Genomic DNA, 47,646 nt, shown 5'->3' with positions numbered 1-47,646 from the left:
ACCGGCGGCACAGTAGCGAGAGTGGCGTGGACCTGCGCCCGGCGCAGGCGGTAGAGCTCGCTCTGGACGCTCAGCGCGTCGTCGGCGTCTTGCAGGTTGAGGATTGCCTGGTTGGCGTGGTCGAAGCCGGTCATGCGACGACCTCCGCATCAGCCGCGGGAACGGCCAGCTCGCGGGCGACGTCCAGCACCCGGCGCTCGGCCCGGCGGATCCGGCGGCGGTCCAGGACCGAGACGTTCTCGCCCGCGTTGATGAACGCGATCTCGGCTTCGAGCAAGTCCCGCTCCGCCGCGATCAACGGCCATTCCAGCTCGATCGCCGCCAGATCGGCGGCGGACGGCTCCTCGTCCCGAAGGACCGAAAGGTGGATGATGCTCATGGGTTGTGCTCCTTCTCAACGGACTAGTGCGACCCAGACGCCTCGGTGGTTCCAGCCACCGGGGCGTCGCTGTGTTCGACTCTCGCCAACCTGTACCAACAGATCTGTACTAACAGGTGGTACTGCAAACCGTCACATGGACAGTTCCCGCAAGTCAAGGCTTTTCGGTAGAGTTGTTGGTACAGATCTGTTGGTACTGATCAGAGGGAGCGTCAGTTGACGACCGATGGACCAGCGCGAAGCACAGCCGGGGTGCATCTGCACGAGGCGATGGCCAGCGACCTGAGACGAGCTATCGAGACCGGCGAGCTCAGCCCTGGCGCAGCTCTGCCCAGCGAGTCCGAGCTGATGGAGCGCTACAAGGTCTCTCGGAACACGGTGCGTGGTGCGTTCCGGACGCTGGAGAACGCCGGGCTCGTCACAAGCGTCAAGGGGCGCGGTCGGCACGTCAGCCGCCGCGAGCCCGTGGAGATCTGGGCGTCACGCTCGGAGAGCCGAGCACGGCGGCGGCCAACAGGCGTGGACTCCTGGGTAGACGACGTGGAGGCCCAGGGCCGATCGGCCCGAACCGACATCAAGGTCGCCGTAGTGCAACCACCGGCCAACGTTGCCAAGCGTCTACAGCTTGCACCTGGCGGACTGGCGGCCGTCCGGCAGCGCGTGCGACTCGTCGACGGCCAGCCCTGGAACCTCAACGACTCGTATTACCCGATGGAGCTCGCCCAGGAGGTTCCGGCGATTCTCGATCCGGCCGACGTCGTCACTGGCCTAACCGTGCACCTCGCCGACCGTGGGCACATTCAGGTGTCCTACCTAGACGAGATTGCCAGCCGCATGCCCACGCCCGACGAGGCAAAAGCACTCGAAATCGGACCCGGCGTTCCGGTCACAGTCCAAACTCGTACTGGCAGCGCGAAAGACGGCACTCCGATCCGATGCACCGTTAGCGTGCTTCCCGGAGATCGACACATCCTGCTCTACGAGGTGTCGGCATGACCAGCATTAGACGAGCCGAACCATCCGACATTGAAGCCTTCCTCGATGTGCTGGCCACTGCTACCGCTCGCCTTCACGCACGCGGAATCCAGCAGTGGCCGCCACGATTCGCCCCGAGCAAAGTACTACCCGACATTGAGGCCGGTGATGCCTACATCATCTGGGATGGATCGGACGCCATCGCTACGACGATTCTCAACACGAACGGCGATAGGGACTTCTGGACACCCGACGAGTTGGCCGGCCCCGCCTTTTACGTCAGCAAGATTTCGACCGTCAGCGGATACGGCGGACTCGGGACAGCAGTGCTCGACTGGTGCGGTCGCGAGACTGCACGTCGAGGCGGGGAACTGCTACGCCTCGACGCTTGGCGTACAAACCTCGATTTGCAGAAGTACTACCTGTCACAGGGATTCCGCCATGTGCGAACCGTCGAGTTGGCGCATCGGAATTCGGGTGCACTATTCGAGCGCCCCGCACGTGATATCAACACAGAAGCCATGCTCAAATACGGACTCGCCACCTAGTCCGTGTCCTTCTCCTGGAGGAGCATGATCATCGACTCACCAATGGCGTAATAGCCACACTGACGACAACTGCACCAGGGAGATAAATGGACGCCGGGAAACTTAGGAATCGGAGTGCCGATCGGCGATTGATACAAGAGCTGCGAGCACAAGTTGAAAGGCTGCAGGGTTCGCCAGCGAACGGTGGGAAGGAAGATTCGCGAGCTTGGATCAAACCGGCAGCTCTCTCCAGCATGATTACCTTGCTTGTCGCCTTCACGGCTCTATGGGGGACCTGGTCAGCGAACCATTTCGGCGCTGATGAAGACCGCGAAAAGGAATCTCGCGAGCGGCGCGCGACGATCTATGCCGACTATCTGGGAGCCACGCGGAACTATCTTTTCGACCAGATGGGCGTGGCGGCCGCTGAGGGGATACTGGATCTGGATAAAAAGGTGGCAAAGAGTCCGTCGGCCTCTGAAAACCTCGCGGCCCAGAACCGAATTGATGTCGCACAGCACTACCTTGCCGACGCTAATGCCAAGGCATCGAAGTCACGTTCGGAGTACGAGCGCCAAGCTGACCTGGTCTACGTATATGGCTCAGATGCCGCATGGGCCGTCCAACTCAGAATCCAAGAGAGTCTCGTACGCAAAGATGGCAAGGCTCCCCAACTCATGGTGAGCGATGACCTTCGAGACTTTCAAGCGGTTTTTTGCCGCGAGGCGTCCGCCACACCGCGAGACGGCTGCGGCAACTAGAGGCCCGGCTAGAGCCCGCATAAACAACGGCATAGAGCATCGTCGTTCAGCTACCTCGGCATGAGATCCACACGAAGCCAAAATTGGAACCTAGGACGCATTCTTCGAAGTTCGCAAGAGCCCAAGGACTTGCTCCAGGGCAGTAGGTGATAGCCCTGTTGCGCTCGGACTCTCTACCCCCTCGCCAGGGATCGTTCCGAAGACACGGTTTGCCAGCAGTTTGCGGATAGAGATTGCAGATTCGATATCCATCGAAGCGCAAAAGAGTCCAATGGTACGTAACTGCACCTTCACGACTTCTGCCCATTGTGCGGACCGACGGTGCTTCGAAGCTTCCGCACCCAGATAGGTACTCAGTCCTACAGCAGGAACAACGAATGCTACATGTCGGATTACATCGGCGGCCGATATCTTGGAATCGAACGAGGCAACGTATACAAGGATAGCCGAGACAACCAGGATCGCGATTGCTGAGATGCGATATTTATTCGCGGACCTGCGTTCACTGGCCGCCAAGAGCTCGAAGTATGAAGCCAACTCCAATTCGCCGACCGTTGTCGCGCTATCACGGGAGTCCGCCGCAACTTGAGCTACTTCAGCGGCGACCTCCTTAATTCCGGCAATTTCTGCCCTTAGGGCAACCCGCGACCGTAGAACCAATTGACGCTGCCTGAGTTCCTCAATACTATCTGTCCAGTGCCGAAGCTCGCTCGCCTTGTCGGGAATATCGAAATTCTCGGCCGTTCGCAGTGTCTCACGTGCAGCGCTAAGCCCTCGATCAACCAATGTCAGACAGAGTCTTTCAAGGTCCTCACTCGGAGCCTCTCTCATCAATATCCGTTGGATATCGAACATGAGTTCTCGGGCCGCAGTCTCCGTCGCATCGGCAATCCAAGGCGGTTGTCCGGTTGCATCCTCCCCATCCCCGAACGGCGGCCTTGTGAATTGGTCCGCCATGGCCACGATCGCCAACAACATGTCAGGCATTCCGGATGGTCGCACGAAATCCGGGCTGCGTAGAAGTATCTCGATTTGAGCGGCGGCGGCCGAGATTTCAGCAAGAGCTTGATCTCGCTCCAGGTCTCCCCACTTCGGCCCATCTGTCATCTCGCGATGCTAGATCACGATCGCGCAACGCGCATCCGTCCAGAGCAAGTCCGCTTCATCCGGGTGAGCCTGAGGTCAACGAGGGCAGATCACTGACCCCCGGAAGCTCTCCTCTAGGTGTCGCTCACAACCTTGAGGAGCATCGTCATCGGCTCACCAATGCTGTCGTAGCCAACGCTCACAACCTCGGCTCCAGACTCATTCACGGCCTCCGTTAGGAGATCGATCCAGAGCATTTTCTCCTTGCCGGGGTTGTTATTCGTGTACTGCTCGATGAATTCCCTGCTTCGAACAAAGTAGTAGGGCATCTGGTTCCTCCCAATGCGACTGTGACGGCGACTGCCGTTGCCCTGTCCCAGCTGTCCCACTGTCCCAGAATCGGCTCTGACCTGCGCGGACGTCTGGGACACTCGCTTTCGAACACTGTCCCAAGGTGTCCCAGCGGGGGGTCTTTCAGCCTCGGACTCCGCTCCGGCGGCCGAGACAGACTGCTGTAACACCCCTGGGGGCGGAGCGTGCACCGGCGTTCCAAGGCAGGCTTGAGACGCGGGCACTATACGGGCACAGATGGCCGTAGATGGCTGGGGCTGGCCGGACGCTGCTGGTGTTGGCTGGACTGCCGAGCGGGAGGGCTACCCCTGTGTTTCAGCAGGTCAGAGGCACTTTTGCGAGGCTTAAAGCGGAGGGCGTGGGATTCGAACCCACGATGACGGTCACCCGCCATACCGGTTTTCAAGACCAGCGCACTCGGCCACTATGCGAGCCCTCCTGGCGGCTTGCCGCCGAGGGTTGAGGATAGCGCAGGGGCAGCGGTACGGTGCGGGGGAGCTGGGCGGAGGAGCTGCCCGGGGTGTGTGGACGGAGGTGCGCTGATGTCTCGGATGGTCGAGGTCATGGTCGTCACCGTCCGGTCGGCGGGCTGATTCGGCGCTGACCGGGCGCACGGCCGGCGAGTGAGCCGGCTGGTCCGGTTGTTTCGTCATGCCCTCTGGAGCTCGAATGCCATCTCTTCGTGAAACTGTGCTGCCTGCTGCGCTCGGCGCGGACTTTCGGCGGATCTGGCCGGCGGCGGTCATCTCCAATCTTGGTGACGGGGCGCTGCTGGCGGCGGGGCCGTTGCTGGTTGCTTCGATCACCAGTGCGCCGGCGGCGGTGGGGGCCGCAGCGTTTGTACAGCAGCTGCCGTGGTTGTTGTTTGCGTTGTTCAGTGGCGCGCTGGCCGATCGGCTCGACCGGCGGACGATGATCGTTGCCGCTGACCTCTTTCGGGGCGCAGTCCTTACTGCGCTGGGGGTTGCGGTCCTGGTCGGCTCCTCGCCGCTCTGGGCGATCTACGTTGCCCTGTTCCTGCTCGGTACGGCGGAGACGCTCGCCGACAGTGCATCCGGTGCACTACTGGTGAGCGCCGTACCGAAAGACCAGCTGGGTAAGGCGAACGCTCGGCTCTACGCTGCCGGCACCGTGCTGCAAGGCCTCGGCGGTCCGCCGTTGGGGGCGTTGCTGTTCGCGGTGGGCGCGGGAGTGCCACTGGTGTTCGACGCGGTCACCTTCGTCGCCGCCGCGGCGCTCATCGCGCGGGTCGCCGTTCGGCCAGTGCCTACGGAGTCCGCTGGTACGGCGCTTTGGACCGAGGTCCGTGATGGGGTGCGCTGGCTGTGGGGACATGTGGGCGTGCGGACGCTCGCCTGCTCGATCCTGGTCATGAACATCACGTTCTGCGCCGCCTTCGCGACCTGGGTGCTCTACGCGCGGGAGCGGCTCGGGCTCAGCGACACCCAGTTCGGATTGCTCGTGGCGGTCGGTGCGGTCGGCGGCGTGTTTGGGATGCCAGTTTACCACCTGCTTGAGCCGCGGTTGGGCTCGCTGACGTTGTTGCGGGCCGGGCTGATCACCGAGACGGCGGTCCACCTAGCTCTGGCGCTGACTCGGAGTCCGTGGGTCGCTGGCGCGACTATGGCGGTGTTCGGCGTGCATGCGGTGGTGTGGGGCATCGTGTCGACCACAGCGCGCCAGCTGGCGACACCTGATGCTCTGATGGGCCGGGTGAACAGCGTCTACCTGCTGGCCTCGGTTGGCGGTGCGGCGATCGGGTCCGCGCTGGGCGGCGTCCTCGCGCAGCGGTTCGGCCTGACTGCTCCGTTCACTGCGGCTTTCGCGGCCATGGTGCTGATGACGGCGATCGCGTGGCGCCCGCTGCGACATGTCTCGGTACGGCGGACGTCCGTCGTACCGGACTGAAATCGGGTCGCGGCCGAGCCTGGTGCTGGTAAGGATGGGGCCATGCCCTCTGCCACCTCGCTCGGCCTGCCGAATGTCCGTGGGCGGCTACCGCTCCTGATCGGGCTGGCGATCGACTCGTTCGGTGGTGGCGTCGCAGGGCCGCTGATGCTGCTGTACTTCATCCGCGTCGCCGGCATCCCGCTCGGTACGGCTGGCGTGCTGCTGACCGTGGCCACACTGTTCTCCATCGCGGCTCCGGGCGCGGTGGGGGTCGTCATTGACCGGCTCGGGCCGCGCAACCTGGTCGTCGGTGCGCAGTTCGCCCAGGGGCTCGCTTTCACGGGCTTCTTCTTCGGCCGGTCGACGTGGCTGCTGTTCCTCTGCGCCCTGGTCTCAACGACCGGTCAGCGGGTGTTCTGGTCCTCGATCTTCAGTCTGCTGGCCGACGTCGCTGACGAGGGTGAACGAGACCGCTGGTTCGGTCTCGGCGGGATGATGCAGGCGGGCGGCTTCGCACTCGGCGGTCTGGTCGCGGGCGCGCTGCTTGCCGCCGGCGGGACCACCCCGTTCCTGATTGCGATGGCCGTGAACGCAGCGAGCTTCTATCTGGCCGGAGTGCTCCTGCTGGGGCTGCACGCCTCCCACCACCAGCGGGCCACGCAGGACTCGGGTCCAGCGCCACTGCTGCGCAAGGACAAACCGTTCCTGGTGCTGATCGCAGTGAACACCCTCTTCGCCCTCTGCATCATGATGCTCGGCGTCGGACTCCCGGTGTACGTGTCGGAAGCGCTGCCAGTACCGAAGTGGTTGGTCGGGGTGCTGCTGGCCGCGGCGTCCGTCGTGCTGGCGGCTGGACAGACGCTGGTGGTGCGGCACACCGAGAAGCTTCGCCGTACGTCGGTGATCGTCGTGGCCGGCCTGGCATGGGCGGTGTGGGGGCTGTTGATGGCCTCGCTGACGCAGGTCCCGAACGCGCTGGTTGCGGCGATGCTGGTGCTTGCGACTGCCGTCTTCGCGTTTGCTGATCTGCTTCACGCGGCGACGAACAATGCGCTCGCCGCGTCGGTCGCGCCGGAGGCCGGGCGCGGGAAGTATCTGTCCTACTGGCAGTACAGCTTCGCGTTCGCGAGCGTGCTGGCGCCGGCGTTCTTCGCCCAACTCTTCGAGGTGCGGCATGAGCTGCCGTGGCTGGCGATAGCCACGCTCGCACTGGTCGCCGCGGGCCTGCTCGCCGCCGTCGGCCGAGTCCTCCCGAACCAGACCGATGCGAGGCCGGTAGCCGGGGAGTAACAACCGGCAATTGACTTGTCAGGATTCATTGCATCTGATCGAACATCTGTTCTAATGTTTTCCTCAGTTCGAGGTTCTCCACCCGGACGTCCGGCCGGCCGAGTCTCCCACCTTCGATGTGGACGGCCAGACGGACCCGCCGCCCGGGGTGTGAGGTCCCGGGCGACGGAGAACCGCCCAGAACATCATGCGTGGAGGACCAACTCGATCTACCCGCCCATCGACTCGATTCCGTGGAGCTCGAACCGGCGTACCTGGACCGGCGCTTTGCCAGCACAGGTCAGCCGAGCGTCCACGCTGTCGAAATGCACCGACACCTCGATCACTACAGCTGTGGCTGGAGTCGTGGTGAGAGTGACTTTGTAGTGCTGGTTGGCGAGTTGCTGAACCTGCGTGGGACGGAGGGTATTGAGAGAGTCAGAGTGGCCGGCCAGGCGCGCGTAGTGCTGAGCGGCTTGGACGGCAGGTGGATAGATGCCGGAGCCTCGGAGGAGGTCAGGGACTACGCGACCTTCGGCGTGGTGTTTGGCGACCTCCACTGCACGTGACGGCGGGACTTGGCCGTAGAAGAGAGCGTGCGGGAGGACGACGACGTTGCCGGCGAAGCGATCGCCGCCGATGTGACTGCACTCCCAGGTGCGGTCCGGGTAGGCGCCGGCGAGAGCGGCTGCCACCGGGCGACCGCGGACGGCGCAGCAGGCGTCGTGACGACCATGGGTGCAGACGAGGTAGATCGGTTCTTGGGTGGGAGGTTGGAGATCGGGGAGAGCGTTCAGGGAGTTGTTGGCGACTGCCTCGAGGACGTTCAGCAAGTAGGCGTCCGTCGGTAGTTCGCCCCAGCGAACCGACTCGTGCCCGGGGCGGCAGTCGACCAGGGCATAGCGGCGTACGGCGGCGCGGGTCACTCGTCCGTGGCGTCGGATGAGGACCGGGCGATAGCCGAGCTCACCGCAGCGGCGGGCTACCTCACTGCTGACGGCAGGTTCCTCGGGGGCGGATTCGAGCGCGCCCAGAGCCTGGCGCGGCCAGGCGTTGGCGGACTCGATGAGCAGCCAGCGAGCCGCCGGTGGGGCCGTGGCGATCAGCGCGTCGCCGCGCTGGAGTGCCATCGCCGCGCAACCAGTCTCCGGCGTGTAGCGAGCTGGGGGTGAGTTGGTCACTGCATGCCTTTGGTACCGCGTTGGGGTGACGAGCGGTGATGGAGACCTGAGGCGAGTTTACGAGGTGGGGACCAGAACCGCCTCGGTGAGCAGTCGGCGGACGAGGACCACCTGGTCGGGAGTGTCCAAGCCCGGCAGGGTGCCCACCTTGTGCTCCTGACCGTCGCAGAGCTGCGCCAAAGCCTCAAGGACGGTCGCGGGGAACGTGATGGTCCGATCAGGCAGTCGGAGTGTGACCGGGTCTCCCGGGACCACTCGGCAGCGGAGACCAGCGCGCAGGCGGACCGTCGTACCGGACGCGAGGTTGGTGATGGCGGCTGCGTGCGCCAGCGGCGGGATCGGTTCGGGACGGTTGGCCGACCAGGTACGGCGGCGCAGGCGCGGCGCCAGGTCGTCGACCGAGGTCGAGCGAAGGTGGGCAATGAGGAGGTCGGTCACCTGCGGGAGCACGTCGGCCAGCTGAGCCGGGTCGCCAGGGTCGAAGCCGAGCGGGAGCGCGGTCCGGAGCGCCGGCTCGTTGGCTGCCAGAGCGGCTAGCTCCTGGACCAGCAGGTACCGCGTCAGCGTGTGCAGTCCGACCGTCAGGTGCGCACTGACTCCACCCAGTGCCTTGGCCGAGTGCAGGAACCCGCGCGGCACATAGAGCGCATCACCCGGCCGAAGGACGTCGTCCACGACCGGAGCCTGGTCGTGGGCAGCCGCAGCGACCGCACGCGAGTGATCGGTCCACGGCTGGTTGCGCAGTGGATCCACGTGGACTGGTTCATGCACAGTCCAGTGCTTCTCACCGGCGACCTGGAGAACGAAGACATCGTGAACGTCGTAGTGCGCCGAGAACCCCTGTGACTCCGGCGGAGTGATGTAGGCGTTGATCTGCACCGGATGCCCGGCGTCCGTCGACAGCTGAGTAGCGAAGTCGACCAGCGCGGGCCAGGTGCGGTGAAGAGCCTGCAGTACGACGGTGTGGCCGCTCGCGAACAGCGCAGCGACCTTGTCGTCGCGGACCTGGTCACCGATGTCAGCACCCGCTCCACCCGAGCCGGTGAACTGCGAGTCGCCGACGACTGCACCGTTCTTGGCGATCCGCAGGAACGGCGTACGCAGACCACGACGGGACAGCAGCTCGTCTGCCGCGGTCAGGCTGAAGAGGTCGTCGTACGGCGCGGGCAAGTCAGGGGCGTGAGACAACAGAGCCCGTGAACCCCAGTAGGCGCTGGCGAACTCATCCAGGTCGCCTGTCACGCAGCGCCGAAGAGCCGGACGGTCAACCGTCTCGGCAGGATCTGATTGCGGTCCGGCTCCCGGCACTGCGGTCACCAGCTTCCGGAGTTACCGCTGGCGCCTCCGTCGGTGCCGCCACCTACTGCGCCACCATCGGCCGGACCCTCGTTGGAGTCCCCGCCACCGTCACTGGAACCACCAGAGTCGCCGTAGCTGCTGTCACCACCGCCACTGGAACCGCCGTAGCTGTCCCCACCGGCACCACCATCAGCGCCGCCGTCCGTACCGCCACCTTCCGCGCCACCGTCAGCAGGACCCTCATTGGAGTCCCCGCCGCCGTAGCTGCTGTCGTCAGAACCGCCCGAGCCGCCGTCAGCGCCACCATCGGCGCCGCCATCCGTGCCACCGCCTACCGCACCACCGTCGGCCGGACCCTCGGACTCGTTGCCGTAGCCGGACGAGTTGTTGCCACCTGCCTGGCTGTCGTTGCCGTCGGCTGAGCCTCCGTACTCGCCGTCGGACGAAGTGTTCATGTCGTCATCGTTCAGACCCATGATGGTGCTCCCTTCACTGCTGGCTTCAGAGCGCCGGACAGTGGAGCAGCGCGCTCTGCGACCATCCTGTGCGCAAACCGGCGAAGAGCTAAACGTCACGCTGGTTACAGCTCGACTGCAGTGTCTCGCCACACCTTCACGAAGCCGTCAACAACGTCCTCCGGTCGCACCGCGATCCGCAGCCAGTCCGGTCCGAGCCCGGGGAACGTGTCGCCACGCCGTACCGCATATCCCTTGGCACGCAAGGCTTCTCGCAGTACGGCACCGCCCGCCACCTGCACGAGGACGAACGGCCCCCGCGGTACGCCGTAGGTCCGCACGCCAGTCAGGCTGTCGAGGAGATACGACCGCTGCCGCTCGATGTCGCACGCTGCTGCGGCCGCCTCGGCCACCGCGTGCTCGTTGCTGCAAGCAATCGCCGCAGCCAACGCAGGCGTGGACACCGGCCAGTGCGGCTGTACGGCGGCTAGCTGCTCGATCAGTCCCGCAGCAGCCAGCACGTACCCCACTCGCAACCCAGCCAGCCCCCAGGTCTTGGTGAGGCTGCGAATCACCACCAGCCCCGGAATCGACGCACCGGCAAGCGATTCCGGCTCACCCGGTATGGCGTCCATGAACGCCTCGTCGACCACCAGGATGCGATCCGGCCGCGCGAGCTCCCGCAGGTCGTCGGCCCGGTGCAGGACCGACGTGGGGTTCGTCGGATTGCCGATCACGACCAGATCCGCGTCGGCCGGGATCGCCGCCGGGTCGAGCACGAACCCGTCCTCCGGGCGGAGCACGACCCGATCAACCATGTGCCCTGCAGATCGCAGCGCAGCCTCGGGCTCGGTGAATTGTGGATGAACAACGACCGCATGGCGTGGCCGGAAGGCCCGCGCGATCAGCACGAACGCCTCCGCCGCACCGGCCGTCAGCAGCACCCGCTCCGGCGTCACCCGGTGCCGGGCAGCGACCGCGAGGACCGCCGCGTCCTGTCGTGGGTACGCCGCCAAGTCAGTCAGGCTGGCCGTAATCGCGTCGACGAGCCACGGCGGCGGCGTACCGGTCCGCACGTTGACGGCGAGGTCTACGAGGCCGTCACCGACCTCGAGATCGCCGTGGTGCCACAAGTCAAAGCCATCCGCCACCCCTGGAGGCTAACCCGAGACTAGGAACGGGGAGTGACACTGAAGCGGCGATTGATCAGCGAAGGGTTCCGCCGGCGCACCTCGGCCAGACGTTCGTCGGCGAGCTCAGCGACCGCGTAGCCGTCTGCTTCGCCCACTGCGGCGATGGCGATGCCCTGCGGGTCGATGACCTGGCTGAGCCCGGAGTACTTCTTTCCGTTCTGTGCCGCGGCCGCCACGTAGCAGGTGTTCTCAATCGCGCGTGCGGTGAGCAGAGTGGTCCAGTGGTGCTCCTTGAGCGGCCCCCGGACCCACGCGGCCGGTACGACGAGGACGTCGGCACCCTTGTCGACCAGCGCCCGCGACAACTCCGGGAACCGCAGGTCGTAGCAAGTCATCAGCCCGAGTGTCCGCCCAGCAACCTTCACCACGACCGGAGCCACGTCGCCAGCCGTCAGCTGGTCAGACTCCTTGTAGCCGAACGCGTCGTACAGGTGGATCTTGCGGTACGCCCCGAGCAGTGAACCGTCGGCGCCGACGGCCAGCAGCGTGTTGTACGGCCGGTCCTGGTCGCAGCTCCGCTCGAACATGCCGGCCACGATCGCCACTCCGTGCTCCACCGCACTCTTGCGCAGCGTCGACACGAACTCACCGTCCAGAGGCTCCGCCACGTCCGCGACGCCCTCGAGGTTGAAGTCGGCCATGATCGCCTCCGGCAGCACCACCAGGTCCGGCCGGTCCTGAGCAGCCTCCGCCACCAGTCTGGTGACCAGCTCCCGGTTGGCCGCCTTGTCAGAGCCACTGGCGGTCTGCACCACAGCAATCCTCATGCCCCCATGGTGCCGCACAAACTCGGACTTGAACCTCCCCCGACGCACGCGTGGGAGGACTACCTGGGGGCACACTGCTGAGGTGGAGTTCGATGCGGTGGTGGTGGCCGGCGGCGGGTCGACGAGGTTGGGTGGCGTCGACAAGGCGCTGGTGGTCCTGGACGGAGTGACGTTCCTCGACCGGGTACTGCGTGCGGTCGGCCACGCCACGCACACCGTGGTGGTCGGACCGGTGCGAGAGACCTACCGCGAGGTCCAGTGGACCCAAGAGGACCCACCGGGCAGTGGGCCAGTGGCCGGGCTGGCGGCTGGCCTGGCGAGCGGCAGCGCGCCAAACGTCGTGGTGCTGAGCTGTGACCTGCCCTGGGTCACCGCCCAGGACATCACTCGATTGGTCGACAGCATCGACACCCACGACGGCAGCGGGCTGCGCGACAGTGACGGACGCGACCAGTGGCTCGCAGCGGCGTACAAACGCAGCTCGCTCGCAAAGGCGTTCACCAAGCTCGGCGATCCCCACAACAAGTCGGTACGGCGTCTCGTCGCCGACCTGGACCTGGTCTGGTCGGACCCGTCCCGGAGCGGCGACGACGTGGACACCTGGGCCGATCTCGACGGCTGAAAACCGTTCGACAGCGCTCCTAGGCTCCAATCAATGACTATCGAAGCGATGGTGGCCAAAGCCTGTCCCGGAAGCACAGTCACGGACGTCAAGGAGCGAACTGGCGGTCAGCTCAGCAGTGTGTTCGAGGTGCAGCGGGAGAACGACGAGCCGCTGATCGTGAAGGTCTACAAGCCGGAGTGGGCCTGGAAGCAGGCCAAGGAAGTGCACGTCTACGGGCTGCTGGAAGGTGTGTTCGACGGCGAGGTCCCGCGGGTGATCCACGCCGAGCCGGCCGGTGACCAGGACGCCTTCACCGTGCTGACGAAGATCGAGGGTGTGCCGCTGTCCGAAGCGGAGCCGCCGGACTGGCAGCCGATCTACGTCCAGCTGGGCAAGATCCTCCACCGCATGCACCAGATCCCCCAACCGGCGTACGGGTATCTGGTCGATCAGATCCTCGAGCCGCTGCCGGACAACGAGCAGTACGTCCAGCGTCAGTTCGCGAAGAAGCTCGGCGAGTTCGAGCAGCTCGGCGGCGACCCGGCACTGCACCAGCAGATCACCGAGTACGTCGCGAAGCACACCGCCGACCTGGCCATCGACCACGCGGTCCTCTGCCACAACGACTTCCACGAGGGCAATATCCTGGTCGACCCGCAGACCTGGCAGGTGACCGGCTTCATCGATGTGGAGAACGCGATCGCCGCCGATCCGCTGATGGATGTCGCGAAGACCGTCGCGTACTCGATCCGCGACAACGCCGAGAAGTTCGCCGGGCTCGAGGCCGGGTACGGCGCTCTCGATCCGGAGAAGCTCGCGCTCTACCGGGTCTACCACTCGCTCGAACTATGGGACTGGTTCAAGTCGATAGGAGAGACCACCTACCTGGACAGCATCGCGGGCGACATCGCAGGTTTGGTCAGCGGTACCGTGTGAGTCATGCGAGCTGTGGTGTGTGAAGGTACAGGCGGACTCGAGGTTCTGACGGTCGGCGAGATCCCGGATCCGACCCCGGCCGTCGACGAGGTCGTGATCGACGTCGTCGCCGCGGGTGTGAACCGCGCCGACCTCCTGCAGCGGCAGGGCTTCTATCCGCCGCCTCCGGGCGCACCCGGCACGATCGGGCTTGAGGTCTCCGGCCGGATCGCGGCGGTCGGTTCCGAGGTGACCGACTGGGCCGTCGGCGACGAGTGCTGCGCGCTGCTGGCCGGAGGCGGGTACGCCGCGAAGGTCGTCGTACCGGCGCCGCAGGTGATGCCTGTGCCGGACGGGGTCGACCTTGTCAGCGCGGCCGCGTTGCCCGAGGTGGTGGCGACCGTCTGGTCGAACATCTTCATGGGCGCGCACCTCAAGGACGGCGAGACCTTCCTGGTCCACGGCGGTGCCTCCGGCATCGGCACGATGGCCATCCAGCTCGGCGTCGCGCACGGCGCACGCGTGCTGACGACCGTCGGCAGCAAGGACAAGATGGCGTTCTGCAGCGCGCTCGGTGCCGACGTCGCGATCAACTACAAGGAAGCCGAGTGGGCCTCGGTGGTCCAGGAGGCGACCGGCGGCGCCGGGGCCGACGTCATCCTCGACATCATCGGCGCGAAATACCTGACCGACAACGTGAAGTCCCTCGCGTACGACGGCCGCCTGGTCGTGATCGGTTTCCAGGGCGGGGCGAAGGGTGAGCTGGACATGGCCCGCCTGCTCAGTCGCCGTGCCTCGGTGACGGCGACCAGCCTGCGGTTCCGCTCGGTCGCGGACAAGGGACGGATCGTCGCCGAGGTCGTCGGCCACGTCTGGCCGCTGGTCGCCGCGAAGAAGGTCCGCCCGATCGTCCACACCACGTTCCCGCTGGCCGAGGTGGCCGAGGCACACCGCGCCCTCGAGGAATCAACCCAGATCGGCAAGATCCTGCTAACCCTCTAGGGCCCCAACCACGCGGGATCGGGTTCGGGTTCAGCGTCACGCGCTTCAGCCTCGGCGCCCACGTCCTGACCGCAACGTCCGAAAGACCGGAGGGCGGGTCTCCGGTCTTTCGGACGTTAAGTCGGTCGCGGGACTAACGTCCGAAAGATCGGAGGGCGGGCGTGCGGTTTTTCGGACATTAGCGGCCGGGGTGCTGGCCGGGGCAGCCGCTCGGTGGGATGGAGCTGGTCCGCGCGAGGGGATGGTTAGCTGGCCTGGGGATTGACCGTGGCATACCGGGTATGCATACTCGGTATCTATGTCGATCAAGCACGGACTGCTGGCGTTGCTCCGCGAGGAGCCGAAGTACGGCTACCAGCTGCGCGGTGAGTTCGAAGCCGCCACCGGGGCGACCTGGCCACTGAACATCGGGCAGGTCTATACGACCCTGACCCGGCTGGAGCGCGACGGTCTGGTCCGGGCCGCGTCGACCGAGGCCGACGGCCGCTCGATGTACGAGATCACCGACGCCGGCCGGGACGAGCTGAACAGCTGGTTCCAGACCCCGGTGACCCGCGAGTCGCGCCCGCGCGACGAGCTCGCGATCAAACTCGCGCTGGCGCTGGCCGTTCCGGGGGTCGACGTCAGCGCTGTCGTTCAGCGGCAGCGGGCGGCGACGATGCAGTCCCTGCAGGAGCTGACCCGGCTGAAGCGCGGCGACCGCGATGGCGAGATCTCCTGGCTGCTCGTGCTGGAGTCGATGATCTTCGCCGCCGAGGCCGAGATCCGCTGGCTCGACCACTGCGAGTCCATCCTGTTAAGGCACCGCGGCCGACCGGCGAAACAGGTCCACCCGGTTGAGGAAATCACCGAGGTGACCCAATGAGCGCCGTACTCGACATCCGCAACCTGAGCAGGACCCACGGCCACGGCGAGCAGGCCGTGCACGCGCTCCGCGGCATCGATCTGAGCGTCGCGCCCGGCGAACTCGTCGCGGTGATGGGCCCATCCGGTTCGGGCAAGTCCACGCTGCTGACCTGCGCCGGCGGCCTCGACCGGCCGACCGGCGGCGAAGTACTTGTCGACGGCAACGATCTCGTCACCCTCAGCCGGGCCGGCGTGGCCGCCCTGCGCCGCCGCCGGATCGGCTACGTCTTCCAGGACTTCAACCTGATCCCGGCCCTGACCGCCGCCGAGAACGTCGCACTCCCGCTCGAGCTCGATGGCACCCGGACCAGGACCGCCCGCAAGTACGCCGAAGCTGCTCTGCAGGAAGTAGGTATTGGTGAGCTCGCCGACCGTTTCCCCGACGACATGTCCGGCGGCCAGCGCCAGCGCGTGGCGATCGCCCGGGCCATCGTCGGTGAACGACGACTACTACTCGCCGACGAGCCCACCGGAGCCCTCGACTCCGAAACCGGCGAAGCCGTTCTCCAGCTCCTCCGCGACCGCTGCGACCAGCACGGCATCGCCGGCGTCCTCGTCACCCACGAAGCCCGGCACGCCGCCTGGGCCGACCGAGTGGTCTACCTGCGCGATGGTGTCCTGGTAGGTCAGGCCGGTCCGTTGTCCGACGCCGACGAACTCCTGCAGGAGAGCCGCTGATGGGCAGCTGGGGCCCACCACTCCGGATCGCTCGAAGAACCACCCGCAAGTCGATCGGCCGCACGCTCCTGGTCGCGGCCTTGATCGGCCTGCCCGTGTTCGCCGCGACCTGGAGCGGCGTGACCGGCCGCTCCGCCCACCCGTCCGGTGAGCTGCTGGCCCGGGTCACCATCGGTCAGGCCGACGCGCAGCTCACGGTGACGGCGTACAACAAGATCGACCTCCAGTACGGCGAGCCGGCGCTCGGCGTGATGCCGGGCGCTCCCCTGGACGGCAAGCGGGTGCGGAACCCTGCGACGTTCGACCCGTTGCACGTGCTCCCGCCAGGGACCCACGTAGCCCTGCAGTTCGACAATGCCGGCACCGCGGAGGTCAAGGGCCCGAACACGGTCAACAGTGTCAGCGTGGTGGTCGGTGACGGGCAGGATCGACTACTCAAGGACACCTTCCGGCTCGACGAGGGACGCTTCGCGACCGCGCCGGACGAAGTCGCCGTCTCCCCGGGCCTGGCCAAGCATCTCGGCATCACGACACTCGGCGGCTCCCTGAACACGGCGGACGGCAAGGCCTACAAGGTGGTCGGGGTCGCCCGGCAGATCGAGCAGACCAGCTCCTGGCTGCTGTTCGCGGCACCGGCCACCACCCTCGTCCCCGCGGCGCCGGTCGACACGCGCTACCTGCTCGATCTCCCTGACTCGGTCGACCCACATGCACTGATTGCTCCCCTCGGTGCCCAAGGGTTCATCTTGTTGCCGAGAGCAAATATCATCGATCCGCCGCCGAACCCCTCCGGCTATCCCGGCAACGCGATCGGCCCGTACGCCGCGATGGCGCTCGCGATCGGCTTCGGCGTCCTCGAGATCGTGCTGCTCGCCGGTACGGCGTTCGCGGTCGGCGCCCGGCGGCAGACGCGAGAACTCGGGCTGGTGCTCGCCAGCGGCGGGACCGCCCGCGATGTCCGGCGAATCGTTCTGCTGCAAGGGCTTTTCGCCGGAGTCGTCGGGGTCAGCAGCGGTCTGCTGCTCGCTGCCGTGGCACTGATCGCCGGCCGGTCGCTGTGGGAACGCAGGACCTCAACACTCTTTCTGGAATGGCAGATTCCCTGGACGGCGATCATCACGATCAGCCTGATCGGGCTGTTCGCCGGGCTGGCGGCGGCCGTCGTACCGGCGATCAGTGCTGGGCGGCAGACGCCGATGGCGGCTTTGGCCGGCCGTTTCGCGGCGACGACGAAACGCCAGCCGATCCGCAAACCCGCACTCCTGCTGGTGATCGCGGGCGTCGTCCTAGTGGTCGCCGGCTCCGGGCTGCTGGCAGCGGACCTCGCCGCGGCGCAGCGGCAGTTCAGCGAAAGCGATCACTACCAGGCGACCGCGACGCCGGTCGGACCGATCGCCTTGGTGCTGCTTGGCATTACGACGGCGATCGCCGGGCTGATCTGGATGCTGCCGAGTCTGGTCAGCACGATCTCCGGCCTGGCTGGACGGTTGCCGCTGAGCGGGCGGCTCGCGATGCGCGACGCGGCCCGGCACCGGCACCGCACCGCGCCGGCCGTGGCGGCGATCATGATGTCGGTCGCCGCTACCGCCGCAGCCGCCTTCGCCGGTGCCAACTCCATCGCTGCGGACTCCGCGGAGTACATCCCGATCGCCCACCGGGGAAATGCGAGTGTGCGGTTCGACGACGGCCCCGGCGGGGTCGCGTACTCACCCGAGCTCGAACGGCGGGTCGGCGCACAGTTGTCGGCCGAACACACCTATCGGTTCGGCATGATCAACGTGGCGCGTCCGGACCGCGCCCCGGCGTACCTGGGCGTGCAGCCTCCCGGCGTTAAGTCGGAGGAATCGCCGGCCTCCTTCATCGGTCTGGTGGTCGTGGATCCGGCATACCTCGAGCAGTTCGACGGCAGCGGTCCGGAGTTGGCGGCCCGCCTGCGCGGTGGCGACATCGTCGTACCGAGCAGCGACTTCACCACCACGAGCTCGGTCGACATCGGCTTCACAGATCCGGCGCAGCCCACGAAAGTCGTTCAGCACAAGGCGTCGTACGCCGGAGCGCTGCCGCTGATCCAGGTGCTGCAAGGCCAGGCGCTGATCGGGCCGGACGCGGCCGCGAAGATCGGCCGGGTGAACACGTTCATGGTCGAGTACCAGGTGAAAAGCTTGCCGACAAAGGACGACCTCGCCGCCACGGACGTGGTTCTCGGTCACGACAAGTTGCTGACCGTGGAGCAGGGATACCAGAACCCGGGCGACAAGATCCTGCTCGGCGTCCTCACCGCCGCGGCCGTGGTCACTCTGCTCGGGGTGGCGATCTCGGTCTCCTTGTCCGCGGCCGAAGGCCGGGCCGACCTCGCCACCCTGGCGGCGGTCGGCGCGTCACCACGCCGTCGGCGGAACCTCGCCGCGGCGCAGGCATGGATGCTCGGGCAGCTCGGATGCGTGCTGGGTGTGGGGGTCGGCGCGCTCTACGGCTACACCGCGCACGCGGCCTTCGGCTCGCCGCACTTCACAGTCCCCTGGGCGGAGATCGGCGGCACGCTGATCGCCGTACCTCTATTCGCCGCGGCGCTGGCCTGGCTGCTGACCCGGTCCCGCCTCCCGATGGTGGCTCGCATCGACTAGCTGGCGATGACTAGCTCGCGATGTGGGCGACCTCGGGGTAGGCGACTGGGTACGGCGGGGTGCTGGTGACGCGCCAGTCGCCGCAGGCACAGCGTTGATAGACGACGAGTCCTTCGCTGACTTGATGGGAGGACACCGCGCTCCAGCGGTGCCGATGAGTCTCGGTCTGGGCTGTCATAGGTCCATCGTGCTGTAATGGCATTATGCATCTCAACCCTTACGGTGCGGACGCGGTGCTGCTGGCCGTCGACCTGATCAGCAGACCGCCGGCGACCCCGGTCGAACTGGCGGAGATCTGCGAGGAGAACCGGGTCGACAGCAGCCTGATCCGCGAGCGCAAGGCGACGCAGGCCGACCTGGCCGCGGTCCGCGTCGCGTTGGCCGAGTGGCTCGAGGTGGCCGATGCGACCGACGACCAGACTCGCGTCGACCTGATGAACGCGATGCTCGCCAAGTACACCGAGCATCCGCGGCTGACCAACCACGCCGGCGACGGCTGGCACGTGCACTACCGGCCCGACAACGTGCCGGTCGGCCGACTCGTCGCGACACTGATCAGCACCGGTACGGCGTTGCACCTGGCCGGGCGTGGCATCACCCGACTCGGCCGTTGCGCTACTGAGGGTTGCAGCAACGTGTACGCCGACCTCTCGCGAACCGGCCGTCAGCGCTACTGCAGCCCGGCTTGTGCGAATAGAGACGCCGTACGGCGTCATCGCGCCAAGCAAGCCTAGGATGGCCAGATGAGTGAGAGCAGCAGCGGCGAGGGCCAGGAGATGCCGATGGCCGGGGCACGGACCGAGGACGGCAAGGTGCTGATCGTCGGGCCGGACGGCATGGCTGTCGAGGGACCGCCGCGCTCGAGCGACGACGACGATCACGATGAGCCACGATCGGTGACCGAACTGGTCGAGCAGCCGGCCAAGGTGATGCGGGTCGCGAACATGATTCGCCAATTGCTCGACGAGGTGAAGTCGGCACCGCTCGACGAAGCGTCACGGCAGCGGCTGCGGACGATCCACGAAGCTTCGATCAAGGAGCTGGAGAGCGGCCTCGCGCCGGAGCTCGTCGAGGAGCTGGAGCGACTCAGCCTCGACTTCACCGAGGACAGCACGCCGACCGAGGCCGAGCTGCGGATCGCACAGGCCCAGCTGGTCGGTTGGCTGGAGGGTCTCTTCCACGGCATCCAGACCGCGCTCTTCGCCCAGCAGATGGCCGCACGCCAGCAACTGGAGGGCATGCGGCGCGCACTCCCCGGCGGTCAGCAGCCGCCCGGCGAAGAAGGACCCGGCTTCCCCGGCGCCCCACGGGCCACTGATGGCCCGGGCAGCAACGGGATGTATCTCTAAGCCCTAAAGGTCGAACAACTCCTCGAGGACGGCGGCGACGCCGTCCTCGTCGTTTGAGGGGCACACCCGGTCAACAGCAGCCAGTACGTCGGTGTGCGCGTTCGCCACCGCGTACGACATACCGGCCCAGGCGAGCATGGGCAGATCGTTGAGTGAGTCACCGAAGGCGATCGTGTCGGCGGCCGGGATGTCCAGCTCGGCTGCGAAGTCCGCGAGCATCGCTGCCTTCGAGACACCAGTCGCACTGATCTCGACCAAGCTCGTCCCGCCACTGTGGCTGGCAGTCACGCGCTCACCCACCACTGCGCTGACATGCGCGAGCAGTTCGTCGGAATGCCAACTCGGGTGCCGGACAAGCAGTTTGGCGGCCGGCTCGGCGAGTAGCTCCTCGAGCTCGGCGATCAATGTGTTCTCGGGTTGCGGCCAGCGATTCACGTACCGCGGTTCCTGTCCGTAACGGTCCGATCGCTCAATGGCGAACTCCACCTCGGGAATGACCGATCGGATCGCGATTGCCACTTCGTGCAATACGCCCGGATCGATCAGCCGGGTCCGGATCGCGTGCTGGTGTGCGACGTCGTACAGAATGGCGCCGTTGGCAACTATTGCAATTCCGTGATCGCCGACCAGATCTGCCAGTTCGTGCAACCAGCGAGGTGGCCGCGCGGTGACCATCACGAAAACACTTCCGGCGCGTTGGGCAGCGGTCACGGCGGCGCGGGTGCGGTCGGAGACCGAACGATCACTGCGCACCAAGGTTCCGTCAAGATCGGTCGCGATCAGGCGGGGCGGGCGGGGAGCTTCAGGAGCCGTCACGCGCCCACCGTACCGAGGTTCCGCACTACCGCCGGAACACCCCTGGGCGCAAGGTTCCGGAGATCGGTTTCTGATGATTCTGATCAATCTGATTGAGTATTTGACAACGTCACCAGACCGTTACGGCAACATGCTGCAAAGGCAGCTAGTTCCCCTGCGCAGCAGGGAGAACGCGTGATTTCATGCGGAGGTCTGGCGGGGAACCCGGAGCGATTCGACCGCGTCGTATGCCTGTTCTGGATCAGCACGACTGAGACAGCCCGCCAGCGAACCAGCAGACGTAACGTCCGCAAATTGATGCGGATTTGGCTGCAACCAAATCCTCAGCAGCGACGTCAACAGTTATGGATCAGTCTGTCCCGCGACAGGGACGACAACGGTGGGTCGGCAACAGTTCGCCGTTCCATCAGCTAGTGGATCCGTGTGACCGAACGGCGTTCACCGTTCGTTCATGTGAGTCCGGATACTTGGGGAGCCTTGATGACCGTCAGCAGCGCCACTCGCACGGGACAAATGCAAGCTGTCGACACATCTTCCAGCACAGTTGGGGCCATGACCGGATGTATCGCCCGGTCGGATATTTTCCAGCACCGCCTGATGGAAGAGCCGCCGCCCGCCTCGGCAACCCGCCGGACCCGGGAGCGGTACGAACAGCTGGTGCGGGAGGCAAAAGCCTTGTGTGCCTCGTGTCCACTGTTCACCGACTGCCTCTACAGCGCCGTCGCCGAACATGATGTGAGCGGCTTCGTCGCCGGAACCACCGCCGCACAACGCCGTTCGATGCGGAACCTGCTCGACGTCGAAGTGCAGGCCGACGACTTCGACCAACTGGCCGGAGCCCGCGGCACGCGGCGCCCGGTGAGCCACGAAGAAGTACTGCGCCTGCGCGGCCAGTACCCCAACGACAGCCTGGAATCCCTTGCCATGCGGCTGGGATGCTCGCTGTCGACGGTCAAGCGGCACCTGCGCCGGGCCCGGCGCGGCCAGAGCCCGGCCACCAAGACGCCGCGGCCGCGGCCCGAGGTGAACGCCGTCCTGGACGCCTTCGAGACCGTCGTGGAAGGCCAGTCCTGCCAGCCACGCCGCGGCGGTAGCCGCGTCGCCTGATCCGGCCCTCGGCCCGCCAGCGGATTGCCGGATCACTCTGCGCATCGGCCCGGAATCCCTGTGTAGACAGGGGTTCCGGGCCGTTTTGTTGCTACTGGCAAGCTTCACTGCTGGCAACCTATTTTGTTCTGGTCGAAAGGTTGGCGCAGACCTCCGGCCCGGGACCACACTGGTCCGGTCTCAGAAGTAGCGATTCAGTACGGCGGCAACCCCGTCGTCGGTGACCGACTTGGTCACCTCGTCGGCTGCCGACTTCACCTCGTCGGGAGCCGCGCCCATCGCGACCCCGTGGCCGGCGAACGTCAGCATCTCGATGTCGTTGCGGCCGTCCCCGATCGCGAGCAGTCCCGACGCATCCAGGTCGTACTGCGCCAGCGCCACCTTCAGCCCGGTCGATTTGTCGACGCCTTCGGGCGCGATGTCGAGCCAAGCCGTCCAACCGACGAAGTAGCCGACACCGTGCAGACCGAGTCGCTCGGCCAGCCGGACGAAGTCGGCCTCGGACTGCTCCGGGTCGCGAATGATCAACCTGGTCACGGGTTCCGGCGCGAGCTCCTCGTCGGTGACCACGCGGATCTTGGCGTACTTACCGAGGTCGCCGTCCGGGAACGGCGCGGTCACCAGGTAGGTCCCGTCGTACTCCTCGACGGCCATCCGGGCATTCGGCGCGTGCTCGCGCACCGACGCGATCACCGTGCGCGGATCGAACGTGCGCTCGTCGAGCACTTCACCGTCGGGGTAGCGCAGCGTGCGCGCACCGTTGCTCACGACAACCAATCCGTCCGGCAGGCCGAAGCGGTCGGCCACCGGCTTGGTGGTCGACCACGCGCGGCCGGTAGCCAGAAAGACCGGCACCTGTGCGGACGCACGCCGTACCGCGTCGACGACCGCGGGCGACAGCCCTTCGTCGTGGTCGATCAGGGTGCCATCGATGTCGAGGGCAACGGCTGTCGGGGCGAAGGGCTGTCCGCTCATCTATTTGACCGGCTCGAGGACTTCGCGGCCGCCGAGGTACGGCTGGAGCGCCGTCGGCACCCGCACCGAACCGTCCGCCTGCTGGTGCGTCTCCAGGATCGCGACGATCCAGCGGGTCGTGGCCAGCGTTCCGTTCAGCGTCGCCACCGGCTGCGTCTTGCCGTCGGCGTCGCGGTGCCGGATGTTCAGCCGGCGGGCCTGGAAGTCGGTGCAGTTCGACGTCGAGGTGAGCTCGCGGTACGCGCCCTGGGTCGGCACCCAGGCCTCGCAGTCGAACTTCCGGTACGCCGACTGACCCAGATCGCCGGTCGCGGTGTCGATCACCCGGTAGCTGAGCTCCATCTTGTCGAGCATCTGCTTCTCCCAGTCCAGCAGCCGCAGGTGCTCCGCGGCAGCGTCCTCGAGATTGCAGTAGGAGAACATCTCGACCTTGTCGAACTGGTGGACGCGGATGATCCCGCGGGTGTCCTTCCCGTGCGAGCCGGCTTCCTTGCGGTAGCAGGACGACCAGCCGGCGTACCGGATCGGGCCGTTGGACAGGTCCAGGATCTCGTCCATGTGATAGCCGGCCAGCGCGACCTCCGACGTACCGGTCAGGTAGAGCTCCGGGTCGTCGAGGCGGTAGACGTCGTCGTGCGCCGACAGATAGCCGGTGCCGCCCATCACCTCGGGCTTGACCAGGGTCGGCGTGATCATCGGGGTGAAGCCGTTCTCCACCGCCTGCTGGATCGCCAGCTGCAGCATGCCGAGCTGCAGCAGCATGCCGGCGCCCTTGAGGAAGTAGAAGCGGGCACCCGAGACCTTGGCGCCGCGCTCCATGTCGATCGCGCCGAGCAGCTCGCCCAGCTCGAGGTGGTCGCGCGGCTCGAAGCCCTCGGCCGCGAAGTCGCGCGGCTTGCCGATCTCCTCGACCACGCGGAAGTCGGCCTCGCCACCGACCGGCGCCTCGTCCGAGACCAGGTTCGGCAGCGACGCGGCCAGCTCGTCGTACCGGCGGCCGGCGTCGTTCGCCGCCGCCTCGTTGGCCTTCACCTCGGCGGCCAGGGTCTTGGTCCGCTCCAGCAGCGCGGTGCGCTCGTCACCCTTGGCCTGGGCGACCTGCTTGCCGAGCGACTTCTGCTCGGCCCGGAGCGCCTCGAAGGCGGAGATGGACGATCGACGCTCGCTGTCGGCGACCAGGATCTGGTCGACCAGGTCGGTACTCTCGCCGCGCTTGGTCAGGGCGGCACGTACGACGTCAGGGGTCTCACGGAGCAGTTTCGCGTCAATCACACCCTGAGGGTATCGGGGCGTGTCTGAACCGGCGAAGTCAATTCGGGATGATGGGGTGGGCCTACTGACTACAGAGGGGGAATTGAGCGGGCGATGAACCACCATCCACCCAGTCCGGTCGGCCGTGCGCTGACAGTTGTCCTGGGCGCGGTGCCGTTCACCGTCATCACCCTCCTCGTCTTCGGGCACTGGCCGCCGCTGGCGCAGTGGGACACCTCGGTGGCCGCCCGGGCTTCCGCGTACGGCGCGACGCACCCGAACGTGGTCGACATCTGGCAGGTGGTCGGGGCGGTCGTCCTGCCGTGGACGTCGCGAGCCGTGATCGTGGTCGTCGCCGCCTACCTGTGGCACCGCCGGGCTCGGCTGCTGACGGTCTGGCTGCTGGTCTCGGCCGGTGCGGAGCTCGGACTGGTCCAGGCCGCCAAGTACATCTTCACCCGGCCTCGACCGGTCCAGATGCTCGTCGAGAACGACGGCTGGTCGTATGTGTCCGGCCACGCCACCGCGGCGTTCGTGATGGCCGGGGCGCTCGGCGTGGTGCTGCCGTCCGTGCGGGGCTGGCGGCGACGGTTCCGGCTGCTGGTGCTGATTCCGGTGATCGCGGTGGTGTGGATCGCGTCGGCGGACCGGATCGCGCTGAACGTGCACTACGTGTCCGACGTACTGGGTGGGTGGGCGCTCGGCCTGGCGATCCTGACCGCCACCTCGATCGGCTTCGGACTGCGGCCGGGGTTGCGCCGCCGGCGCCGTCGTACACCGTCTTCGCCTGATGAGATCGCGAAGCCACCGCGGGCGGCAGTGATCGTCAACCCGATCAAGGTCGGGGACGGCGTGACGTTCCGGCGGAAGGTGACGCGGTCGCTGGAGCTGCGCGGGTTCGACGATCCGCTCTGGCTGGAGACCCGGGTGGACGACTCCGGGAACGCGATGGCCAAGCGCGCGATCGAGTACGAGTCCGACCTCGTGCTGGTGGCCGGTGGGGACGGGACGGTTCGGGTGGTCTGCGCGGCACTCGCGCATACCGGGATTCCGGTCGGCGTGATCCCAGCTGGGACCGGGAACCTGCTCGCTCGCAACCTGCACATCCCGCTGGACCTGGACGACGCGCTCGAGCGGATCCTGGAAGGACGGGACCGGCGGATCGACATGGTCTCCGTGTACGGCGATCAGCTGGACACGGACCGGTTCGCAGTGATGGCGGGGCTGGGGCTGGATGCGGCGATCATCTCCGGTGCACCGCCGGTGCTGAAGGCGCAGATCGGGTGGCCGGCGTACCTGGTGTCGACGGCCCGGAACATCAACCACCCGTCGGTGCGGGTGCGGATCACGCTGGACGACGAGGTGTCGATCGAGCGCCGGGTCCGGACCGTGGTGATCGGGAACGTCGGCATGCTGCAGGCGAACATCCCGCTGCTGCCGGACGCGCGGCCGGACGACGGCCTGCTCGACGTGGTCGTGATCGCGCCGCGGCGGGTCACCCAGTGGCCGATCGTGGTCTGGCGGCTGATGACCCGCACCAACCGCGCCGACATGTACCTCGAGCGCTTCACCGGCCGCAAGGTCGAGATCGAGGCCGCCGTCGACGTCGAACGCCAACTGGACGGCGACCCCATCGGCCCCGGCCGCTCCCTCACCGCCGAGATCGAGCCCGGCGCCCTGATCGCCCGAGTCCCCCGCGGCCGCTGACCCGTCCCCATCTCGCGGGTCAGGCGACGGTGGGGCCGGCTTCTTTGCGGAGGGTTTCGAGGGCTTCCTCTTCCTCCGGCGAGAGCTTGGACTCGCTGGCGAAGGAGCGGATCTCCTTGGCGTAGGTGCGGGCGTCGGCGCGGCTGTTGATCGAGGTCAGGATCACACCGTGGCCGTTGTCGTCCAGCAGGGCGAGGGACCAGGACAGCTTGCCGCCGGTGTCGCCGAACGCGTCGTACCGGACCATGGCGAGGTGTTGGAGGGTCTCGCGCACCTCGGCGCGGGTCACCTCGATGTCCTTGCCGAGCCGGCGCAGCTCGGACTTGACCGTGCCCGGCTTGGCCTCGGGCTGGGGTTCCGGCTCGGGTTCCGGGACGACCGGTTCCACCTTGGCCGTCGTACCGGTCTGGGCCCGGACCGCCTGGATGGCGAACACGAGGGCGAGCACCGCCACGAACAGGGCAGCGATCCCGAAGGCACCGGCTAACGTCGAAGACACGCACGAGAGCCTAAGGCATCAGCGTTTACCTGAGTACTCAGGTGGTTGCGGAGCGTGCAGAACGACGGCCGGAAGAGGTGTCCGGGGCGTGGGCCACGTAGATTCACGACGTGACACATTTGCCTGACCAAGGACCACAGCCGGGGGTGCACGACCTCGGTTACGCCCGTCTCGACACTGACCGCCTGGAGCGCACCGGCGACGCCGAGGTCGTGTACGGCGCCGGCAAGACGCCATCGCAGGTGGTGGAACTGCTGCGCACGCTGCACGCCACGCACCCGGACACCGCCGTACTGGCGACCCGGCTGACGCCTGAGGCGCAGTCTGCCGTTTCTGAGGCGCTACCGGAGGCTCTGGTCGACCCAGTCGGCCGTACGGCGGTTCTCGGCGCTGTGCCGGTTTTGCGGGGGACCGTGGCCGTGGTGGCCGCCGGTACGTCGGATGCGCCGGTCGCGCTTGAGGCGGCGACTACTGCGCGGGTGTTCGGGGCGAACGTCGAGATGATCACCGACGTGGGTGTCGCGGGGCTGCACCGGATCCTTGGCGTGCGTGAGCGGCTGGACACGGCTGACTGCCTGATTGTGGTCGCCGGGATGGAGGGCGCGCTGCCGAGCGTCGTCGGCGGGCTCGTCGGCGTACCGCTGGTGGCTGTGCCGACCTCTGTCGGGTACGGCGCTTCGTTCGGTGGAGTGGCCGCGCTGCTGGGGATGCTGAACTCGTGCGCGCCCGGCGTGACTGTGGTGAACATCGACAACGGCTTCGGGGCCGGCGTGTTCGCCGCCCGGGTCGCCCGCCGCGCAGCACCCCGTGAGACGAAGGACGAGTCGTGAAGGTCGCCTGGATCGACTGCTCCGCCGGCGCCTCCGGCGACATGCTCCTGGGAGCTCTCCTGGACGCAGGTGCCGACCTGGCCTACGTGAACGCCGCTGTGGCCGCCGTAGACCCCTCCCTCTCCGTCCAGGTCGGCAGAACCGCCCGCCACCAGATAGCCGCCCTCAAAGCGTCAGTGGAGGTCAACGGCACGCCCCACCCGGAAGGTCCTGCCGAAGCTGGACACGGGCATGGGCATGGACACGGCCACCACAGTCATGGGCCCACGCGGCCTTGGGCTGAGGTGCGGCGGATTCTCGAGGCGGCCGAGCTACCGGACGTCGTACGGGCGCGGGCGCTGGACACGTTTGCTCGGTTGGCTCGGGCTGAGGCCACTGCGCACGGGGTGGACGTTGAGGGTGTGCACTTCCATGAGGTGGGCGCGCTCGACGCCATCGCGGACATCGTGGGGGTAGCAGCGGCTTCCGTCTCGCTGGGGCTGGAGCGGGTGGTGGTCTCGACGATCGCGCTCGGCGGCGGTCGGCAGGTGAAGGGACAGCACGGAGGGATTCCGATTCCGGGACCCGCGGTGCTGCATCTGGTCGCTGAGGCCGAGGCACCCGTGATCGGGGGCACAGCGCCGTACGAGATGACGACGCCGACCGGAGCCGCCTTGCTGGCGACGCTGGCGGACGAGTTCGGGATGATGCCGCCGATGCGAGTCGGCCGCACGGGTGTGGGCGCCGGCGGACGGGACCCGGTCGAGGTACCGAACATCCTGCGCGTGATTGTCGGCGAGACCACCGAGCGGGCTGCGACCCAACTCGTCTACGAGACGAACATCGACGACCTGGACCCGCGCCTCTGGCCGCCGGTCCTGCAGCGCCTGCTGGACGCTGGTGCCGCCGATGCCTGGCTAACCCCGATCCTGATGAAGAAGGGCCGTCCGGCACACACCCTGTCCGTACTCGTCAGCAGCACGAACGCCGACGCCGTACGCCGCGTTGTCCTCACCGAGACCACCGCCATCGGCCTCCGCGAGTACGACATCCGCAAGCACGCCGCCGACCGCGAGTTCACCACCGTCGACGTCGACGGCCAGCAGATCAGCATCAAGATCGCCCGGTACGACGGCCAGGTGGTCAACGTTCAACCGGAGTACGAGGACGTGGTCACCGCGGCAGCCGAGCTCAAGCGCCCGGTCAAAGCCGTGATGGCCAAGGCGATCGCGGCCGCCGAGAACCTCTGGACCTAACGCCCGGAGTACGCCGGTGCGAAGAAGACCAGCAGCGACAGGTCTTCGGTGATGTCGACGAAGCGATGCTCCTCTTCAGCCGGAACGAAGAGGACATCGCCCGGTCCCACCGGCTCCGCACCGGACGGCGTCACGAACGTCGCCCGTCCGGCCGTCACCACGTAGATCTCTTCCTCGTGATGCGGCGCCTGGTCGTCCACCCCGCCGGCCGGGATCGAGTACGTCCCGACGGACATCGACTCCGTCCGCAGTTGTTCGACGTAGTCGTTCGGCTCCCGGCGCACGAAGACACCCGCGCCCACCAGCTTCTTCATCCGGTGAGGCTAACGCGCAGCAGCCTTCTCCGGAACGGCTTTTTGCTTCCGCCGCGGCCAGTCGTACGGCCACCACTGAGCCCCGCTGCGACGGGCCCAAATGATCAACCCCACCAGTACGGCGAGCTCGATCGCCGGGCAGATGGTGTCCCGCAGCCGCGCACTGAAGAACTCCAGCGAATCGGACAGGCTCGCCGCGACCTGCCGTGCATTCGGGTCGCGGCCAGGTACATACGCGATCGCGAGCATCGTCGTACGGACGACCATCAGGCCGTCGACCTTCGACGCCGCCATCACCGCGAGCGGCATCCACGCGATCACGTCGTACCAGGGCAGTGAGTACATCGCCGTCAGCACCCACGCGATCGCATAGATCGTCGTGTACCGAACCGCGGCCGGTACCGGGTCGTCCGGGTGCGTCTGCGGGACGAGCGACTTCGGCATCACCTGCGAGAGCAGGATCGCGACCACGATCAGGCCGACCCACGCCAGGATCGCGAGGATCGTCCGGACGAGCGCTCCGGGCAGGAACAGGTCGAAGAGACTGAGCAGCACCTTGTGCGGCGTACCGGTCGAGATGAACGACGTCTGCGAGCGCGCCTGCTGGAACGCCTGCAGCCCGAACACGCCGTACAGGCCGCCCATCGCCAGCGCGCCACCGCCGCAGAGGTAGATCATCTTGCGCCGGTCGCCGCGCAGCGACCACAGCATCGCGATCCCGACGAGCCCGATCGACAGCTTGGTCGCGCCGGCCATCCCGATCAGGAGGCCGGCCACGAAGATATGCCGGCGCAGCGCCACCAGGGCGAGCACCGCGAACATCACCGCGATCGAGTCGTTGTGTCCACCGGCGAGGACCGCGAACAGCAGCAGCGGGTTCGCCATCCCGAGCATCACGACGCGACGGCGGGCAGGCAGGTTCGGGCCGACGAGCTTGAACAGGAGCAGGCTGGTCAGAACCAGACTGATCGCGACCGACAGTTGCAGCATCCACACCGTGAGCTGCATCGAGTCGCCACCGATCAGCGACGACACCCACTGGATCCAGGTTGCGATCGGGCCGTAGACACTGCGCGCGCCCTGCCACGGCCGTTCGGTCGCGGCGATCACCGGGTCGTACCCGAGCCGGATGGTGTCGGCCGGCGCCGTCGTGTACGGGTTGCCGCCGAGCGTCATGATCCGCCCGTACGCCGCGTAGATCAGCACGTCACCCGAGGCCATCGGCGGCACCAGCGTGATGGCCGCCGTCGTACCGATGCCCAGGGCAACCAATCGGGTGAGGCGCGGGGCCCAGCCGTGCTTGAGCGCCTTCAGGGCCAGCCAGACGCCGTACCCGCCGAGGGCGATCGCGACGTAGATCATCACCGAGACGAGCCAGTCGTTCGGCTTCGTGTCGAACCAGTACGACGGGAGCCACGCGTGCCGGTTGGTCAGCGTCAGCACGACCACTGAGGGGCCGAGCAGTCCGACGGCCACGATCAACGCCGTACAGGCGAGGTAGAGCGCGACGGCGCGTCGGCCGTACCGCTCCGCCAGGCGCGGGTCGGCGGTCTGTTCCGCGCTCATGGCGTGGTCTTCCGCGGGAACAAGCTGCGGAGCGACGGTCCACCCTCGGCGGGCAACGCGCTCCGCGCCGCGAGCGCGCGGCGTACATGGAGGTACTGACGGCCGCGGTGCAACTGCCCGCGCAGGTCGGTCCCGGTCGCCCGGTGCCGCACGTCGATCGGAACCTCGAGGATCCGGAAGCCCTTCCGGCCGAGATCGATGCTCAGCGCGGTCTCGACCCCGAACCCGGCGGCCAGCGGTACGGCGGCCTCGAACGCGACCCGGGTGAGGCAGCGCTGGCCGGAGAGCGGTTGCTCGGGCGCCCAGCCGGTCGCCTCCTGGATCCCGGCGCGGGCCAGCTTGACCACGAACCCGTGACCGCCGGCCTTGGAACCATCCGCCCGGATCTGCGCCGGCAGCGTGCCGATCGTCATGTCCGCGCGGCCGGACTGCACCGGCTCGATCAGCGGCGCGACAGCGCTCGCGGTATCGGTCAGGTCGGCGTCGAGGAAGAGCAGGTGCCGCGGACGGGCGCCGTCGCGCTCGGCGACCGCCGCCGCGCCGGTCTCCATCGCGGCTGCCTTGCCCCGGTTGCGCTCGTGGCGCACCACCACGGCTCCGGCCCGCTCGGCCGCCTGCGCGGTCCCGTCGGACGAGCCGTCGTCGACAACCACCACCAGATCGACCCCGATGAGCTTGTGCACCGCGTCGACCGTCGCCGCGATCCGCGCCGCCTCGTCCTTCGCCGGAATCACACAGGCGACGGCACGCTCGAACGGCTCAGGGGATGAATCAGCACCGGACACAGCACCGCAGCCTAGTTGCTCACCAGCCGATCTCCCGCGTCAGCGGCCACCCGGATCGGACATCTCGTTCTTTCGTACGACGGCGGCGTTTTGCACTGCCAGGCATATTGTCGGACAATCAGACAGAACCTCGACATCCGCCATCCCGGCGGGTGCTGCCGTAGCGTGGTGGGCAGGACCGACGAGAGGGCGGGCGGATGAGCCAGATGTACGGCGTCGACAGCGAGGTCGGCACGCTGCGGACAGTGATGCTGCACCGGCCGGGGAACGAGCTGCGCCGGCTGACCCCACGCAACAACGACAAGCTGCTCTTCGACGGCATCCCGTGGGTGGGCCGGGCCCAGGACGAGCACGACGCGTTCGCCCAGGTGCTCCGCGACCGGGGCGTCGAGGTCCTCTACCTGCACGAGCTGCTGACCGAAGCACTCGGTGATCCCTCGGCGCGAGAGCAGGCTGTTGAGGGCGCGATCGCGGATCTGCGGCTCGGTGACACGCTGCGTTCGTACCTGGCGGCGTCGCTGACCGCTCTCGACCCGGCCCAACTGGCCGAGGCGCTGATGGCCGGCGTACGGAACGACGAGGTCCGGGCGGGTGGGCTGGTCACGTCGCTGCTCGCGCACGAGGACTTCCTGATCGACCCGCTGCCGAACCTGCTCTTCACCCGGGACTCGAGCGTCTGGATCCGGGACTCGGTCGCTGTGACGTCGCTGGCGATGCCGGCGCGCGTTCGGGAGACGCAGCTGACCGAGCTGATCTACGGCTTCCACCCACGGTTCGCCGGCGCGGACAAGGTCTACGACCACTCGCTCGAACACGTGGAGGGTGGAGATGTGCTCGCGCTCGGCCCCGGCGTACTGGCTGTTGGAGTTGGCGAGCGGACCACGCCGGCTGGTGTGGAGCGGCTGGCCCGGCGAGTGTTCGCGAAGGACCTGGCGCACACCGTGCTCGCCGTACCGATCGCGCAGCAGCGCGCCACCATGCACCTCGACACGGTCTGCACGATGGTCGACGTCGACGCCGTACTGATGTATCCGAACATGGCCGAGGAGATGCGGGCGCTCGCTGTCACCACCGACGGCGACCAACTGCACGTCGCCGAGTCCGAACCGTTCCTCGTCGCGGCCGCCAAAGCCCTCGGCATCGACACCCTGCGCCGCATCGACACCGGCCTCGACCCGGTCACCGCCGAGCGCGAACAATGGGACGACGGCAACAACACTCTCGCCCTCGCGCCCCGCGTCTGCATCGCCTACGAGCGCACCGTCGAGACCAACCAGCGCCTCGAGGAGTCCGGCGTCGAGGTCATCCGCATCTCCGGCTCCGAACTGGGCTCCGGCCGCGGCGGCCCCCGCTGCATGTCCTGCCCCGTCCTCCGGGACCCGGCCTGACTCCTTAGTTCACGCCCTCACTTGACGGCGCAAGTAAGGCGGACGACACGCGGAGTGAAATCGGGGCTTGTGCAGAGACCCTCTCCTGAGTATTCTCCACGCTAGGCCCAGGCCCTGTTGCTCCCCCGTCAGCAGGACTTGGGCCGTCCACGTCCCGAAGGCCCCCGCACACCACGTGTCCGGGGGCCTTCGCACGTCCGCCACCACGCCCCCTCCCCGGGCCCTCGCACGTCCCGCCCACGGACCGCCGACGCTCGCCCCCGGCCTTCGCACGTCCCGCCCCCGGACCGCCGACGCTCGCCCCCGTAGCGACCCGACCCCCGGCAATTTGAGGGGATCTCCCCTGAAGTTGTCCCTTCTCCCCTCGAAATTTGAGGGGAGAACCAGCAACCTGAGCGGATATCCGCTGAAATGCGCGCGGCCGCGGTGGAGGGGTTAACAGGCGGTCTGAGGCGGCTGGGAGTTAACGGATGGGCATGACGCAGGCCCCGGACGGGGAGTCCGGGGCCTGGGGTGGGAAGTTAGCGGATGGTTAGTTGGCGGCTGGCCAGGCCGGCTCGGGCGGCTCGTTCTTCCGTCGACAACGGGGTGTCGGTTGAGAGGGCCTTGTCGAGGGCGGTGGCGAAGTCGGCGGCGGGTTTTTCGACGTCGGTGGCTTCGGTGTCGGTGGGGAGTTCCCAGACGGGAGCCAGGACGCCGAGGGCGCGGAAGGAGCCGATCAGGCGGCTGCCTTCGACGAGGGCCGACTGGCCGGCAGCGTGCAGGCGGGCCAGGGCGTCGAGCACCGTGTCTTCGGTGTGGGGCAGGACCCAGCGCAGGTAGCGGCGGTCGCCGATCTGGGTCCAGTACGCCGCGTCGACGGACTCGAGGCGGACGGTCGGGGCAGCAGCGGCGTTGGCGCGCTCCAACCCGGCGGCGACCTCGCCGGTCGGGTCTTCGACGTTCTCGCCGACCCAGAAGTCGAAGCCTTCGTGGACCTTGACCTCGATCGGCTTCGAGGTGTCGATCAGGTCCTGGAGGCGGGGACCGTCCTTCATCAGGTCGCCGACCTGGATCGGGTTCCCGGGCTCGGTGGTCAGCGCGGCGGTGATCGCGTGTGCGACGTCGCGGGACGGGTCACCGGAGGAGGCGTGCGTCTGCAGGCCGATCCAGATGGTCTCGTCGTCGCGGACCAGGCCGGGCATCGCCATCGGCAGCAACGTCACCAGGTTGACGGTCTTGCCGGAGTCCTTCAGCACGACCTGCGCCGTACCGGACGGGACGATCTCGCGGAACGCGATCAGGTCACACTCGGACGGCAGCCCCTCGAACGGGCGCACCACCCAGGTGTCGGCGGCGGCCGCGATCTCCTTGCCGTGGCACTGCTTGAACCGCTTGCCCGAACCGCAGGGGCATGGTTCCCGCGGACCGACGTCGACCAGGTCGGCCGGGTCGAGAGTGACGGTCGTCGTGTTCTTGGCGCGCTGCCGCGACTTCTTTCCCATGGCGGCAGTCTTACAGTGAAGACCGTCCCACGGCCAACCAGCTAGTTGGGAACGATCGCGTGCACGGTCCGGTGCGTCGCTGCGGTGCGGACGTCCCAGTGCGACGTCAGTACGTCGACGATCGCCAGCCCGCGGCCACCGATCGACTCGGGGTGGGTGTCGTCGATCCGCTGCGGCTCGGTCTCACCGCGCCCGTCCGTGACCTCGACATGAATGCCGGCCTTGTCGATCCACCAGGCCGCGCGTACCTCACCGGCCGGCAGTGCGGGCGCGTACCGGATGGCATTGGAGAGCAGCTCCGACAGCACGAGCTGCGCGTCGTCACAGGCCGCGTCAGCGACCCGGTACCGCTTCAGGTAGGCGGCCAAACGGCGCCGGGCGTCCGCTACCGCGGACACTTCGTGCGGCAGTACGACGTCGACGATACTCACGTCGGCAGGCAGAGTCGCTGAGGACAAGCAGGGTCTCCTCGATGATCGGAACAGCCATCAGAGGTTCTGCCCAGCTTCTTGCCGAGGAAAACACCGGCAGGTATTCCGTTACACAGTCCCGCCGGTAGATCACGGCGACTGTCGGGAAACTGTAATAAAAGCGACGGTATTTAACGTAACAATGACCGCGCGCATTCAACGAACTACGTTTCCGGACGTCCTATCTCACGCGCTTCGTCGGACAATATCCGGAGTACAGACTCCGGCCGGTCACTGATGATCGCGTCCACTCCGATCTCGCGGCAGTGCCGAATGTCGGCCTCCGCGTTCACGGTCCACACATGCACCTGGTGACCGTGCTTGTGCGCGCGATCGACGTACTCGGGGTGGGCGGTGACGATCTCCAGACTCGGGCCGGCGTACGAGACACCGGTCGGCAGCGACCCGTCCCGGAACCGCAGCGGCACCCGGTCCATCAGCAGCACGGTTCGCAGCTTGGGCGCCAGCACCCGCATTCGCCGCAGCGACAGCCACGAGAAGCTCATCACCCGGACGGGCGACTCCGTGCCGACCTTCGGATGCGACCAGCCGTATCGCCCGAGCGCCTCGATCAGTCGCCGTTCCACCAGTCCGGCGTACCGCGTCGGGTGCTTGGTCTCGATCGCCAGCTCCAGCGGCCGCCCGGCGTCGCGGACGGTCGCCAGCAGCTTGTCCAGCGTCAGAACCTTGGACAGGTCCGGATCCGGCAGCTCGGCCTCGTCGTCGAGATCCGACCACGGGTTCTTCCACGATCCCCAGTCGAAGCTCTCCAGCTCCTGCAGGCTCATCGTGGACAGCACGCCACGGCCGTTCGATGTGCGTTCGATCCGGCGGTCGTGGACACAGACCAGATGACCGTCAGCGGTCAGCCGGACGTCACACTCCAGCCCGTCGGCCCCGGCATCGATCGCCCGGCGGTACGCCGCCAGCGTGTGCTCGGGACTGGTTTCACTGGATCCACGGTGCGCCACGACGCTTGGGCGTTTCCCCATAGAGGTAACTCTGACACGGAAGCGGTCAGGGCAGGATGATCGCCATGGAGATGCGTGCGATCGTGCTGGACCACCCGGTCGAACCGGAGGAATTACGAGTACGGCGAGTGCCGGTTCCCGAGCCGGATCCGGGCTGGGTGCGGATCAAGGTGGAGGCCTTCGGACTGAACCGCTCGGAGTATCACCTCCGCGAGGGCCTGGCCGCCGGAGTGACGTTCCCGATCATCCCCGGCATCGAGGCGGTCGGCACCGTCGACAAGGCCCCGAACGGCGAGTACCACCCCGGCCAGCAGGTCGCCGCGATGATGGGCGGGATGGGCCGCAGCTATGACGGCGGATACGCCGAGTACGTCGTCGTACCGGCCTCGTCGGTCACCCCGGTCAGCACCGATCTCGACTGGGCCACCTTTGGCGCGCTCCCCGAGATGCTGCAGACCGCCCACGGCTCGCTGTTCACCGGCCTGGCCATCGAACCCGGCCAGAGCATCCTGATCCGCGGCGGTACGTCGTCCGTCGGGGTGGCCGCCGCGGCGATTGCCAAGGAACACGGTCTGACCGTCTTCTCCACCACCCGCAATCCCGACCGCGTCGACGTTCTCCGGGAACACGGAGTCGACCATCCGATCGTTGACGACGGCAACGTCGCGGAAAAGGTCCGGGAAATCCAGCCGGACGGCGTCCAGGCCGCTCTCGAACTGGTCGGCACTAATGTTCTTCCGGACACTCTGAAAGCCGTCGCCGTGCACGGTACGGCGTGCTTCACCGGAATGCTCAGCGACAACTGGACGATCCCGGACTTCTATCCGATGGACTATCTTCCGAACGGCGTCCGGCTCACCGCGTACGGCGGCGAGAGCAGCGATCTCCCCGCCGAAGCTTTCCAGCGGTACGTCGACCTCGTGGCCGCCGGCAAGCTCCCGATCCGCATCGACCGGGTCTTCACGATGGACGAGATCGGCGAAGCCCACCGGATCATGGCCGACGGCAAGGCAGTCGGCAAGCTGGTCGTCACAGTGAACTGATGCAGGGGGCGCCGCCCCCGACGCCCCCCGCATCAGGTCAGCCGGTTGCCTCCTGCAACAGCGAGGCCCGGCCAGCAGGACGCGCCAGACCGTAGTGGTCTCTCAGCGTCGTCCCGGTGTACTCGGTGCGGAACAGTCCACGGGCTTGCAGGATCGGGATGACCTCGTCCACGAACACGGTCAGCCCGGACGGAAGCACCGGCGGCATGATGTTGAAGCCGTCGGCTGCTCCGGCCGTGAACCACTGCTCGATCGCGTCGGCCACCTGGTCCGGCGTACCGGTGAAGGTGCGGTGGCCGCGGCCGCCACCGAGGCGGCCGATCAGCTCGCGCACGGTCAGCTTCTCGCGCCGGGCGAGCGTGACGATCAGCGTGTAGCGACTCTTCGCGCCCTCGATCTCGTCCTCGTCCGGCAGTTCGGCCGGGAGCTGCTGGTCGAACGGCAGGGCCTCCGGCGCGACCCGCAGCGTCTTGGCCAGCTGCAGCCGCGCGTACTCGGGCCGGATCAACTCATCCAACTGCGCCTCCAGCCGCTGAGCCTCCTCGACGGTCGATCCGATCACCGGCACAATCCCCGGCAGAATCTTGATCGTCGAGGGATCGCGGCCGAGCGCCGCCGTACGGGCTTTCAGATCGCGGTAGAAGTCCTGAGCGTCCTCAAGCGTCTGCTGCGCCGTGAACACGGCCTCGGCGTACCGGGCGGCCAGGCCCTTGCCGTCCTCCGACGATCCGGCCTGCACGATCAGCGGGTGCCCCTGCGGCGAGCGCGGCAGGTTGAGCGGGCCGCGGACCTGGAAGTGCCGGCCGACGTGATCGATCGGTACGACGCGGTCGTTGACCGCCCAGACGCCGGCCTCCTTGTCGGCGATCGCGGCGTCGTCCTGCCACGAATCCCACAGCTTGTACGCGACCTCGAGGAACTCCGCCGCGCGGTCGTACCGCTCCGCATGCGCCGGCTGATCGGCCAGGTTGAAGTTCTTCGCCGCGTCCGGTCCCGCCGTGGTCACGACGTTCCACCCGGCGCGACCGCCGCTGACGTGATCGACGCTCGCGAACCGCCGCGCCAGGTTGTAAGGATCGTTGTACGTCGTCGACGCCGTCGCGATCAGCCCGATCCGCGACGTGACCGCGGCGATCGCGGTCAGCAGCACGGTCGGTTCGAGCGAACCCGCCGGACGCCGGCCGACCTCGCCGAACAACGCCGGCGAATCCGCGAAGAACACCGAGTCGAACAATCCGCGCTCGGCGATCCGGGCCAGCTCCTGATAGTGCGCGACCGACGTGTTCGCGAACGGATTGCTCTCCGGCAACCGCCACGACGCCTCGTGATGCCCGGTGCTCATCAGGAACGCATTCAGGTGCAACTGCTTACTCACAACGAAACCCCCAACGCGTCAAGGAGCCGCGACCGCACCGCGGCGAACTCCGGGTCCGCCGAGCTCCGAGCGGCCCCCAGCGAGATCACCTCTTCAGCAACCAACCGACCAGCATCAAGGACGATCACCCGGTCGGCCAGCACGATCGCCTCATCGACGTCATGCGTCACCAGCAGTACGGCGGGCTGGTGCGCCGCGCACAACTTGCGCAGCAACGCGTGCATCTTCAGCCGGGTCAGCGCATCGAGCGCACCAAAGGGCTCATCGGCCAGCAATAGCTCAGGTTCACGGACCAGCGACCGCGCCAACGCGACCCGCTGCTGCTCACCGCCCGACAGCTCGTTGGGCCAAGCGTCCTCCCGTCCGGCGAGCCCAACCTCGGCCAGACTCTGCCGCCCACGCTCCTCTGCGCCCCGCAGCCCGAGCACGACGTTGTCCAATACCTTTGCCCACGGCAACAACCGGGAATCCTGGAAGACAACCGACACCTGCTCCGGTACGGCGATCTCTCCCGAACCGTCGACCGATGGATCCAGACCGGCCAGCGCCCGCAGCAACGTACTCTTGCCGGAACCACTCTTTCCCAGCAGGGCAACGAATTCCCCGGGCGCGATGTCCAGATCAACACCATCCAGTACGGCGCGATCGTCGTACTGGCGTACGAGGTCGCGGACCTGGACAGTGGTTACGATGCCAGCGTACGGCGCCACGTCAGGGCCCTCCTCTGAATCAAGCGGACAACGCCGTCGGAGAGCAACCCGAGAATGCCGTACAGGACCAGACCGACGATGATGATGTCGGTCTGCCCGTAGGTCCGGGCCAGCTCCATCATGTAGCCGATACCGCTGGTGGCGTTGATCTGCTCGACCACCACCAGCGACAGCCAGGCGCCGGTCACGGCGAACCGCAGACCGAGCAGGAACCCGGGCAGCGCACCCGGCAGGACGACCCGGCGGATGAACTCGCGCTGCGACAGACCCACGGTCTGCGCGAGTTCGACGTACCGGCTGTCGATCGTGCGCAGGCCGTTGTGCGTGTGTAAGTAGATCGGGACGAAGACGCCGAGCAGGATCGTCACGACCTTCATCGACTCACCGATGCCCAGCCACAGAATCAGCAGCGGGAGCAGGGCGAGTGACGGGATCGCGCGCTTGATCTGGATCGGGCCGTCGAGAACCGCCTCGCCGAGCCGGGACAGGCCGGAGATCAGCGCCAGTACGACGCCCAGCACGATGCCGAGGGCGAGTCCGAGCAGGGCGCGTTGCGACGACGTCCACAGGTTCGACTGCAGGCGGCCGTCGGAGATGAGCTCACCGGCGGTCGTGACAACCGTCCACGGCGCCGACAGGACGCGCTGGTCGATCCAGCCGGTGGCCGAGCCGATGCTCCACACGGCCAGCAGCAGAACCGGTCCGATCGCGGCACCGAACTTGATCGGCTTCCCCGGTCCGAGCCGTCGCCGCCGTACGACGGGAGCGGTCCGCGCCGCAGTCCGCACTCCCGGCAGCGTGGTGACGGTCATTTGACCGCTCCTGCCTTGATCGCGTCGGCCGCGACGGCCTGGAACCGCAAGTCGTACAGGTCCTTGGCCTGGATCACCGGGTTCTTGGTCTCCTTGGCCAGCAGTTCGATCGTCTCCTGGTGCCGGGTGATCGCGTCACTCCAGTCGGCCGGGATGTCGGCGTGTCCGGCGTTGTCGACCAGCCACTGGCCGTCGGCCTCGGTGAGCCCCTGGTCCTTCACGTAGTACCCGGCGATCCATTCCTTCGGGTGCTTGTCGATCCAGTCCTGCGCGACACCCCAGGCCGCGACGTACGCGCGGATCGCGGCCGCCTTGGCGGGATCCTCGAGCGACTCGACCGGCCCGTAGAGGTGACCGGCGTCGTCCCGCAGACCGTGCTGCAGGGTGGTCGCGCCGTCCTTGCCGTACTTCGTCTGATACCGCTTGATCTGTACGCCGCCGATCGGGGCGACGTCGACCTGCTTACCTGCAAGGGCGTTCACGTACACGTCGCCGGTGCTCGGGATCTCGATCAGCTTCACGTCGTCCTTGGTCAGCCCGGCCTTCTTGAGCACCTTGAGGATCAGCGCACCCTGCGCCTGCCCGGGGCTGTAGGCGATCGACTTGCCGCGCAGGTCGGCGAGCGTCTTGACGGTCACGCCCGGCGCGATGCCGAGCTCGTAGATCGGGTGGTTGATCGGGTCCTGGCGGAATTTCGAGGCGACGATCTTCACGTGCAGCCCGGTCCAGGTCGCGTGGATCGCCGGGATCTCGGCCACCGAACCGAGATCCAGCGCCTTCGCCCGGAACGCCTCGGTGGTCTGCGGACCGCCGCTCAGGTTGGCGAACTTGACGTACTTCTCCACCTTGTCGAGCTGACCCGACAGTTTGAACGCGACCTGGGTGGCCGGATCACCGACGACGATCTTCGTCCCGTCGGGCACGCTGGTCGGCAGGGGCGCGTCCAGCGCGAGCTTCTGACCACTACCGCCGGCCTGGGCCGCGCCACCACATCCGGTGACAACGAGGGCGAGGGCCAGTACGGCGTACTTGAACTTGTTAGACATGGTGAACCTTCGGGGTGGCGGTGGCGTAGCGGCCGTCGTGATAGAGCAGGGGCTCGTGCTCACGACGTTCGGTGTGGGTGATCAGGCGCGCGACGACCAGGTAGTGGTCGCCGACGGCGAAGCGGTGTTCGACATGCGCACGCAGGACGCTCGGCGCCTCGTCGAGCACGGGCTCCCCGGTGCGCAGGCGGGACCAGCGGGTCGGCGCCGCGAAGCGGTCGATCCCACTGGTGGCGAAGCGGCCGGCGATCGCATGCTGGTCATCGGACAGGAAGTTGATCGCGAGGGACGCGGTACGGCTGACGGTCGGCCAGCTGGACGCCTTGGTGTCGATCGCGAACGACACCAAGGGCGGCAGCAGGCTGACCGATACCAGTGAGGTGGCGGTGAAGCCGACCGGGCCGTGCCCGGCGTCGGCGGTGATCACCACGACGCCGGCGGCGTGGCGACGGAACACGTTCCGGTAGACGTCGGCGTCGACGATCCGCTCCTCGGAGCGGTCCGGGACCAGTGTCAGGGCAGGGCGATGCACAGCAGGGACGGACATAACTCTCCCTCGGACGAAGGCAAGGGCATGCTGAAGATCGGGGTGGTGGGGCGGGGAAGGAATCAGTTGAGAGGCGCTCAGGCCTCGTACGGCGCTCAGCGCCGGATCACCAGGGGACGCAGGTCACCGACAGGTGGCGCTCGCCGTCCGGAGCAGATCGATGACGCGACGGCGGGTGAGCAAGGTCGTCGTCATGTCAGCAATCTTCGCATCTATGTCTACTGGAGTACTCGACAATCCCACGATGCGGGACAACCGTCCGAAAACGGGCCACCCTCACACCCTGCGCACCCGCTGCGTTTAATGGTCGTGATGACTGACGCACTGCCGCCGTTCCAGGCGCTCGTCGACGCGCACTGGCGAGACGTCGCCCGGCTCGCGCGTGCCCTGGCCGGGCCGGTGGACGGTGACGACGTGGCACAACGCGCCTGGGAGAAGGCGTTCGCCGCTTATGCCGGGTTGACCTCGGCCAAGAACCTGCGCGGCTGGTTGCTCACGATCACGGCCCGCTGCGCGACCGACGTACATCGGGCTCGAAAACCGCAGCGCCCGCTCGACGATGCGCCACCGATCGCGGTCGACGGCCCGGACGCCGCCGACTGGCCCGATCCCGATCTGTGGCAGGCGGTCAACGGGCTGCCCGAGCGGCAGCGGTACGCGATCACGCTCAAGTACGTCGGCGACCTGGACCACCACGGTGTGGCCGCCGCCCTGGACACCACCCCCGCAGCCTCGCGGCGCCTTGTCAGCGACGCCCTCGCGACCCTGCGCCGCACACTCGGAGTTGACGCATGAACTCACTGGAGGACCGGCTGACCCGGTTCAGCACCCCTGACCTCAAACCACCCGTCCTGCCGGACGCCGACGTCGCCTACACCCTACACGACACCCCGATCGGCACACTGCTGCTCGCGATCGCGCACGGCCGGGTGGTGGCGAGCTCCTTCGGCGACGAGGAGACGATGACCGGGCGACTGGCCCGCGCGATCTCCCCCCGGGTACTACGCCAGCCGCGCGCACTGGACGTCGTACGGAAGGAGCTGGACGAATACCTCGCCGGAGACCGGCAGGAATTCACCGTGCCGGTCGATCTCGCGCTCGCGACGCCGTTCCAGCAATTGGTCTTGAGTGATCTCCGCACGCACACCAGCTATGGCCACACCAAGACCTACGGCCAGCTCGCCGGAGAGATCGAACGACCCAAGGCAGCACGAGCAGTCGGTACGGCGCTGGGCGCGAACCCCGTGTGTGTCCTACTGCCTTGCCACCGGGTGATCGGCGCGAGCGGCGCGCTGACCGGGTACGCGGGCGGCCTCGAGGCGAAGCGCTACTTGTTGAATCTCGAAAAGAAAAGAATTCTTTCCCCGTAGCCACCGGACGCGTTTTACAGTTAATGCAAACAGGGAGCAGGTCCCCAATGTGGAGTGGGGATCTGCTCCTATTCTTTCGGGGTCGAGACCGGTCCCGTCCCCTCACCCCAGTCTCAGCCAGCGGACCCCTGCTACGACCGCGTACACCTCATCGGGAGCCGGCACACGTGATCAGGTGTCCGAGGTCCCCAGCTCATGTCCCCAGTACGGCGGTTTGCTGCGCGGCAATTTGAGGGGATCTCCTCTCAAGTTGCCGGTTCTCCCCTCGTTTTTTGACCAGAGAACCGTCGACTTGAACGGATAACCCACCAGGTGCCGAGGTCCAGTAGAACCCTCACAACGTCCGAAGACACGCCGACCACGTCCGTCGATCCTTCGGACGTTGGCGCGGTGGTCAGGCGTTGGCGCGGTGGTCAGGCGTGGATCTCGAGGATCAAGCGGCGGCGGCCGCCCCACTCGCGCTTGTAGACCTTGTAGTTGTCGATCCCCGCGGCGGCGCAGAGCCGGCCGTAGCTGATCTCGTCGTGGATGTAGTGCACGCTGCTCAGCCCGTCGGCGTGCTCGGTGGTGACGATCCGGTGCTCGGGCCCTTGGCGCATGCCCAGTGCGATCTCGCCGGCCTTGGCCGGTCCCCAGGCCGGGCCCTCGATGACCGCGATCCCGCCCGGCTTCAGCACCCGGGAGATCTCGCAGATCGTCGAGATCTGCTCGTCCTCGGCGAACAACTCGTGGAACGCGGTCCACAGGCAGATCACCGCGTCGAACGAGTCCCACGCATACGGCAGATCGGTCATCGACCCGATCGCCCAGTCGATCGCCAGCTCCTCCTCGACCGCCTGGGCGCGGCCGGCCTCGATCAGGTTCGGCGAGATGTCGAGGCCGCGCACGGTCTTCCCGGCCCGCGCCAGCGGGAGGCTGATCCGGCCGTAACCACAGCACAGGTCAAGGACCGTTTCGCGGCCCTCCAGGAGTTCTTCGACGGCCTTGACGATGTCTGCGTCCCGCTCGGGCGAGGTCCGCGCGGACAGACCGTCGACGCCGAGTTCGGCGTACTCGGCCCGGCTGCGCAGTGCGGAGTTGAGCATGGGCGCAAGTATCCCGCGTGCCGCAGGTCAGTTGTCCACCGGTACGCGGGTCACGATCCGGCCGCGACCGATTTTGCCGGCGTACGCAGCTTGCCGAGCACGACCGCGGCCGCCATGGAGACGATGATGCTGGTGTAGGTGGCACCCAGCCAGCCAGGTACGGCGTGTCCGCCGAAGAGCTTGCCTTGGACATCGAGCCAGAACGGCGACCATCCGGCGACCGTGCCCGGATTCACCAGCTGGTAGGCGACGAAGCCGATCAGCCACGCGACCGCGGGCGGCCAGCGGAACTTCGCCGTACCGGAGACGTCCCAGTTCATCTTGCTCACCAGGAAGAAGTCGGCGATCGCGACCGCGAACAGCGGGATGAAGACCGAGCCGATCAGGTAGAGGAACTGCGTGTAGTTGCCCAGGTCAACCAACAGCGCGAGGCCGGTGGCGAGGACGCCGATCGCGACCGAGATCCAGCGGCGGTCGACGTGACCGATCAGGTTGTGCGCGGCCATCGTGGTCGAGTAGACGTTCGCATAGGCCTCGTCGACCTCGTCGACCAGCAGCACGAACAGCGCGATCGCGCCGGCCGGCAATGTCACGAGCGCGGTGATCACGCCTTCGCTGTCGGTCTGAAGCGTCGCCACCGCGAAGACGCCCAAGGCGTAGTACAGGATCGCGGCCAGGCCGTAGCCGAGCGCGGAACCTCCGAACGCGGCCTTGTTGGTCTTCGAGTGCCGCGTGTAGTCCGCGGCCAGCGGAGCGAACGAGACGACGCCCGCGGCGGCCAGGTCGACGGCCGGCCAGAACCCGAACACACCGTCCTGCGGGAGACCGTGGACCGGCTTGCTCAGCACCTGAACAAAGAGGTAGATCGAGGCAATCAAAACCAGCCAGACCATGAACTTGCGCAGGACTTTCACGCTGCCCAGTGGCCGAACCGCCATCGTGGTGGCGATGATTCCGGCCAGTACGACGAACAGCCAGCGCCAGCGTTCACTCGTCACCGCGACCGCGGCCTGCGCGATCACGATGATCTCCATCGTGGCCCAGCCGATGTTCTGCGCGATGTTCAGCACGGTCGGGGCCATCGACCCGCGACGGCCGAAGATGCCTCGCAGCGCGGTCATCGCCGGTGCTCCGGTCTGCGAGCCGAAGACGGCCGCGCCGCCGAGCACCAGCGCACCCATCCCGCATCCGACGACCACGGCCAGCAGGCCCTGCCACAACGAACCCGTGTACGCCGCGACCAGCGCGCCGGTGACCGGGCCGAACAGGGAGATGCCGAAGTTCCCCCAGAGGGTGAACTGATCGAGGAACCCGAGGGTCCTCGGCGCATCCGTGGTGAGGACGAGCGGTGCCTCAGTGCTGCTGGCAGGACGAACTGCAGTGTCAGTCATCGCGATCCCTACGCCGGCATTACCCGGTCAGGTTCAGGCGGTCGGCGACCCGGATTGTCTCGTCGCCCTCTCAGCCCGCATTCGGCGCGAGCTCCCGCAGAGGTTTGCTACCGCGTCAACGATACTGCGTCAGCCGGTTGGCCGCGCGGCGGCTGCTCGGTGGATGAGCGCAGCCACCTCCGGGCCGTTGGTCAGCACCGGCATGTGCGACCCGGTGGAGAGCGTGCGCGCCTCCCCGTGGGTCAGCTCGGCCAGCCTGCGCGCGAAGTCGGCTGACGACAGGTGGTCGTGCTGCGAGCGGATGATCACCACTGGCGCCTTGACGCGGGTGATCACGGCGGCCAGGTCGTGCTTCCGGCAGGCGGCCGCGGCCCGGGCGATCGTCGGCATCCCTGTCCGCGCGTACTGCGGGGCGAGGACCGGGATGAGCTTTGGCGACTCCGGGGCGGCGGACTCCAGCCAGCGCATGCCTAGGTCCAGCCAACTGGAGGCCTTCGTGTCACCGCTCGGAGCGATGAGCACCAGTGCGTGCACCAACTCGGGGTGCGCGACGGCCAGCTCCACTGCGATCTGGGCACCGGCGGAGTGCCCGACGAGCACGGAACGCTCGCGTATCTTCCGCTCCAGGATCGCTGCGAGCGCCTCGGGGTGCAGGTCCTCACGCTCGCCCGCAGGTTCGCCGTACCCGGGCAGTGTCACCACGTTGTAGGGCAGGGAGAGATGCTCGACGGTCGGTGCGTACGACTCGATGCCCAGGCCGAGGCCTGGGACGAGTACGACGGGGGTGCTCACTCCCAGGGTGGACGGCCGGGCGCGGACCGGACCACGGTGTCGTAGTCCGGCTTGAGCTCGCGGTAGCCGAGGAAGAGGCCGACTGCGAGGAGCAGCAGTCCGAATCCACCCCAGGCGTACGCGGTCGGCAGCCGGTCCAGAGTGGCGTCGACGGAGCCCAGACCGGTCGTCAGCACCATGATCAGCCAGATGAGCAGTGGGACGAGCGAGACGGCGACCACTGCGCCGCCGATGATCTCGGACAGCTCTGGCTGGCGATTGATCTTGCGACGACCCAGCACGTCACGCGCCCACAGGGCCAGGGCCGCCACACCTACTAGAACGATCAGCAGCTGACCGAGCGCGTCGATGACGTCGGTGCGCAGTGGGTGGTTGAGCGGTGAGCCCGGTGCCTGGGTGATCTCCCGGATCGAGACCCGCTGGATCGAGATCACCATCAGGCCGTAGATCGCCGCGATCAGCGTGGCCAGCAGGACCACCTTGGCCGCCCGCGGGTCCCGGTCGGCGAAAGGCTCCTTGCGCCCGTACGTCGGGAAGTGCTCCGGGTGCGCGTCCACGGGAGCGCCGTACGGGTGTCCGGGCCGGTAGCTCGGTGGCTGCGCCGGGTCGGTAGGCGGACCGCCGTACTGGCCTGGCTGGGAGCCGTAGGGCTGCGACGGCGCGTAGGGGGCAGGCGGTAGCGGCTGACCGCCGCCGGCATACGTGCCACCGCCGTACGGCGTGGGCGGAGCGAAGTGCTGCTCCTCGCCGTGCTGTGCGTTGTCCGGCTGCTGCTCAGGCTCCGGATCACGCCCGTACGTCGGGAAATCCTGTGACGACATCGCTGCTCCCTCCCTCGGGACTCAGCTTCTCACGGGAGCTGGTCAGGTGGCCTTGATCGTCGGCCATGCGTTCGGACGACAGCCACCGAGGCCTTTCGTCTGCTGCATCATCACCGGCGCCGGCGTCTTCGCCTTCGCACAGGTCGAGTGCCCATGCCCAAGCGCGTGCCCGACCTCATGGTTCACCAGATAGCTCCGGTAGAGCGCGACATCCCCGCCGTACGCCGGTACCGCGTACATCCACCGCTTCGCGTTCAGCACGACCCGGTCCTCGACCCGGCACGACACCTCACCACCGGTGTCGAGCGGCAGACACAGCTTGTCGGTCAGCGTCGGCGTGGCCACGATGATCCGCAGATCCACGTCATCGGAGTCAGTCCGCTCGAAGCTCACCGGATGCACCGCCTGCCACCCGCGCGGATCGGTCAGCGTCTTGTGAATCGCCTCCGCCACCGCCGCCGGGTTCACCGACACACCCTGCTCGATCTCAACCCGATACGTCAGCTTGTCCCGCACGCCGTTGGCCTTGTTCGACCCCGGCACCACACTCAGCTTGCCGCTCGACACCGTCACATTCGGCTTCGCGCCCTTCGGTTGCCGAGTCAACGTAGGTGCCGGCCGCAACGGAGTCGTCAAATGCGTAGAAGGCGTAGGCACGGGTGTCGGCACAGTTGTCGGGGCCGCCAGCGCAACCGGAGTGCTTGCCCCGGCAACAACCTCAGCAGCCAGACTCCGCCGCCCCGTCACATCCGGATGCACCACCATCACAGTCCCCAGCACCGCCAACGCAGTCACCGAAAACCACTGCACCCGATAAGACCGCCGTCGGCTGTGCCGCCCGCGCGCAGACACCCCAGCACGCTGGCCAGTCCGCCCGGTGGTCATGCCGATTCACCCTACAGACTGACCGGCTGTGCACAAAAGGGCAGCCGAGGGGGTTACGCCGTACGGGTGCGGAGGAACTTACCGAAGTGGGGGACGGTGAAGGCTACGGTGCCGCGTTCGGCGGAGAAGACGAGGCCTTTCTTGATCAGGCCGTCTCGGG

General features: G+C 67.3%; 51 protein-coding genes, 1 tRNA gene and 1 riboswitch (1 of these 53 cut by a window edge). Of the genes, 21 read left to right on the top strand and 31 right to left on the bottom strand.

The features are described from left to right. Positions 1 to 130: 130 nt before the first annotated feature. The gene (locus ACFVWG_RS17790; protein WP_391544376.1) at positions 131 to 379 is read right to left on the bottom strand and encodes a DUF6284 family protein; all 249 of its coding nucleotides are present in this window, start codon (positions 377 to 379) and stop codon (positions 131 to 133) included. Between the two features lie 252 nt (positions 380 to 631). Between ACFVWG_RS17790 and ACFVWG_RS17785 the strand changes: the two genes are divergently transcribed. The 3 genes from ACFVWG_RS17785 (at position 632) to ACFVWG_RS17775 (ending at position 2,642) form a co-directional block, all read left to right on the top strand. Then, positions 632 to 1,375, top strand: a complete 744-nt coding sequence (locus ACFVWG_RS17785) for a GntR family transcriptional regulator (RefSeq protein ID WP_391544375.1) — start codon at positions 632 to 634, stop codon at positions 1,373 to 1,375. Further along, positions 1,372 to 1,902 (top strand): hypothetical protein, encoded by a 531-nt coding sequence (locus ACFVWG_RS17780; protein ID WP_391544374.1) that lies wholly within the window; start codon positions 1,372 to 1,374, stop codon positions 1,900 to 1,902. The genes ACFVWG_RS17785 and ACFVWG_RS17780 overlap by 4 nt, the downstream gene beginning before the upstream one ends. Before the next feature lie 233 nt (positions 1,903 to 2,135). Further along, entirely contained in the window at positions 2,136 to 2,642 is a 507-nt protein-coding gene (locus ACFVWG_RS17775) for a hypothetical protein (RefSeq protein ID WP_391544373.1), read from the top strand. 90 nt (positions 2,643 to 2,732) lie between these two features. Here the strand turns inward: ACFVWG_RS17775 and ACFVWG_RS17770 are convergent, their stop codons facing one another. The 3 genes from ACFVWG_RS17770 to ACFVWG_RS17760 form a co-directional block, all read right to left on the bottom strand. Further along, complete coding sequence (locus ACFVWG_RS17770) at positions 2,733 to 3,749, bottom strand: hypothetical protein (RefSeq protein WP_391544372.1); 1,017 nt, start codon at positions 3,747 to 3,749, stop codon at positions 2,733 to 2,735. Positions 3,750 to 3,862: 113 nt separating this feature from the next. Beyond that, entirely contained in the window at positions 3,863 to 4,057 is a 195-nt protein-coding gene (locus tag ACFVWG_RS17765; protein ID WP_391544371.1) for a hypothetical protein, read from the bottom strand. Between the two features lie 372 nt (positions 4,058 to 4,429). Then, positions 4,430 to 4,518, bottom strand: a tRNA-Ser gene (locus ACFVWG_RS17760). 230 nt (positions 4,519 to 4,748) lie between these two features. Between ACFVWG_RS17760 and ACFVWG_RS17755 the strand changes: the two genes are divergently transcribed. Together ACFVWG_RS17755 and ACFVWG_RS17750 are read left to right on the top strand one after the other, a co-directional pair. Further along, positions 4,749 to 5,987: an MFS transporter gene (locus ACFVWG_RS17755; RefSeq protein WP_391544370.1), complete on the top strand. Its 1,239-nt coding sequence runs from the start codon at positions 4,749 to 4,751 to the stop codon at positions 5,985 to 5,987. Between the two features lie 42 nt (positions 5,988 to 6,029). Continuing rightward, a complete protein-coding gene (locus tag ACFVWG_RS17750) occupies positions 6,030 to 7,259 on the top strand; it encodes an MFS transporter (protein WP_391544369.1) in 1,230 nt (409 codons plus the stop codon). 209 nt (positions 7,260 to 7,468) lie between these two features. Here the strand turns inward: ACFVWG_RS17750 and ACFVWG_RS17745 are convergent, their stop codons facing one another. From ACFVWG_RS17745 to ACFVWG_RS17725, 5 genes are all read right to left on the bottom strand, one after another. Next, positions 7,469 to 8,368 carry a sucrase ferredoxin gene (locus tag ACFVWG_RS17745; protein ID WP_391544368.1) on the bottom strand — a complete coding sequence of 300 codons (900 nt, stop codon included), beginning with the start codon at positions 8,366 to 8,368 and terminating at the stop codon, positions 7,469 to 7,471. 108 nt (positions 8,369 to 8,476) lie between these two features. Then, positions 8,477 to 9,589 carry a cupin domain-containing protein gene (locus ACFVWG_RS17740; protein ID WP_391544367.1) on the bottom strand — a complete coding sequence of 371 codons (1,113 nt, stop codon included), beginning with the start codon at positions 9,587 to 9,589 and terminating at the stop codon, positions 8,477 to 8,479. Positions 9,590 to 9,732: 143 nt separating this feature from the next. Beyond that, on the bottom strand, positions 9,733 to 10,194 hold the full coding sequence (locus tag ACFVWG_RS17735; RefSeq protein ID WP_391544366.1) for a BatC protein: 462 nt from the start codon (positions 10,192 to 10,194) through the stop codon (positions 9,733 to 9,735). A gap of 104 nt (positions 10,195 to 10,298) precedes the next feature. After that, positions 10,299 to 11,324 carry an Rv2231c family pyridoxal phosphate-dependent protein CobC gene (gene cobC, locus ACFVWG_RS17730; protein WP_391544365.1) on the bottom strand — a complete coding sequence of 342 codons (1,026 nt, stop codon included), beginning with the start codon at positions 11,322 to 11,324 and terminating at the stop codon, positions 10,299 to 10,301. A gap of 20 nt (positions 11,325 to 11,344) precedes the next feature. Next, positions 11,345 to 12,133: a carbon-nitrogen hydrolase family protein gene (locus ACFVWG_RS17725; RefSeq protein ID WP_391544364.1), complete on the bottom strand. Its 789-nt coding sequence runs from the start codon at positions 12,131 to 12,133 to the stop codon at positions 11,345 to 11,347. Positions 12,134 to 12,215: 82 nt separating this feature from the next. Here ACFVWG_RS17725 and ACFVWG_RS17720 point away from each other — a divergent pair, with 82 nt between their 5' ends. The 6 genes from ACFVWG_RS17720 (at position 12,216) to ACFVWG_RS17695 (ending at position 18,862) form a co-directional block, all read left to right on the top strand. Continuing rightward, complete coding sequence (locus ACFVWG_RS17720) at positions 12,216 to 12,755, top strand: molybdenum cofactor guanylyltransferase (protein ID WP_391544363.1); 540 nt, start codon at positions 12,216 to 12,218, stop codon at positions 12,753 to 12,755. A 33-nt stretch (positions 12,756 to 12,788) separates the two neighbouring features. After that, positions 12,789 to 13,673 carry a phosphotransferase family protein gene (locus ACFVWG_RS17715; protein WP_391544362.1) on the top strand — a complete coding sequence of 295 codons (885 nt, stop codon included), beginning with the start codon at positions 12,789 to 12,791 and terminating at the stop codon, positions 13,671 to 13,673. Positions 13,674 to 13,676: 3 nt separating this feature from the next. Further along, entirely contained in the window at positions 13,677 to 14,654 is a 978-nt protein-coding gene (locus tag ACFVWG_RS17710) for an NAD(P)H-quinone oxidoreductase (protein ID WP_391544361.1), read from the top strand. A 298-nt stretch (positions 14,655 to 14,952) separates the two neighbouring features. Next, complete coding sequence (locus tag ACFVWG_RS17705) at positions 14,953 to 15,519, top strand: PadR family transcriptional regulator (protein WP_391544360.1); 567 nt, start codon at positions 14,953 to 14,955, stop codon at positions 15,517 to 15,519. Beyond that, positions 15,516 to 16,238 (top strand): ABC transporter ATP-binding protein, encoded by a 723-nt coding sequence (locus ACFVWG_RS17700; protein WP_391544359.1) that lies wholly within the window; start codon positions 15,516 to 15,518, stop codon positions 16,236 to 16,238. The genes ACFVWG_RS17705 and ACFVWG_RS17700 overlap by 4 nt, the downstream gene beginning before the upstream one ends. After that, positions 16,238 to 18,862, top strand: a complete 2,625-nt coding sequence (locus ACFVWG_RS17695; protein ID WP_391544358.1) for an FtsX-like permease family protein — start codon at positions 16,238 to 16,240, stop codon at positions 18,860 to 18,862. Before ACFVWG_RS17700 ends, ACFVWG_RS17695 begins: the two co-directional genes overlap by 1 nt. A gap of 10 nt (positions 18,863 to 18,872) precedes the next feature. Here the strand turns inward: ACFVWG_RS17695 and ACFVWG_RS17690 are convergent, their stop codons facing one another. Beyond that, entirely contained in the window at positions 18,873 to 19,040 is a 168-nt protein-coding gene (locus tag ACFVWG_RS17690; protein WP_391544357.1) for a hypothetical protein, read from the bottom strand. A 25-nt stretch (positions 19,041 to 19,065) separates the two neighbouring features. On the opposite strand from ACFVWG_RS17690, the gene ACFVWG_RS17685 reads away from it, so the two are divergent. Beyond that, entirely contained in the window at positions 19,066 to 19,596 is a 531-nt protein-coding gene (locus ACFVWG_RS17685) for a CGNR zinc finger domain-containing protein (RefSeq protein WP_391544356.1), read from the top strand. A gap of 9 nt (positions 19,597 to 19,605) precedes the next feature. Continuing rightward, a complete protein-coding gene (locus ACFVWG_RS17680; RefSeq protein WP_391544355.1) occupies positions 19,606 to 20,211 on the top strand; it encodes a bacterial proteasome activator family protein in 606 nt (201 codons plus the stop codon). A 3-nt stretch (positions 20,212 to 20,214) separates the two neighbouring features. Here the strand turns inward: ACFVWG_RS17680 and ACFVWG_RS17675 are convergent, their stop codons facing one another. After that, entirely contained in the window at positions 20,215 to 21,027 is an 813-nt protein-coding gene (locus tag ACFVWG_RS17675) for an HAD family hydrolase (protein ID WP_391544354.1), read from the bottom strand. Between the two features lie 552 nt (positions 21,028 to 21,579). Here ACFVWG_RS17675 and ACFVWG_RS17670 point away from each other — a divergent pair. Further along, positions 21,580 to 22,134, top strand: coding sequence for a WhiB family transcriptional regulator (locus ACFVWG_RS17670; RefSeq protein WP_391544353.1), 555 nt, complete (start codon positions 21,580 to 21,582; stop codon positions 22,132 to 22,134). Positions 22,135 to 22,314: 180 nt separating this feature from the next. Here the strand turns inward: ACFVWG_RS17670 and ACFVWG_RS17665 are convergent, their stop codons facing one another. Both ACFVWG_RS17665 and serS read right to left on the bottom strand, forming a co-directional pair. Further along, positions 22,315 to 23,109, bottom strand: coding sequence for an HAD family hydrolase (locus tag ACFVWG_RS17665; protein ID WP_391544352.1), 795 nt, complete (start codon positions 23,107 to 23,109; stop codon positions 22,315 to 22,317). After that, positions 23,110 to 24,381 carry a serine--tRNA ligase gene (gene serS, locus ACFVWG_RS17660; RefSeq protein ID WP_391544351.1) on the bottom strand — a complete coding sequence of 424 codons (1,272 nt, stop codon included), beginning with the start codon at positions 24,379 to 24,381 and terminating at the stop codon, positions 23,110 to 23,112. It abuts the gene before it with no gap. A 93-nt stretch (positions 24,382 to 24,474) separates the two neighbouring features. Here serS and ACFVWG_RS17655 point away from each other — a divergent pair, with 93 nt between their 5' ends. Further along, positions 24,475 to 26,067, top strand: a complete 1,593-nt coding sequence (locus tag ACFVWG_RS17655) for a diacylglycerol kinase family protein (protein ID WP_391544350.1) — start codon at positions 24,475 to 24,477, stop codon at positions 26,065 to 26,067. A gap of 19 nt (positions 26,068 to 26,086) precedes the next feature. On the opposite strand, the gene ACFVWG_RS17650 is transcribed toward ACFVWG_RS17655, so the two are convergent. Beyond that, the gene (locus tag ACFVWG_RS17650) at positions 26,087 to 26,566 is read right to left on the bottom strand and encodes a DUF4446 family protein (RefSeq protein WP_391544349.1); all 480 of its coding nucleotides are present in this window, start codon (positions 26,564 to 26,566) and stop codon (positions 26,087 to 26,089) included. 110 nt (positions 26,567 to 26,676) lie between these two features. Here ACFVWG_RS17650 and larB point away from each other — a divergent pair, with 110 nt between their 5' ends. Then, complete coding sequence (larB, locus tag ACFVWG_RS17645) at positions 26,677 to 27,396, top strand: nickel pincer cofactor biosynthesis protein LarB (protein WP_391544348.1); 720 nt, start codon at positions 26,677 to 26,679, stop codon at positions 27,394 to 27,396. Then, the gene (larC, locus tag ACFVWG_RS17640; protein ID WP_391544347.1) at positions 27,393 to 28,631 is read left to right on the top strand and encodes a nickel pincer cofactor biosynthesis protein LarC; all 1,239 of its coding nucleotides are present in this window, start codon (positions 27,393 to 27,395) and stop codon (positions 28,629 to 28,631) included. The genes larB and larC overlap by 4 nt, the downstream gene beginning before the upstream one ends. Here larC and ACFVWG_RS17635 read toward each other — a convergent pair. From ACFVWG_RS17635 to ACFVWG_RS17625, 3 genes are read right to left on the bottom strand one after another with little or no spacing between them, the layout of a single operon-like run. Beyond that, positions 28,628 to 28,945, bottom strand: a complete 318-nt coding sequence (locus ACFVWG_RS17635; protein WP_391544346.1) for a cupin domain-containing protein — start codon at positions 28,943 to 28,945, stop codon at positions 28,628 to 28,630. The two genes, larC and ACFVWG_RS17635, sit on opposite strands and share 4 nt — an antisense overlap. A 9-nt stretch (positions 28,946 to 28,954) precedes the next feature. Next, entirely contained in the window at positions 28,955 to 30,511 is a 1,557-nt protein-coding gene (locus ACFVWG_RS17630) for a DUF2029 domain-containing protein (protein WP_391544345.1), read from the bottom strand. After that, positions 30,508 to 31,296 (bottom strand): glycosyltransferase family 2 protein, encoded by a 789-nt coding sequence (locus tag ACFVWG_RS17625; protein WP_391544344.1) that lies wholly within the window; start codon positions 31,294 to 31,296, stop codon positions 30,508 to 30,510. The genes ACFVWG_RS17630 and ACFVWG_RS17625 overlap by 4 nt, the downstream gene beginning before the upstream one ends. A gap of 197 nt (positions 31,297 to 31,493) precedes the next feature. On the opposite strand from ACFVWG_RS17625, the gene ACFVWG_RS17620 reads away from it, so the two are divergent. Beyond that, a complete protein-coding gene (locus ACFVWG_RS17620; RefSeq protein WP_391544343.1) occupies positions 31,494 to 32,684 on the top strand; it encodes an arginine deiminase in 1,191 nt (396 codons plus the stop codon). 521 nt (positions 32,685 to 33,205) lie between these two features. Here the strand turns inward: ACFVWG_RS17620 and ACFVWG_RS17615 are convergent. From ACFVWG_RS17615 to ACFVWG_RS17605, 3 genes are all read right to left on the bottom strand, one after another. Further along, positions 33,206 to 34,168 carry a DUF5926 family protein gene (locus tag ACFVWG_RS17615; protein WP_391544342.1) on the bottom strand — a complete coding sequence of 321 codons (963 nt, stop codon included), beginning with the start codon at positions 34,166 to 34,168 and terminating at the stop codon, positions 33,206 to 33,208. 41 nt (positions 34,169 to 34,209) lie between these two features. Continuing rightward, positions 34,210 to 34,599 carry an ATP-binding protein gene (locus ACFVWG_RS17610; protein WP_391544341.1) on the bottom strand — a complete coding sequence of 130 codons (390 nt, stop codon included), beginning with the start codon at positions 34,597 to 34,599 and terminating at the stop codon, positions 34,210 to 34,212. Between the two features lie 203 nt (positions 34,600 to 34,802). Further along, positions 34,803 to 35,630, bottom strand: a complete 828-nt coding sequence (locus ACFVWG_RS17605; RefSeq protein ID WP_391544340.1) for a glycerophosphodiester phosphodiesterase — start codon at positions 35,628 to 35,630, stop codon at positions 34,803 to 34,805. Positions 35,631 to 35,674: 44 nt separating this feature from the next. On the opposite strand from ACFVWG_RS17605, the gene ACFVWG_RS17600 reads away from it, so the two are divergent. Further along, positions 35,675 to 36,652: a zinc-binding alcohol dehydrogenase family protein gene (locus ACFVWG_RS17600; RefSeq protein WP_391544339.1), complete on the top strand. Its 978-nt coding sequence runs from the start codon at positions 35,675 to 35,677 to the stop codon at positions 36,650 to 36,652. A gap of 37 nt (positions 36,653 to 36,689) precedes the next feature. Here ACFVWG_RS17600 and ACFVWG_RS17595 read toward each other — a convergent pair whose 3' ends face one another. Genes ACFVWG_RS17595 through ACFVWG_RS17575 form a run of 5 tightly spaced genes read right to left on the bottom strand, consistent with a single transcriptional unit; the run spans position 36,690 to position 41,142 of the window. Then, positions 36,690 to 38,027 (bottom strand): LLM class flavin-dependent oxidoreductase, encoded by a 1,338-nt coding sequence (locus ACFVWG_RS17595; protein ID WP_391544338.1) that lies wholly within the window; start codon positions 38,025 to 38,027, stop codon positions 36,690 to 36,692. After that, positions 38,024 to 38,737: an ABC transporter ATP-binding protein gene (locus tag ACFVWG_RS17590; protein ID WP_391544337.1), complete on the bottom strand. Its 714-nt coding sequence runs from the start codon at positions 38,735 to 38,737 to the stop codon at positions 38,024 to 38,026. Before ACFVWG_RS17590 ends, ACFVWG_RS17595 begins: the two co-directional genes overlap by 4 nt. After that, on the bottom strand, positions 38,713 to 39,549 hold the full coding sequence (locus tag ACFVWG_RS17585; protein ID WP_391544336.1) for an ABC transporter permease: 837 nt from the start codon (positions 39,547 to 39,549) through the stop codon (positions 38,713 to 38,715). The genes ACFVWG_RS17590 and ACFVWG_RS17585 overlap by 25 nt, the downstream gene beginning before the upstream one ends. Further along, entirely contained in the window at positions 39,546 to 40,595 is a 1,050-nt protein-coding gene (locus ACFVWG_RS17580) for an ABC transporter substrate-binding protein (protein WP_391544335.1), read from the bottom strand. Before ACFVWG_RS17580 ends, ACFVWG_RS17585 begins: the two co-directional genes overlap by 4 nt. Then, positions 40,588 to 41,142, bottom strand: a complete 555-nt coding sequence (locus ACFVWG_RS17575) for a flavin reductase family protein (protein ID WP_391544334.1) — start codon at positions 41,140 to 41,142, stop codon at positions 40,588 to 40,590. The genes ACFVWG_RS17580 and ACFVWG_RS17575 overlap by 8 nt, the downstream gene beginning before the upstream one ends. Before the next feature lie 312 nt (positions 41,143 to 41,454). On the opposite strand from ACFVWG_RS17575, the gene ACFVWG_RS17570 reads away from it, so the two are divergent. Continuing rightward, positions 41,455 to 41,937, top strand: coding sequence for an RNA polymerase sigma factor (locus ACFVWG_RS17570; RefSeq protein WP_391544333.1), 483 nt, complete (start codon positions 41,455 to 41,457; stop codon positions 41,935 to 41,937). After that, on the top strand, positions 41,934 to 42,512 hold the full coding sequence (locus tag ACFVWG_RS17565; protein WP_391544332.1) for a methylated-DNA--[protein]-cysteine S-methyltransferase: 579 nt from the start codon (positions 41,934 to 41,936) through the stop codon (positions 42,510 to 42,512). Before ACFVWG_RS17570 ends, ACFVWG_RS17565 begins: the two co-directional genes overlap by 4 nt. Before the next feature lie 413 nt (positions 42,513 to 42,925). Here the strand turns inward: ACFVWG_RS17565 and ACFVWG_RS17560 are convergent, their stop codons facing one another. The 6 genes from ACFVWG_RS17560 to ACFVWG_RS17535 form a co-directional block, all read right to left on the bottom strand. After that, positions 42,926 to 43,597: a class I SAM-dependent methyltransferase gene (locus tag ACFVWG_RS17560; protein WP_391544331.1), complete on the bottom strand. Its 672-nt coding sequence runs from the start codon at positions 43,595 to 43,597 to the stop codon at positions 42,926 to 42,928. A 50-nt stretch (positions 43,598 to 43,647) separates the two neighbouring features. Next, positions 43,648 to 44,988, bottom strand: a complete 1,341-nt coding sequence (locus ACFVWG_RS17555) for a purine-cytosine permease family protein (protein WP_391544330.1) — start codon at positions 44,986 to 44,988, stop codon at positions 43,648 to 43,650. Beyond that, positions 44,976 to 45,096, bottom strand: a riboswitch (TPP riboswitch). Its footprint overlaps the gene before it by 13 nt. A 21-nt stretch (positions 45,097 to 45,117) precedes the next feature. Beyond that, entirely contained in the window at positions 45,118 to 45,780 is a 663-nt protein-coding gene (locus ACFVWG_RS17550) for an alpha/beta fold hydrolase (protein ID WP_391544329.1), read from the bottom strand. Continuing rightward, positions 45,777 to 46,601 carry a hypothetical protein gene (locus ACFVWG_RS17545; protein ID WP_391544328.1) on the bottom strand — a complete coding sequence of 275 codons (825 nt, stop codon included), beginning with the start codon at positions 46,599 to 46,601 and terminating at the stop codon, positions 45,777 to 45,779. The genes ACFVWG_RS17550 and ACFVWG_RS17545 overlap by 4 nt, the downstream gene beginning before the upstream one ends. A 42-nt stretch (positions 46,602 to 46,643) precedes the next feature. Further along, complete coding sequence (locus tag ACFVWG_RS17540) at positions 46,644 to 47,207, bottom strand: DUF3152 domain-containing protein (protein ID WP_391544327.1); 564 nt, start codon at positions 47,205 to 47,207, stop codon at positions 46,644 to 46,646. Between the two features lie 332 nt (positions 47,208 to 47,539). Continuing rightward, positions 47,540 to 47,646, bottom strand: partial view of an ATP-binding protein gene (locus ACFVWG_RS17535; protein WP_391544326.1) — the final stretch only. Its footprint extends 1,087 nt past the window's final position; 107 of the gene's 1,194 nt are visible here — the last part of the coding sequence; its start codon lies off the right edge, out of view; the stop codon is at positions 47,540 to 47,542.

The organism is Kribbella sp. NPDC058245, from assembly GCF_042882005.1.
In the GTDB taxonomy this organism is placed as follows: domain Bacteria; phylum Actinomycetota; class Actinomycetes; order Propionibacteriales; family Kribbellaceae; genus Kribbella.
Note: the sequence above shows the minus strand (reverse complement) of the source record. Positions and strands in the feature narration are given on the sequence as shown.

What these genes read in the sequence shown, in the direction of transcription:
- ACFVWG_RS17790 (WP_391544376.1), bottom strand. Translation starts at nt 379, where the DNA reads ATGAGCATCATCCACCTTTCGGTCCTTCGGGACGAGGAGCCGTCCGCC.
- ACFVWG_RS17780 (WP_391544374.1), top strand. Translation starts at nt 1,372, where the DNA reads ATGACCAGCATTAGACGAGCCGAACCATCCGACATTGAAGCCTTCCTC.
- ACFVWG_RS17775 (WP_391544373.1), top strand. Translation starts at nt 2,136, where the DNA reads ATGATTACCTTGCTTGTCGCCTTCACGGCTCTATGGGGGACCTGGTCA.
- ACFVWG_RS17770 (WP_391544372.1), bottom strand. Translation starts at nt 3,749, where the DNA reads ATGACAGATGGGCCGAAGTGGGGAGACCTGGAGCGAGATCAAGCTCTT.
- ACFVWG_RS17765 (WP_391544371.1), bottom strand. Translation starts at nt 4,057, where the DNA reads ATGCCCTACTACTTTGTTCGAAGCAGGGAATTCATCGAGCAGTACACG.
- ACFVWG_RS17755 (WP_391544370.1), top strand. Translation starts at nt 4,749, where the DNA reads ATGCCATCTCTTCGTGAAACTGTGCTGCCTGCTGCGCTCGGCGCGGAC.
- ACFVWG_RS17750 (WP_391544369.1), top strand. Translation starts at nt 6,030, where the DNA reads ATGCCCTCTGCCACCTCGCTCGGCCTGCCGAATGTCCGTGGGCGGCTA.
- ACFVWG_RS17745 (WP_391544368.1), bottom strand. Translation starts at nt 8,368, where the DNA reads ATGGCACTCCAGCGCGGCGACGCGCTGATCGCCACGGCCCCACCGGCG.
- ACFVWG_RS17735 (WP_391544366.1), bottom strand. Translation starts at nt 10,194, where the DNA reads ATGGGTCTGAACGATGACGACATGAACACTTCGTCCGACGGCGAGTAC.
- ACFVWG_RS17725 (WP_391544364.1), bottom strand. Translation starts at nt 12,133, where the DNA reads ATGAGGATTGCTGTGGTGCAGACCGCCAGTGGCTCTGACAAGGCGGCC.
- ACFVWG_RS17715 (WP_391544362.1), top strand. Translation starts at nt 12,789, where the DNA reads ATGACTATCGAAGCGATGGTGGCCAAAGCCTGTCCCGGAAGCACAGTC.
- ACFVWG_RS17710 (WP_391544361.1), top strand. Translation starts at nt 13,677, where the DNA reads ATGCGAGCTGTGGTGTGTGAAGGTACAGGCGGACTCGAGGTTCTGACG.
- ACFVWG_RS17705 (WP_391544360.1), top strand. Translation starts at nt 14,953, where the DNA reads ATGTCGATCAAGCACGGACTGCTGGCGTTGCTCCGCGAGGAGCCGAAG.
- ACFVWG_RS17700 (WP_391544359.1), top strand. Translation starts at nt 15,516, where the DNA reads ATGAGCGCCGTACTCGACATCCGCAACCTGAGCAGGACCCACGGCCAC.
- ACFVWG_RS17695 (WP_391544358.1), top strand. Translation starts at nt 16,238, where the DNA reads ATGGGCAGCTGGGGCCCACCACTCCGGATCGCTCGAAGAACCACCCGC.
- ACFVWG_RS17690 (WP_391544357.1), bottom strand. Translation starts at nt 19,040, where the DNA reads ATGACAGCCCAGACCGAGACTCATCGGCACCGCTGGAGCGCGGTGTCC.
- ACFVWG_RS17685 (WP_391544356.1), top strand. Translation starts at nt 19,066, where the DNA reads ATGCATCTCAACCCTTACGGTGCGGACGCGGTGCTGCTGGCCGTCGAC.
- ACFVWG_RS17680 (WP_391544355.1), top strand. Translation starts at nt 19,606, where the DNA reads ATGAGTGAGAGCAGCAGCGGCGAGGGCCAGGAGATGCCGATGGCCGGG.
- ACFVWG_RS17670 (WP_391544353.1), top strand. Translation starts at nt 21,580, where the DNA reads ATGACCGGATGTATCGCCCGGTCGGATATTTTCCAGCACCGCCTGATG.
- ACFVWG_RS17665 (WP_391544352.1), bottom strand. Translation starts at nt 23,109, where the DNA reads ATGAGCGGACAGCCCTTCGCCCCGACAGCCGTTGCCCTCGACATCGAT.
- ACFVWG_RS17655 (WP_391544350.1), top strand. Translation starts at nt 24,475, where the DNA reads ATGAACCACCATCCACCCAGTCCGGTCGGCCGTGCGCTGACAGTTGTC.
- ACFVWG_RS17635 (WP_391544346.1), bottom strand. Translation starts at nt 28,945, where the DNA reads ATGAAGAAGCTGGTGGGCGCGGGTGTCTTCGTGCGCCGGGAGCCGAAC.
- ACFVWG_RS17630 (WP_391544345.1), bottom strand. Translation starts at nt 30,511, where the DNA reads ATGAGCGCGGAACAGACCGCCGACCCGCGCCTGGCGGAGCGGTACGGC.
- ACFVWG_RS17620 (WP_391544343.1), top strand. Translation starts at nt 31,494, where the DNA reads ATGAGCCAGATGTACGGCGTCGACAGCGAGGTCGGCACGCTGCGGACA.
- ACFVWG_RS17615 (WP_391544342.1), bottom strand. Translation starts at nt 34,168, where the DNA reads ATGGGAAAGAAGTCGCGGCAGCGCGCCAAGAACACGACGACCGTCACT.
- ACFVWG_RS17605 (WP_391544340.1), bottom strand. Translation starts at nt 35,630, where the DNA reads ATGGGGAAACGCCCAAGCGTCGTGGCGCACCGTGGATCCAGTGAAACC.
- ACFVWG_RS17600 (WP_391544339.1), top strand. Translation starts at nt 35,675, where the DNA reads ATGGAGATGCGTGCGATCGTGCTGGACCACCCGGTCGAACCGGAGGAA.
- ACFVWG_RS17585 (WP_391544336.1), bottom strand. Translation starts at nt 39,549, where the DNA reads ATGACCGTCACCACGCTGCCGGGAGTGCGGACTGCGGCGCGGACCGCT.
- ACFVWG_RS17580 (WP_391544335.1), bottom strand. Translation starts at nt 40,595, where the DNA reads ATGTCTAACAAGTTCAAGTACGCCGTACTGGCCCTCGCCCTCGTTGTC.
- ACFVWG_RS17575 (WP_391544334.1), bottom strand. Translation starts at nt 41,142, where the DNA reads ATGTCCGTCCCTGCTGTGCATCGCCCTGCCCTGACACTGGTCCCGGAC.
- ACFVWG_RS17570 (WP_391544333.1), top strand. Translation starts at nt 41,455, where the DNA reads ATGACTGACGCACTGCCGCCGTTCCAGGCGCTCGTCGACGCGCACTGG.
- ACFVWG_RS17565 (WP_391544332.1), top strand. Translation starts at nt 41,934, where the DNA reads ATGAACTCACTGGAGGACCGGCTGACCCGGTTCAGCACCCCTGACCTC.
- ACFVWG_RS17560 (WP_391544331.1), bottom strand. Translation starts at nt 43,597, where the DNA reads ATGCTCAACTCCGCACTGCGCAGCCGGGCCGAGTACGCCGAACTCGGC.
- ACFVWG_RS17555 (WP_391544330.1), bottom strand. Translation starts at nt 44,988, where the DNA reads ATGACTGACACTGCAGTTCGTCCTGCCAGCAGCACTGAGGCACCGCTC.
- ACFVWG_RS17545 (WP_391544328.1), bottom strand. Translation starts at nt 46,601, where the DNA reads ATGTCGTCACAGGATTTCCCGACGTACGGGCGTGATCCGGAGCCTGAG.